Origin of the sequence: Bacillus sp. B.PNR1 (assembly GCF_030386235.1) — a bacterium.
Classification (GTDB): Bacteria; Bacillota; Bacilli; order Bacillales; family Bacillaceae; genus Bacillus; species Bacillus stercoris.
Genome location: NZ_JANYMN010000004.1, coordinates 57,672 through 115,342 on the forward strand (window position 1 = coordinate 57,672; position 57,671 = coordinate 115,342).

Here is a 57,671-nt window from a genome sequence, read left to right on the forward strand (position 1 = left end):
ACAAATGATTCATGCGCAAACGAAAGAGCTTGAACGCGCATGGAAAGGAGCTATCCCATGCTTGCTGAAATCAAAGGCTTAAATGAAGAATGTGGCGTATTTGGGATTTGGGGGCATGAAGAAGCCCCGCAGATCACATATTACGGTCTCCATAGCCTCCAGCACAGAGGGCAGGAGGGTGCGGGCATCGTAGCGACTGATGGTGAAAAACTGACGGCGCACAAAGGCCAAGGGCTGATCACTGAAGTATTTCAAAATGGCGAACTCAGCAAAGTAAAGGGAAAAGGCGCTATCGGGCACGTTCGGTACGCAACGGCTGGAGGCGGCGGATACGAAAATGTACAGCCGCTCCTCTTCCGTTCCCAAAACAACGGCAGCCTGGCGCTTGCTCATAACGGAAACCTTGTCAACGCCACTCAGCTGAAGCAGCAGCTCGAAAATCAAGGGAGCATTTTTCAAACCTCTTCGGATACAGAGGTTTTGGCCCATCTGATCAAAAGAAGCGGCCACTTCACACTGAAGGATCAAATTAAAAACTCGCTTTCCATGCTGAAAGGCGCCTACGCGTTTCTGATCATGACAGAGACCGAAATGATTGTCGCGCTTGACCCGAACGGGCTTAGACCGCTGTCGATCGGCATGATGGGCGACGCTTATGTGGTCGCATCGGAAACATGCGCATTTGATGTTGTCGGCGCAACGTACCTTCGTGAGGTAGAACCGGGTGAGATGCTGATCATCAATGATGAAGGCATGAAATCAGAGCGTTTTTCCATGAATATCAACCGTTCTATTTGCAGCATGGAGTACATTTATTTCTCCAGACCAGACAGCAATATTGACGGTATTAATGTGCACAGTGCCCGTAAAAACCTTGGGAAAATGCTGGCTCAGGAATCCGCAGTTGAAGCTGACGTCGTAACCGGGGTTCCAGATTCCAGTATTTCAGCGGCAATCGGCTATGCAGAGGCAACAGGCATTCCGTATGAGCTCGGCTTAATCAAAAACCGGTATGTTGGCAGAACGTTTATTCAGCCGTCCCAGGCTCTGCGTGAGCAAGGCGTCAGAATGAAGCTGTCTGCGGTGCGCGGGGTTGTAGAAGGCAAACGCGTCGTGATGGTGGATGATTCGATCGTACGCGGAACAACTAGCCGCCGGATTGTCACGATGCTGAGAGAAGCGGGTGCGACAGAGGTGCATGTGAAAATCAGTTCACCGCCGATCGCTCATCCGTGCTTTTATGGCATTGACACTTCCACACATGAAGAACTGATCGCGTCTTCGCATTCTGTTGAAGAAATCCGTCAGGAAATCGGAGCCGATACCCTCTCATTTTTGAGTGTGGAAGGGCTGCTGAAAGGCATCGGCAGAAAATACGATGACTCGAATTGCGGACAGTGTCTCGCTTGCTTTACAGGAAAATATCCGACTGAAATTTACCAGGATACAGTGCTTCCTCATGTGAAAGAAGCAGTATTAACCAAATAAAACTTGAAAATGACATAAAGGCAGCGCAGTTCGGCTGCCTTTCTCTTTCTGCCCTCTTTAGGGGAGATATTTTGAAAAGCGCCTTAAAGGAGTGAATAGGATGTCTGAAGCATATAAAAACGCAGGGGTTGACATCGAAGCCGGATATGAAGCTGTAAAACGAATGAAAAAACACGTGGAGCGCACGAAACGGCTTGGCGTTATGGGCAGCCTTGGCGGTTTTGGCGGCATGTTTGACCTGTCTGAGCTTTCTTATCAAAAGCCAGTTCTCATTTCGGGAACGGACGGTGTCGGCACAAAATTAAAGCTCGCTTTTTCCATGGATAAGCATGACACGATTGGCGTGGACGCTGTTGCGATGTGCGTCAACGACGTGCTGGCACAAGGTGCAGAGCCGCTGTTTTTCCTTGATTATTTAGCGGTTGGCAAAGCGGACCCTGTCAAAATTGAACAGATTGTACAAGGTGTGGCGGACGGCTGTGAGCAGTCAGGTTCAGCCTTAGTCGGCGGCGAGACGGCTGAAATGCCGGGGCTCTATACAGCTGATGAATACGATATTGCCGGTTTCTCAGTCGGAGTGGCAGAAAAGGACGAAATCGTGACTGGAGAAAACATCCAAGAGGGCCATCTCTTGATCGGCCTCAGCTCCAGCGGCCTTCACAGCAACGGATTTTCCCTTGTCAGAAAAGTGCTTCTGGATGATGCGGAGCTGGATCTTGATACAACATATGAACCGTTTGAACGCCCGCTTGGCGAGGAGTTGCTTGAACCGACAAGAATTTACGTGAAGCCTGTGCTTGCCGCAGTCAAAAGCGGAAAAATTGACGGCATGGCGCACGTCACAGGCGGAGGATTTATCGAAAATATCCCGCGCATGCTTCCAGAAGGCTTAAGTGCGGAAATCGATCACGGTTCATGGCCGATCCCGCCGATTTTCTCTTTCCTGCAAGAGTACGGCAAGCTGAAGGAAGAAGACATGTTCAACGTCTTTAATATGGGTATCGGCTTTGTTTTGGCTGTCAAAGAAGAGTATCTGACAGATGTGATCGGAACGCTTGAAAGCCATGGCGAAAAAGCCTATTTGATCGGGCGTGTGAAAAAAGGCCAAGGCGTCACATTTGGCGGTGCGGCACTTTCATGAAAAAGATTGCGGTATTTGCATCAGGAAACGGTTCAAACTTCGAAGCCATCGTCACGCGTTTGAAGGAGGAGAACTGGGATGCGTCAGTAGCGCTCCTCGTTTGCGACAAACCGCAGGCGAAAGTCATCGAACGGGCGGAAGCATTCCACATTCCATCCTTTGCATTTGAGCCGAAGTCTTATGAAAACAAGGCTGCATTTGAACAAGCCATTATTGAACAGCTTCGTCTTCACGAGGTTGAATTGATTGTTCTTGCCGGTTATATGAGGCTGATCGGAGATACGCTCCTTCAAGCATATGGAGGGAAAATCATTAACATTCACCCGTCGCTTCTTCCCGCGTTTCCTGGAATCGACGCAGTCGGACAGGCGTTCCGAGCGGGTGTGAAGGTGGCCGGAATCACCGTGCATTATGTCGATGAAGGAATGGATACAGGTCCGATCATCGCTCAAAAGGCAATCGAAATTGATGAACATGATACATTGGAAACAATCGAACAGCGAATTCACAAGCTTGAGCATAAATGGTATCCGAGTGTGATTAAACAGCTATTAGGATTAAATAACAGAGGTGAAAAGGCATGACCATTAAACGTGCATTAATCAGTGTTTCAGATAAAACAAATCTTGTTCCTTTCGTAAAAGAACTGACAGAGCTTGGCGTTGAAGTCATCTCCACAGGCGGAACGAAAAAGCTTCTTCAAGAAAACGGCGTGGATGTGATCGGAATTTCTGAAGTGACAGGCTTTCCTGAAATTATGGACGGTCGGTTAAAAACCCTTCACCCGAATATTCACGGCGGTCTTCTGGCGGTTCGCGGCAATGAAGAGCATATGGCGCAGATCAATGAACACGGGATACAGCCGATTGACCTCGTTGTCGTCAACCTCTATCCATTTAAAGAAACGATTTCTAAAGAAGACGTCACGTATGAAGAAGCGATTGAAAATATTGACATCGGCGGACCTGGCATGCTGCGTGCGGCATCAAAAAACCATCAGGATGTGACGGTTATCGTCGATCCGGCCGATTACAGCCCAGTGCTGAAGCAAATCAAAGAAGAAGGCAGCGTATCTCTTCAGAAAAAACGCGAACTGGCGGCAAAAGTATTCCGTCATACTGCGGCATATGATGCACTGATCGCTGACTATCTGACAGACGTTGTCGGTGAAAAAGAACCAGAGCAATTCACTGTAACATTTGAGAAAAAACAATCGCTTCGCTACGGAGAAAACCCGCATCAGGAAGCAACATTCTATCAAACAGCACTTCCTGTTAAAGGCTCCATTGCGCAAGCAGAACAGCTCCACGGCAAAGAGCTTTCTTACAACAATATTAAAGACGCGGACGCGGCAGTTCAAATCGTTCGTGAATTCACTGAGCCGGCTGCGGTTGCCGTGAAGCATATGAATCCGTGCGGTGTTGGGACCGGGGAAACAATCTCAGAAGCGTTTGACAGAGCGTTTGAAGCGGATAAAACATCTATCTTCGGCGGCATTATCGCGCTGAACCGTGAAGTGGACAAGGCAACTGCCGAAGCGCTTCACAACATTTTCTTAGAAATCATCATTGCGCCTTCATTCAGCCAAGAAGCGCTTGACGTCCTGACTGCGAAGAAAAATCTTCGTCTACTGACGCTTGACGTATCTGCTGCTGTTCAAAAGGAAAAACAGCTGACATCCGTTCAAGGCGGGCTGCTGATTCAAGATTTAGATATGCACGGCTTCGATGATGCGGAGATCAGCATTCCGACAAAAAGAGAGCCGAACGAGCAAGAGTGGGAGGACTTGAAGCTTGCTTGGAAAGTCGTGAAGCATGTGAAATCAAATGCGATCGTTCTCGCGAAGGACAACATGACAGTCGGCGTGGGAGCAGGCCAAATGAACCGCGTCGGATCAGCGAAAATCGCAATCGAGCAAGCAGGAGAAAAAGCGAAGGGCAGCGCGCTCGGCTCTGATGCATATTTCCCAATGCCGGATACTGTCGAAGAAGCGGCAAAAGCGGGCGTTACAGCCATCATTCAGCCAGGCGGATCGATCCGTGATGAGGATTCCATCAAAAAAGCGGATGAATACGGCATTGCCATGGTATTCACCGGCATCAGACACTTCAAACATTAAGGGGATGAAAACGACGTGAATGTATTAATTATCGGTAAAGGCGGAAGAGAGCATACGCTGGCATGGAAGGCAGCGCAAAGCAGCCTCGTCGAGAATGTATTTGCCGCTCCCGGAAATGACGGCATGGCAGCTTCCGCACAGCTTGTAAACATTGAGGAAAGCGACCACGCAGGGCTTGTCTCATTTGCAAAAGAAAATCAGGTCGCCCTGACCATTGTCGGTCCTGAGGTTCCTTTAATTGAAGGTCTGGTGGATGAATTCGAAAAAGCGGGCTTGCGTGTGTTCGGCCCGTCAAAAGCTGCGGCGATCATCGAAGGAAGCAAACAGTTCGCTAAGGATTTAATGAAGAAATACGACATTCCGACCGCAGAATACGACACGTTTACTTCCTTTGAAGAGGCGAAGGCATATGTGCAGGAAAAAGGCGCTCCAATTGTCATAAAAGCTGATGGACTCGCAGCTGGAAAAGGCGTTACTGTTGCTATGACAGAGGAAGAAGCAATCGCATGCCTGCATGATTTTCTTGAGGATGAAAAGTTCGGTGATGCGAGCGCGTCTGTCGTCATTGAAGAATATCTTTCTGGTGAAGAATTTTCTCTGATGGCCTTTGTCAAAGGGGAAAAGGTGTATCCGATGGTGATTGCCCAGGATCACAAGCGTGCGTTTGACGGAGACAAAGGCCCGAATACGGGCGGAATGGGTGCTTACTCTCCAGTTCCGCAAATTTCGGAGGAAACGGTCCGCCATGCTGTAGAAACTATCGTCAAGCCGGCCGCCAAAGCAATGGTACAAGAAGGCCGTTCCTTTACTGGCGTTTTGTATGCTGGATTGATGCTCACTGAAAACGGCTCGAAGGTTATCGAATTTAATGCCCGCTTCGGCGATCCGGAAACACAGGTCGTGCTTCCGCGCATGGAATCTGATCTGGTACAGGTGCTTCTTGATCTTTTAGATGATAAGGAAGTTGACTTAAGATGGAAGGATACCGCGGCTGTTAGTGTTGTGCTTGCATCAGAAGGGTATCCGGAAAGCTACGCAAAAGGCACGCCGATCGGCAGCCTTGCAGCGGAAACCGAGCAGGTCGTGGTCTTCCATGCCGGAACGAAAGCAGAGGGCGGAGAGTTCGTTACAAACGGGGGCCGCGTCGCCAATGTGACGGCTTTTGATGAAACGTTTGAAGCGGCTAGAGAACGAGTGTACAAAGCGGTTGATGAAATATTCAAACCGGGACTCTTTTTCAGAAAAGATATTGGGGCACGCGCTTTAAAGGCTGCCCAAAAATAAGTGAGGAAAACCCGCAGATTAATCTGCGGGTTTTTTGTTACATAAAAGCGGGATGGTGAGCGGAAGAAGAAAGCACAACAAGCGTGGTTGGTTTTCCATGGGCCATCGAGGCGTCAATAAAATCCTCAAGCGTATGTACCGATTCTGTCACGACCTTTGTCACATAGCTGTACATACCCGTGATACGGTGGTTTTCTGCTACATCAGGATGCGATGTTGCAAAGGCAGCGTAGTGCTTGCAGCTTTTCGGCTCCATGAGAATAAAAGCGGTGACATGCTTGTTTAGTTTTTCGTAACAGATATTCGCGCTGTAGCCGGTAATCACTCCCTTGTCTTCAAGCTTCCTGACACGCTCCGCCGCGCTTGGCGAGCTGAGTCCGACAAGCTTTCCAAGCTCAACCATCGTTAATCTGCCATTTCGCTGCAAATGCGAGATAATCTGAAGGTCTGTATCGTCCATTTGTCTGGCTCCTTTACATATTTAGGCGAATGAATGAAAATTCCTTTGATCATAAGGTAATGCTGTAGATTTAGCTTCATTGTAGCATATGGATGCCGTCTTATTTTTTCTATAATAAAGCCATCAATCAGAGAGGAGGCATCAGGTTGCCAGAATTACAGCGTTCTATTACTTGGATACAAGGGACGGCGTTAACGATTGGGGCGGTTTTAGGCTGCGGGATATTAATCCTGCCGTCTGTAACAGCTGACGCAGCCGGTCCCGCTTCTTTATTTGTTTGGGTGTTCATGTCCTTCTTATCTTTTCTTCTTGTCGGCACGCTGGCCCGGCTTGTGAAAATAGCGCCCAGCGCGGGAGGAATCACGGCTTATGTGCAGCTGGCCTTTCAGAAAAAAGCCGGGGCTATTTTGGGCTGGATCATGTTAGGGTCCGTTCCGATCGGCGTTCCCATCATCGCTTTGACTGGCGCGCATTACGTCAGTTACGTCACAGAGGCGGCGGATTGGCAGGTTACATCGATTGCTGGTTGTATGCTGGCTATATCTATTTTGCTTCATATGAGAGGGATTCAACTATCAGCAAACATCAGTACACTCGTTATATGTGTCATCGTATTTCTGCTTGTCACTTCTATTGCTGTGTCATTGCCACACGTCACGATAGCAGAATTCAAGCCGTTTCTTCCGCATGGCTGGTCTGCCGCGGGATCTGTTTCAGTTATGATTTTTTTCTCTTTTGTAGGCTGGGAAATGATTACCCCGTTGGCTGAGGAATTTCATCGCCCTGAAAAAGATGTCCCGCTCAGCTTGTTTTTGGCAGCGTCTTGTGTGGCAGGGCTGTATATCATGCTGTCATTTGTGACGGTGGGGACTCATTCATATGGACAGAATGGAGAAATTGCATCGCTTGCCATGCTCATCTCAAAAGGAGCAGGAGAAAGCGGTGTATATGTCACGGTATGTTTAGCGCTCTTTATTACATTCGCCACCATACACGCCAATATTGCTGGTTTTTCAAGAATGGTGTACGCATTGGCGAGAGAGGGGCACATACCCGTATTTTTTGGAAAACTAAGTGCGACAAAACGTACGCCTATCCGTGTTTTGACCGCGATGGCCGCGGTGTTTGGCTTAGTGCTTGCAGCGCATGGCCTGTTTCAAATCGATTTGACGACTCTGTTGAAAGGGCCGAGCGCGGCTTTCATCGCATCTTACATATGTACATTGGCGGCTGCACTGAAACTCCTGAGCTGGAGAGATTCGGGCTGGTGGATGGCGCTCGGGGCATTTGTGGCGTGCGCAGTGATTTACTCATTCAGCGGCTGGGCGCTTCTTTATCCGGCAGTGCTGGCAGCTGCAGGATATTTCTATATGAAAACAAAGGGTGGGCATAAAAAAAAGCTCGATCACGTTTCGTGATCAAGCTTTTTCATTTATCCGTTTTGCTGGCCGTTATATCCAGAATCGCTGTTTTGAAACATGTAGGTCACAGGACAGAATCGCAGGATTCCCGAACCCGCTTTCATGGCCCCCATAAAGATGTAAAAGAGATGCATTCTGCACCAAGGTTTTTTCGTAAACTTTGCGCTCGCGGCTGACATAATCGTCAATCCGCAGGCGATTCTGAAGACGGCATTGATGAGACTGATGTTTGGCTTCATGGAAATCCGCTCCTTTTTACTTGAAAAAGTTTTTTAATTGAACCTTCAAAAATTTGTAACGTTTTTATCGTGCGTGATGAGGAAGGATGTGATACCATGAGTCTAATACATATAAAGGAGAGTATGTGAATGTCCGAACGCACCTTTAACTGGAAAAACAAAGACATCAGGGCACAGGTTGATGTTGTAGACTCAAAGCTGCTTCCAACGCTCCTTTTACGGAATGCTCTCGTCTTAAATCCATATGTAAAACAATGGCTGAAAAAAAACATTTGGATTTATCAGGACCGCATTGTTTATGTGGGTCATGAACTTCCGAATAGAGCCGAAAAAATTCATACGATTGATTGTGAAGGAAAATACATTGTGCCAGGTTATATTGAACCGCACGCACATCCTTTTCAAATATATAATCCCCAAACACTGGCGGAATATGTGTCTCAATACGGAACCACGACATTTGTGAATGATAATTTATTTTTGCTTTTGCAAAGCGGAAAAAAGAAAGCGCTTACGATTTTGAATGAACTCAAAAAGCAGCCTGTCCAGTATTTCTGGTGGTCACGCTATGACCTCCAGACAGAGGTTTTGAACGAGGACCACGTTCTTCCGTTTGATGTCAGAAAACAGTGGATTGAACATCCGGATGTGATTCAAGGCGGAGAAATGACCGGATGGCCTCGCCTTGTAGATGGTGATGATTTAATGCTCCACTGCATGCAAGCTACAAAGAAACAAAGAAAACGCATTGAAGGGCATTTTCCCGGCGCTTCTGATAAAACGCTTACAAAAATGAAGCTGTTCGGAGCGGATTGCGATCATGAAGCGATGACAGGTGAAGAAGTGATGAGAAGGCTGGAACTGGGCTATTATGTTTCACTTCGGAACTCTTCCATTCGCCCTGATGTAAGAAAAATCTTGCAGGAGCTGCATGAGAAGGGCTTCCGCTATTATGACCACTTCTTTTACACGACAGACGGCGCGACGCCGAATTTCTATAAAGGCGGCATGACAAACGAGCTGATCCGCATTGCGTTAGAAGAAGGCGTACCTGCAATTGACGCCTACAATATGGCATCATTTAATATTGCGAAGTATTACCAAATGGATGATTATTTAGGAGTTGTCGGACCTGGCAGACTGGCTTCGCTGAACATACTGGAAGACCCGCTAAATCCAAATCCCGTGACTGTTCTGTCAAAAGGGACCATCCTGAGAGAAGACGGCTGTGATTTGAAGGCGTTTACAAATATGGACTGGAACAAAGGCGGTCTTGTCCCGCTTGAGCTTTCATATGATATGACGATGGATGATTTGCAGTTTTCCATGCCGATGGGCGTGAAAATGCGGAATGCGGTCATTATGGAGCCGTATATGATTGAGATCGACAATTCGATGGAACAGCTCTCATTTGACCATGATGAAAGTTATTTGACAATGCTTGATAAACATGGAAAATGGCGCGTCAACACAATGATAAAAGGCTTTGCCTCAAACGTGCAGGGATTTGTTAGCTCCTTTACGACGACTGGCGATATTGTCGCGATTGGTAAAAATAAAGCGGATATGCTGCTCGCATTCGCCCGCATGAAAGAGATCGGGGGAGGAATCGTTCTGGCGGAAAACGGGAACATTCTGTATGAAATTCCGCTTTCGCTGTGCGGCTGCGCCTCTTCAGAAGCATATGAAGTCGTGCTTGAGAAGGAACAGAAGCTGAGAGATCTTTTGACAGAAAGAGGCTACAAATTTAGTGATCCCGTCTATACGCTGCTCTTTTTGCAAAGTACGCACCTTCCGTATATACGCATTACGCCGAGAGGAATCTTCGACGTCATGAAAAAAACTGTACTCTTTCCATCGATAATGCGTTAAAATATAAAAGAGCGGGGAGCCGACATATGAAAAAATGGATGACAGTTTGCGTGCTGTGTTTCGTGTTTTTTCTGCTTGTATCCTGCCAGCAGAAGGACGCTGTCCCGGATTCCGCAAAGAAGCCGAAAGCTCCTTTGACTGGACTGGAGATTGAACAGAAGGTGACTGAACGCCGGCCTGTTGCTGTTGTGGTGAACAATCATCCGAAGGCGAGGCCGCAGTCTGGACTGTCTAAAGCCGACATTGTCATAGAAGCGCTTGCAGAAGGGCAGATCACACGATTTCTGGCTATTTTCCAAAGCCAGATGCCTGAAACTGTCGGACCTGTGCGGAGCGCGCGGGAATATTTCGTCACTCTCAGCAATGGCTTTGACAGCATATTTGTCCATCACGGCTGGAGTCCCGGCGCCAAAGAGCAGCTAGAATCCGGAGCTGCCGATTATATAAACGGATTGGATTTTGACGGAAGCTTATTTTGGAGAGCTGATTTCAGCAAACCGCCCCATAATTCCTACACATCTTATGATTACATAAAAAAGGCGGCGGAACAAAAGGGATATGAGCTGAAGCGGGAAACAAATCCGCTGCTGTTTCAAACATCAGAAGCAAAACCTGCAAATGAATCTTACAATGTTCGGGTAGATTATGGAACAAAAAACGTTACAAATCTTGTCGAATACAACTATGATAAAAAAGCTGAATCTTATACAAGAAGCTCTGATGGTGTCATAACGACAGACCGGGAAACCGGAAAGCCGGTTGCAATGCAAAATATTTTCATTGTTGAAGCCAGCCATCATATTATTGATCAAGATGGAAGGCGGGACATCGACTTGGAATCAGGGGGGAAAGGTCTGTTGTTTCAGCACGGAAACGTCATTGAAACAGACTGGAAACAAGTGAATGGCAGAATTGTGCCGATAATAGACGGCAAGTGGCTTCCGTTTGTGCCAGGAAAGACTTGGATCAATATCGTACCTGATCTTGATGCGGCTTCCATTAGTAAAGGAGAAGGTGTGTAACGATGCAAATCGATAAATTACGCGGCAAAGAGCTGGACCAGTTATTTAACTCGATCTTATCGCTGAAAGACCTGGAGGAATGTTACCGATTCTTCGATGATCTATGCACAATTAACGAAATTCAATCGCTGGCTCAGCGCCTTGAAGTGGCACGCATGCTTCGCGAAGGAAACACGTATCATAAGATTGAAACAGAAACAGGCGCTTCCACGGCTACGATTTCCCGTGTGAAACGCTGCTTAAATTACGGAAATGACGCTTATGAAATGGCGCTTGACCGTGTGAAGGAGACGGAAACTGAGTCTTCTTCTAAATAACAAAGAACCGCCCTGCCGTTTGGCAAGGGCGGTTTCTTTATGAAACAAATTGATGGATCAGGTTGTCGATATCGACAATGCTGCCATCCTCTTTTCGATAGACAACATGCTCCTTGGAAAAGTGAACCGGCGAATTGATTCCTGATGCGGCTGCAAGGTTAAACAGCCCCTCGCGCAGTGAAATAACATAGTTGCAGACACGGTGCTGTTTTTCCTCAATGCTCAATGCTTTTTGCAATTTTGGATCTGTCGTCGCCACGCCTGCTGGACAGGTGTTGTTGTGGCAAACGAGAGCGCGTATGCAGCCAACCGAAAACATCATGCCGCGTGCGATGTTGACAAAGTCAGCGCCGAGAGCTAAGGCGACCGCGATTTTATCAGGAGTCAGGAGCTTTCCGGAAGCAAAGATTTTCAGCTGTCTGCGCAACCCGTACTGTCTAAGAAGCGTGTCAACAATAGGGAGCGCTGTCATAATCGGAAGGCCGACTGTATCCGCGAGCTCGTAAAAGGAAGCTCCGGTACCGCCTTCACTTCCGTCGATCGTGATAAAATCCGGATGCTTTCCGCTTTTCTGCATATAAGAGAAAAGCTCATGCAATTCTTCAGGATGCCCTGCGACCAGTTTGATGCCGACTGGCTTTTGCCCGACATCCCTAAGTTTTTCAATAAAGTCGAGCATTTCAGGAGGGTTTGAGAATTCATAAAAGCGGTTCGGGCTGTCAATCGACTTTCCTGGCTCGACATTCCGAATGTCTGCCACTTCCTCTGATACTTTGGCGCCGTCCACGTGGCCGCCCCGGGTTTTTGCTCCTTGTGCCAGCTTTAGCTCAAACGCTTTAATCTGGTCAATTCTGCTTTTTCTTTTAAATTCCTCCCATGAAAATTCCCCATTTCTTTTGCGCACGCCGAATAGGCCCGGTCCGATTTGGCAAATGATATCGGCGCCGCCCTTTAAGTGATACTCAGACAATCCTCCCTCACCTGTATTCATCCAAGTGCCGCCTGCCTGATGGAGCCCTTTTGAGAGCGCCGTAATTGCCCGTTCTCCGAGGGAGCCGTAGCTCATTGCAGACTGGCCGACTAATCCCTTCACGTGAAATGGCTTCTCGCATGTATGCTCGCCAATCACCTGCACATCATCAGGATGAAGAAAATACGGATCTGTCTTAATGCGTTCGGCGTGTTCCTTGCGTTTGAAGAGATTGTTTGCATCCATTTTATAAATTTGGGTTTCAATTTTTGGCGTTTGATTTACGTGCATTTCTTCCCTTTGTTTTGGAAACATAGCGTTACGGATATAATAGCCGGGTTTATCAAAATCTCTTACAGATCCAAAGCCCATCATTCTGCTTTTGTATTTGCCAGAGATAACCGTTTGCTCATATTCCTTTCGTGAAAAAGGCTGCTCTTCATTGTCATTGCTATATAAATACTGTCTGAGCTCCGGCCCGATTTTTTCAAGGATATACCGAAACCTTCCGATGACGGGATAGTTGCGAAGAATTGAGTGCTCCTGCTGTTTTTCATCCTTTATGTAGATCCAGGCAAATAAGACGATCGGGATAGCGATGATCCCAATGATAAATGCGATGAGTGCAATAATAATGGTTTCCATCTCTCAGCCTCCCTTTTTTATGTAACCATTTCCACAGTTGAACACTTTCCAAACAATAGCAGAGGGAATCTGGTGAAAAATGTGCGCTTTTGCAGAAATAAGACTCACTGCGCAGGTACGTCCGCCTGCTCTCTTTTTTATGAAAAAAGAATCAAAACACCTTTTTCAGTGAATAACGAGATTAACGGCTTTTTCCGTTTTTACGCGCTATGTGAATTTGTTATAATGTTTAAATGGTAACAAACGAATGGAGGAACATATGACGTGTACGATGTAACAGAGTGGAAGCATGTCTTTAAACTCGATCCAAATAAAGATTTGCCTGACGAACAGCTGGAGATCCTTTGCGAATCAGGAACGGATGCGGTCATTATCGGAGGAAGCGATGGTGTGACAGAGGATAATGTCCTGCGGATGATGTCTAAGGTCAGACGGTTTTTGGTGCCGTGTGTTCTTGAGGTGTCGGCAATTGAAGCGATCGTTCCCGGCTTTGACTTATATTTTATTCCGAGTGTATTAAACAGCAAAAACACGGATTGGATTGTCGGAATGCACCAGAAAGCCATGAAGGAATACGGAGAACTGATGTCTATGGAAGAAATCGTGGCGGAAGGCTACTGCATCGCAAATCCAGATTGCAAAGCGGCGGCACTGACTGAAGCGGATGCCGAAATGAGTACTGACGATATTGTCGCTTATGCGCGTGTGTCAGAGCTGCTGCAGCTGCCGATTTTTTATTTAGAATACAGCGGCATGCTTGGAGACATAGACGCTGTCAAGAAAACGAAGGCTGTATTGGAAACGTCCACCTTGTTTTATGGCGGCGGCATCAAGGATGCAGAAACGGCCAAACAGTATGCAGAGCATGCGGACGTGATCGTTGTAGGTAATGCGGTGTATGAAGATTTCGACAGGGCTTTGAAAACAGTAGCGGCTGTGAAAGGCGAGTAGTAAATTGTACGGATTTGGTTTATGATAGAACATATGTTTTGTATAGGCGGGTGAACAAATTTTGAATTATATTAGCAATCAATTACTAAGCGGTTTAAATCCCGTTCAGCAGGAAGCAGTCAAAACAACGGACGGGCCTCTTTTGCTGATGGCGGGAGCGGGAAGCGGAAAGACGCGTGTCCTGACACACAGAATTGCTTATTTAATGGCAGAAAAACATGTGGCGCCGTGGAACATTCTGGCGATCACATTTACCAATAAAGCGGCACGCGAAATGAAAGAACGTGTGGAAAGCATCCTCGGGCCCGGCGCGGACGATATCTGGATTTCCACATTCCACAGCATGTGCGTGCGGATCTTGCGCAGAGATATCGACCGGATTGGGATTAACCGAAATTTCTCCATCCTTGATACGGCGGACCAGCTTTCAGTGATCAAGGGGATTTTGAAGGAGCGCAATCTTGATCCGAAGAAATTTGACCCGAGAAGCATCCTTGGCACGATCAGCAGTGCGAAAAACGAATTAACCGAACCGGAGGAATTCTCTAAGGTTGCCGGCGGCTATTACGATCAGGTGGTCAGCGATGTATATGCTGATTATCAGAAGAAGCTTTTGAAAAACCAGTCGCTCGATTTCGACGATTTAATTATGACGACGATTAAACTGTTTGACAGAGTGCCTGAAGTGCTTGAATTTTATCAGCGCAAATTCCAGTACATCCACGTTGATGAGTATCAGGATACGAACAGGGCGCAATACATGCTCGTTAAGCAGCTTGCCGAGCGTTTCCAGAACCTTTGCGTTGTCGGGGACTCTGATCAGTCGATCTACAGATGGCGCGGCGCGGATATCACCAACATTCTTTCATTTGAAAAAGATTATCCGAATGCAAGCGTGATTTTGCTAGAACAAAACTATCGTTCAACGAAACGGATTTTGCGCGCGGCTAACGAGGTCATCAAAAATAACTCTAACCGCAAACCGAAAAATTTGTGGACGGAAAACGATGAAGGCATCAAGATTTCTTATTATCGCGGTGATAATGAGTTCGGTGAAGGACAGTTTGTGGCCGGCAAAATTCATCAGCTTCACAGTTCAGGCAAGCGGAAGCTGTCGGATATCGCCATTTTATACCGGACAAACGCGCAGTCCCGTGTGATTGAGGAAACGCTTCTCAAAGCGGGCTTGAACTATAACATTGTCGGCGGCACAAAGTTCTATGACAGAAAAGAAATTAAAGACATTCTTGCGTACCTGCGCCTCGTATCCAATCCGGATGACGATATCAGTTTCACGCGTATTGTCAATGTGCCAAAGCGCGGAGTTGGCGCGACATCACTTGAGAAAATCGCTTCGTATGCGGCCATAAACGGTTTGTCATTTTTCCAAGCGATTCAGCAGGTTGATTTTATCGGCGTCAGTGCCAAAGCAGCCAACGCGCTTGACAGCTTCAGACAGATGATTGAGAACCTGACCAATATGCAGGATTACTTATCCATTACGGAGCTGACAGAAGAAATTCTTGATAAGACCGAATACAGAGAAATGCTGAAGGCTGAGAAATCGATCGAAGCCCAAAGCCGTTTAGAAAACATCGACGAGTTCCTGTCTGTTACGAAAAACTTTGAACAGAAAAGTGAGGACAAGACACTCGTTGCGTTCCTGACAGACTTGGCGCTGATTGCAGATATCGATCAGCTCGACCAGAAGGAGGAAGAGTCAGGCGGCAAGGATGCAATCACCTTGATGACACTGCACGCCGCAAAAGGGCTTGAATTCCCGGTTGTTTTCTTGATGGGGCTTGAAGAAGGCGTCTTCCCGCACAGCCGTTCATTAATGGAGGAAGCGGAAATGGAAGAAGAACGCCGCCTTGCTTACGTTGGGATTACAAGGGCGGAGCAGGAGCTCTATCTGACCAACGCCAAAATGCGCACCTTGTTTGGCCGAACGAATATGAACCCGGAATCTCGCTTTATTGCTGAAATACCGGATGATTTATTGGAAAACCTAAATGAGAAAAAAGAAACGAGAGCGCCGTCTGCAAGAAAAATGCAGCCGAGACGCGGCCCTGTTTCACGTCCGGTATCCTACGCCAGCAAAACAGGCGGCGACACCTTGAACTGGGCAGTCGGAGATAAGGCGGGCCATAAAAAATGGGGAACAGGAACTGTCGTCAGTGTGAAAGGCGAAGGAGAAGGGACGGAGCTCGATATTGCCTTCCCGAGTCCTGTCGGCGTGAAACGCCTGTTAGCAGCATTTGCTCCTATTGAAAAGCAGTAATTGAAGAGGAAAGGAAGAAGCAGATGGACAAAGAAACAGCCAAGCAGCGGGCAGACGAACTGCGCCGCACCATCAACAAGTATAGCTATGAATATTACACCCTAGATGAACCGAGCGTCCCTGATGCCGAATACGACAGATTGATGCAGGAGCTGATTGCGATCGAGGAGGAGCATCCAGACCTCAGAACGCCTGACTCTCCTACGCAGCGCGTCGGCGGAGCCGTGCTTGAAGCGTTTCAAAAGGTCACCCACGGCACACCAATGCTCAGTCTGGGCAACGCCTTTAATGCTGATGATCTCCGTGATTTCGACCGCCGTGTGCGCCAAGCCGTCGGTGACGATGTGGCGTATAATGTGGAGCTGAAAATAGACGGTCTTGCTGTTTCTCTCCGTTATGAAGACGGCTATTTTGTCAGAGGAGCCACCCGAGGTGACGGAACGACGGGAGAGGACATTACGGAGAATCTGAAGACGATTCGCAATATCCCGCTCAAAATGAACCGTGAGCTGTCGATCGAAGTGCGCGGCGAGGCGTATATGCCGAAGCGTTCGTTTGAAGCACTCAATGAAGAACGAAATAAAAATGAAGAAGAACCGTTCGCTAATCCGCGAAATGCCGCGGCAGGATCACTTAGACAGCTCGATCCGAAAATTGCAGCGAAACGAAACCTCGATATCTTCGTCTACAGTATAGCGGAGCTTGACGAGATGGGTGTGGAGACGCAAAGCCAAGGGCTTGATTTTCTCGACGAACTCGGATTTAAAACGAATCAGGAACGAAAAAAATGCGGCGACATAGAAGAAGTCATTACGCTGATCGATGAGCTTCAGGCGAAGCGCGCTGACCTGCCGTACGAAATAGACGGCATTGTCATTAAAGTCGATTCTCTCGATCAGCAGGAGGAGCTCGGTTTTACGGCGAAAAGCCCGCGCTGGGCCATCGCGTATAAGTTTCCTGCTGAAGAGGTCGTGACGAAGCTTCTCGATATCGAATTAAATGTCGGCAGAACGGGTGTGATCACGCCGACCGCGATTCTTGAGCCGGTAAAAGTTGCCGGCACAACGGTCTCAAGAGCATCCCTTCATAACGAAGATTTAATTAAAGAGAAGGACATTCGGATTTTGGATAAGGTCGTCATCAAAAAAGCGGGCGATATCATTCCGGAAGTCGTGAACGTCCTTGTTGAACAGCGCACAGGAGAAGAAAAGGAATTCAGCATGCCGACGGAATGTCCTGAATGCGGGAGCGAACTTGTCCGAATCGAAGGAGAAGTAGCGCTTCGCTGCATTAACCCTGAATGTCCGGCGCAAATCCGGGAAGGGCTGATCCATTTTGTTTCCCGCAATGCCATGAACATTGACGGGCTCGGCGAACGAGTGATCACACAGCTGTTTGAGGAAAACCTTGTCCGCAATGTGGCAGATTTATATAAGCTGACGAAGGAACAAGTCATCCAGCTCGAACGCATGGGTGAAAAGTCCACTGAAAACCTGATCAGCTCCATCCAAAAATCAAAAGAAAATTCGTTAGAGCGCCTGCTGTTTGGGCTTGGCATCCGCTTTATCGGATCAAAGGCTGCAAAGACGCTCGCCATGCAGTTTGAAAGCTTGGAGAACCTGAAAAAAGCCTCTAAAGACGAACTTCTCGCGGTTGATGAAATCGGTGAAAAAATGGCTGACGCGGTCATCACCTATTTTCATAAAGAAGAAATGCTTGAACTCTTGAATGAACTTCAGGAGCTGGGCGTAAACACGCTCTACAAAGGCCCGAAAAAAGTAAAGGCAGAGGACAGTGATTCTTACTTTGCCGGTAAAACAATTGTTCTGACAGGAAAGCTGGAAGAGCTGTCAAGAAACGAAGCCAAAGCGCAAATCGAAGCGCTGGGCGGAAAAATGACGGGAAGCGTCAGCAAAAACACAGACTTGGTCATCGCCGGAGAAGCGGCGGGAAGCAAGCTGACAAAAGCACAAGAGCTGAACATTGAAGTGTGGAATGAAGAACAGTTAATGGAAGAGCTAAAGAAATAAGAGGAGTGTTTTCTATTGAAAAAGACGTTGGCATTGGCGGCAACGGCGGCAGTATTAATGCTGTCTGCCTGCTCGTCAGGTTTTGGGGGGGAGAAGGAGGAAGAGATTACGCAAAAGACGGCGAAATCGTCAGAAAAAGCGATTGTCCCGAAATATAATATCTCTGACTCCTATTACAAAATGGTGCTGCCGTTTAAGGCAGGCAAAGCGCGCGGCTTAACAACGGAACAGCTGAACACGAGACTGGACATTGACGAGTTTGAAACAGGGCTGATGCGTCTTGCCCAAGATTCTTTCTCGACTGACGATTATCTGTTCCAGGAAGGACAATATTTAGATGAGGATACAGTATTAAGCTGGCTGGCCCGGAAAAAAACGGGCTCTGATTTGAAAAAAGCCGAAAAAGAAGATAAGAACTTCAAAAATGAAGGCTTGAACCCGGCGCTCCCGAGTTCTGGTTCAACAGAAGAAAAGAACGAAAGCAGCCCGATTTATTTAGCATCCATGCTTGAGCACGATTATTTAGTCAGAAAAGACAAGAATTCTATCCAGCTTGGCGGCGTCATGATCGGACTGGCGTTAAACTCAGTGTATTACTATCGTGAAAAAACGGGCGACCCGCAAAAAGAAGTGGAGATTAAGGACAGCACGCTCCGCCAGCAAGGAGAAAAAATCGCACAGGAGGTTATTAACCGCCTCCGTAAAAAAGATAACTTGAAGAATGTGCCAATTACAGTCGCACTCTACAAGCAGGCGTCGAAAACATCGATTGTGCCGGGGAACTTCATCGCCAAAACAGAGGTCAAAGCAGGCTCTACTGATATCTCAAATTGGGATGACATCAATGAAAAATACGTATTCTATCCAGCGGATACAACCACAGCAGAAAAGTACCCGGATGACACCGAGGTCTTTAAGCGGTTCAAAAATTCAATTGAAGAATATTTCCCGAACTATACAGGCGTTGTCGGTACAGCGCTGTATGATAATGATGAAATGAAGAAAATAAAGATTGACATACCAATGCAATTCTACGGAAAAAGTGAAGTTGTCGCGTTTACCCAGTTCCTAACGGGTGAAGTGATGGACTACTACTCTAAAGGCTCAATTGATGTCGAAGTCAATATCACGTCCTCAGACGGACAAGAAGCGGTCATTATCCGCAATGCCGGAGATAAAGAGCCGACTGTTCACATTTATGACTAATATTGGATGACCCCTTGTGCCGCTGCGGCGCAGGGGTTTTTTGCGTTTTTTTTGAAGGCTAAGTAGCATTGGAGAGGGTGTTTATTTATGTTATGATGTTCTAAAAATAGAAAAGGGTTGAAATTATGAAAAATAAATCCTTTTATTTTATATGGGCGGGCCAGTCAATTGCCAATTTAGGAGATTCTTTATACGTGCTGGTTCTGACTCTATTTACGTATCAAGTTACAGACTCGGCCTTCTTGGCATCGCTGGTAGCCATGATGCAGTTCGTGGGTCAATCATTAAGCGCAGTATTTATACCTGTTTTCATTCATAAATACAGACTAAAGCACATTTTGATTTTTTTACAGTTAACGCAAACCATTCTGTTATCTTTGTTGCTTCTTATATTTATGATAGATTTTAAATCTATTTTTATTTTTTTCTTTATCGTATTTTTAATGTCGCTGTTAGACGGAGGAACGATTCCAGTCAGAAATTCAATGATTCCCCGCTTTGTTCCAAAATCCATGTTGTTGAAAGCAAACAGCTTGGTGCTGACCTCTGACCAAATCGTGCTCCTGCTTGGATGGATGCTCGGCGGTATTTTGATCAAATGGCTCGGGCCGCAATTGCTGCTATTGTTGACTTTTGCCCTTTATGGCACCTCTACAGTCTCTTTATTTTTTGTCAAGGATGCGGGAAAAGGAGATGCAGAAAAGGAAGAAACCGAGTCCTTTATGGATAAAATTTCTTCCGGGTGGAAAGCAATTTATCGCATGCCTGTTATCAGAATGCTGACTGTTCTTGAGCTTTTATCCATGTTCGGCAGAAGTATTTGGACAGGAGCCATTATCCTTGTTTATGTCGATGAAGTGCTGCATAAAAGCGAAACATGGTGGGGGTTTATTAACGCAAGCTATTTCGCCGGCACCATTACAGGCGGTTTAATCGTTTGGAAACTTTCAAAAATAATGAATGGAAAACTGTTCTCGATGATTTTATGGACATCACTTGCCATCGGCGCTTGCACACTATGCCTTGCGCTTAATAAGTATGCGTTGGCATCGCTGCTTTTTGTCTTTATTTTAGGACCGTCATTTCAGCTCCGGGGAATTGCGATCAGAACCTATGTGCAGGAGAGCATAAATGAAACTTTGCTTCCGAAAATACTGTCGGCTCAGCATACAATAAGTACATTTGTATACGGTGCATCGATCTTAATTATGAGCAGTCTTACTGATTGGCTGGGTGTCCAATATGTATTTTTCTTAAATTTTATTATTTTTACCGTTTCAGCGCTTTTATCTTTAAAACTAAAAAATGAACAAATATAGACAATCTTTTATAAATATTTACAAATTATTTGTTATGTGATTAAATTGGTGATGTAAAATACTATTTGTAAAGAGGTGGAAATGTTGAGTGGTAACTTGAATTTATTTCCTCTTTCTCATCATCAAAAAAGAGTTTTAAATATCGAAAATTTATACCCCGAAACAGCTATTAATCATATTGGTGGCCTTATCCAAATCAATGGAAAACTTCATCTTGAGACATTAAAAAAAGCCATTCAGCATTGCATCAGACAGACAGAATCCCTCAGAATACGGCTCGTAAAGCAGGAAGGATCAGTTCTTCAATACATAGACGAAAAAGTGCAGGCCCATGTGCCATCAGTCGATTTTACTTCAACCGACCATCCATATGAAAGAATGCTAGATTGGGCCGAACGGGAATTTAAAATCCCTTTCTCTTTGTTTGATGGCGCGCTTGTTCAATTTTATGTTTTTCAAACAGATGAAGCAACATGCGGGTATTTAATAAAATGCCATCACATTGTTGCTGACGGCTGGTCAATGAAAATCATCATTGATAAGATTAAGGATCTGTACATGCTTCTGGCAAAAGGAGAACTGCCTGAAGAAGCCGCTGATGACTATTCAATTCTCATAGAAAAAGAGAAAAAATACCTTTCTTCGCCACGATATCAAAAAGATGCCGCATTTTGGAAAGAAGAATTTTCTCATTTGCCGGACAGCTTCTTGTCAAAAAGTTCAGCGAACATTGCTGGTAAACGCAAACGATTTAAACTAGACCAAGAACATTCTGCTGCTGTTTATGAATTTATTCAAAAGCAAGGCTCTTCTTTAAACGCATTGTTTACCGCATCGCTGTTTTGGTATGTAAGCAAAGCAACGGGAGAGACTGATTTGATAATCGGCACGCCGGTGCTAAACAGGTCTGGAAAGAAGGAAAAAAGCACGGCGGGGATGACTGTCAGTACGATGCCGTTCAGAAAGAAAACAGACCTTGACCAGCGTTTCTCAGATTTTTTACAAGAAGTCAATTCAGACTATATGAAATACTTTCTCCACCAACGGTACCCCTATGACGAACTGATAAAGGAATTACAGCTGGCAAAACAGGGATATGACCAGCTCTTCCAAATGTATATCAATTCATACAACACCGACCTTGCTTCTGATATAGATGGATGCCATGTCGAATATGATGAATTATATAACGGATCACAGCCTTATTCCCTTCAAATTGCAGTTAAAGAATGGGACGAAGGCGGGGCAATCGAATTGCAGTTCGACTACAAGGTAGCGGATTACAGCGAAACGCAAATTCAGCAATTGAAAGACCGTTTACTCCGCCTGATTTTATTGCTTATCGAGGACCCAGATATTCAATTCAGACATTTGTCTATATTAACTGAACAAGAAAAAAGGGACGAGATATTTAAGTGGAATCAGACGCAGGCCGACTATTCGAAAGAACAGACAATCAATCAATTAATTCAAGCAACAGCCTCACAGCATCCGTTTCGGACAGCGATAGAGGATGGGGGCAGACATGTTACTTATCAGGAACTGGATGAACGCTCCAACCAACTTGCCCGCTGCCTAATACATAGAGGAATAAGCCGCGGTGATTTTGTTGCCGTGAGCATGAAACACTCACCGGAGTTGATTGCTGTTTTACTGGGCATTTTAAAAGCAGGCGGCGCTTATGTGCCGATCGACCCCGAATATCCCGCGGAACGAATCAAGTATATTTTAGAAAATAGTGAAGCGGCGTTTTTGATTACAGACCCTCTTTTTAAAATAGACTGCCGTTTGCCAAGGCACGTAAAAAAAATCAGTATTGACTGCACAATGTTTAACGATTTAGATACGGGACAGTTAGACATCAGGAACGATCCTTCCGACATCGCATACATGATTTACACTTCTGGATCAACAGGGCAGCCGAAAGGCGTGATGATCGAACATCAAAGCCTTGTGAACTACATAACATCAGCCTCTCAGAATTATACTTCTTCCCAAGAGGACAGCTTTGCGCTGTACTCATCCATAGCTTTCGATTTAACCGTTACATCCATTTACACCCCATTAGTGACAGGAAATAGGATTGTCATTTACAGACAAGAAGATATTCCGGAGTTTATCCTTCATCAAATCGTAAAAGAAAAGAAAACAGCTGTCATCAAGCTGACACCAGCGCATTTAGCGTTGCTGAAAGATGCAAACTTAAAAGATTCCTCTATTAAAAGAATGATTGTTGGCGGTGAGCAGCTGTCTGTTTCTTTAGCACGCCAAATAACAGAAGTATCAGATCACCGCATCGAGATCTTTAATGAATACGGGCCGACAGAAGCGACCGTTGGGTGTATGATCCACAAGTATGACCGAGAACAGGATCAGCAAGCCTCGGTTCCAATTGGGGTTCCGCTGCAGAATACAGAAATTTATTTATTAGATGAACAGCTGCAGCCGGTATTGCCGGGAACTCAAGGCGAAATGTATATATCAGGCGATAATGTCGCCAGAGGATATTGGAAGCGTCCGGATTTGCAAACCGAGCGTTTTCTGGATAACCCTTTCATAAAGGGCAGAAAAATGTATAAGACAGGAGATCTGGCGAAAAGAACGAATAGTGGATTGCTTGAATATGCAGGGCGTAAAGACCATCAAATCAAATTAAGAGGCTACCGTATAGAACTGGGAGAAATTGAATTAGCCCTGCTTTCTCTCGCGGAAATAGAAGAAGCGGTTGTCATTGATTTTGATGATTCACAGGGCGGAAAGCAATTGGCGGCATATGTAGTGAGCTCTGCACCTGTGCCAGTGCTGGAGCTTAGGAAAAAGCTTTCTGGCAAACTGCCCGTTTTTATGGTCCCGGCCTACTTTATCAAGATGGATCATATTCCGCTTACACAAAATGGAAAAATAGACAAAGAAGCGCTCCCTGATCCTTTACTTTATCAAGAGCAGACAGATTACGGATTGTTAAATGAAGAGCAGAAAGAAGCTGAGGCGGTTCTTTTGGAAACCGCGAAGGAGATTCTCGGCCAGACAGACATTTGCCCAGAGGACCATTTTTATCAGCTTGGCGGAGATTCTATCAAAGCCATTCAATTCGTTTCGAAAATGAAAGAAAAAGGTCTTTTTATCAAGACTCAGGATATTATGACATATCCCGTATTTAGAGAACTTGTCAGTGCTGTGACCAGCAAACAATCGCCTGCAATTTCTCAACAGCAGGCTGAAGGCAGAGTGATGGGCACGCCGATTACCCAATGGTTCTGGTCTTTGGATTTAAAATGCGCTCATTTCTGGCATCAATCGGTAATGCTAACTGCTGAAAAAGAGATTCACCTTGAAGACGTTAAGACGGTTCTGTCTCTTTTAATCAATCATCATGACAGCTTGCGAATGAATGTAGAAAAAGAGACGAATGCCTTGGTCTATCACAATACAGATATCGAACCTTATATTGAATACTGGGATCTGTCTACTTTTTCCGAGGAAGAGCAAACCAAACAAATAGCGGTAATCGGGCAGGAAATGAGAAAAAGCACGGACTTATACAATGGAGTGCTTTTTAAAACCGGCATGATCAAAGCAAACGAAAAAACGCATTTGTTATTTACAGCCCACCACTTAATCGCGGACGGTGTATCATGGCAAATCCTGATTGATGATTTTCTTGCTCTTTTAGATTCATTAGATAAGAAGGAAGAGAAGAGACTCCCTTTAAAGACACATTCTTATCAGGAATTTTCACATTCGATCCATGAATACGCTTATTCACGTGAAGCGGAGGAAGAATGCAGCTATTGGAATGAAAAAGTGAAAAAAATTGAGCCGCTCTATGGGATTTGTTCGGAAAATTCCAAAGTTGAAAATAGCATAAAACTGAAACGGGTTTTGACAAGCCAGATGACCCAAAAACTGCTCAGTGAAGCAAATGAGGCGTATCAAACCCAAACAAATGATTTGATTATCACTGCGTTAATCCGGGCTTGCCATCATTGCACAGGCAAAGAGGTTATTTCTTTGGAGTTAGAAGGTCATGGAAGAGAGCCATTAAAGGAAGACTTAGATTTTTCAAGGACGTTCGGGTGGTTTACAGCAATGTATCCCGCAGTATTTCAGGCAGAGGCTGATCTGCCAGCGCAAATCCGTTCAGTGAAAGAAAACCTGCGCAATATCCCCAATAAGGGGATTGGCTACGGCGCTCTCACTTATTTGAATAAACGAATGCCGGATCACAAGAAGCCTGAGCTGCGCTTTAATTATCTAGGAGAAGTTGACCGTTTTTTAGCAGATAAATCAGAATACCGCATGACTTATTTAAATTCAGGCGCTGAGTCATCGCCTGAAAATGATCTGACGGTCAGTCTTGATTTGACAGCGGGAATCTATGGCGGACAGCTAACGTTGGATTTAATCTGCAGCAATCTTTATCAGACAGAGGATATGGAACAGCTTTTAGATGAATTTTCTGTACAGCTGGAAGAGCTGACTGAACATTGCTGTAAACAAGAGTCGGTCGAATATACGCCATCAGATTTCGAAACCGCCTCATTATCTATTGAAGAATTGGATTCCTTGTTCAAATGATGAGAAACGTATGGCTGGTTTTCTGTCTTTGTATCTTGTCGGTTCAAATCTGGAGCGGCGGACACGCAAGCGCTCAGACGCCAGTTGATAAGCGCATTGACGCTCTGATCGAAAAGCAAATGAAGGAAAGCGGAATACCGGGGATCTCAGTGACAGTGGTAAAAGGAAATGCTGCGGTTTACGAAAAGGGGTTTGGTTATGCCGGCGACAGGCATAGCCGCCCTGTAACCGCCTCGACATTGTTTGAGTTGGGCTCAACCTCTAAAGCATTTACTGCACTGGGGGTACTTAAGCTTGTCCATTCGGGGGCAATCAGTCTAAATGACCCTGTCAGCCGGTATATCAGCGGATTTTATGCAGTTTACAACGGAAAGAAAACAGATATCACAGTTCATCAGCTGCTGCATCATACAAGCGGAATTCCATTTTTATCAATAGCGGATATCAAGATTGATTCTAAGGAAGATGCTTTGGAAAAAACGGCGAAGGGGCTAAAGGGAGTTGAACTTAGTCATAAGCCGGGAAGCACATTTGAATATGCCACAATCAATTATGATGTACTGGGATATATCATTGAACAGGCATCAGGCCAGCCGTACGAGCAATATATGGCTGAGCACGTTTTTAAGCAGTTAGATATGTCAAACACGTATGCTGGGCGGCACGCTGGTGATGACGGTGATGTATCATCAGGTTTTAAAATTGGATTTTTAAAGGCGAGAGCCTATGACGCGCCTGAGTATCGGGGAAACACGCCTGCCGGATATATTATCACGAACGCAGAGGATGTATCCAAATGGCTTCGATCTCAGCTGAATCACAGTGACGGTGATATAAGCCGTTTGATTGAGCAAAGCCACCTGCCTGATAAAAGCGTAAAAACGGACGAGCCTGGCGTGTATTACGGTGCGGGATGGTCAATTTTTGAAAAAAAGGGCAGAGTCAAAGAATTGTTCCATGCCGGCTCCAACCCGAACTTTTCTTCGTTTATTATCATCAGCCCTGACGATAATGCGGCTGTAGGGGTTTTGGCCAATATGAACAGCGCGTACCCTGAGAAAATCGCCCGTTCTGTTTTACAAGTGATTGCCGATCAAAACCAAAAGCAGGACGGTTCTGTCACTGATCCGTTTCAGGTCATTGATAAAGCTGCGGCTGCCTTGCTGGTTTTATTCAGTTTATTGCTTATTGTTCTGGTGTGGAGGGTTTATATTTTTCTAAAAAACGTTAAATCGAAAAATGTTCCCGTTCAGCAGCGAACAAGAATAAAGGCGCTGCTTTGGGGAGGGTTGCTGGCAGCCGGAATAGTGGTGCCGAAGCTTATTTCAGTCTTTGCCTTTAATGGCTTGCCTTGGAGCATGATATTTATTTGGGGGCCCGGATCTCTTCGTTATTTGGCGGCGGTTTATGGTTTGCTGCTCCTTGCCTCCTGTCTATTCGGTTTAACTGCTTGTTTTTTCAATCACCGTGCCGCAAGAAGGAGTGAGACGCATGAAATGTGAAACATCCATCCTTGGTATTCAGCCGTTTAACGACCTATTTTATCGCAGCTGTTTTTTTAACTGTTATTTTTCCGTAGTTCGCTCGTTTCAGCAAGAAATCTATCCTTATCTTTTAAATGACATGTATTCGTATCAATTGGATGAAGACGGTTATCCAATGGTTGATCGGACAGAAGTTTATGATCCTGAGTATGTCATGAATCAGCAGGGAATCATCGCGGATAAGCAATCGGTCAGCAGCAGTCTCATAGCTGATGTGAAACGCGATGTTCTTAAACATAAACCCGTCATCATTTGGTTGGATACATATGCGCAGCCTTATAGACAGGAATATATGTCTAAGCATAACCGGAACAGCATACTGATTTATGGCTTTCATGATGTAGATCAGTCTGTTCTTGCCATTGAAAACCGTTATCCCGATAACTTGTCATATGAAGCCAGAAATATTTCATATCAGCATTTGGCCAAAGCCTATCAAGGCTTTCACAGTTATTTTCAGCCTCCTGCCGCTTTTCATTCATATGCCTCCTTTTCTTATGATCCGGGCAGGGACCTCTCAGGGCAAAGCATTTTCAAGGATGCGGCTGCCTTCTTTGCTCATAACATCACCGGGCATGTAGATCGGATGTTATCCGGTTTGGCGTCCTTCAGCCGGTTTACTGAGCAATTTCACAGCATAAGAGACAGCGAAAAGCTCCTTCATTCATTTAATGGGATTTTAAATGTGAAAAAAACAGAGCAATACCGCCTCGCATTTCTTCCGGATTTTCAACAGCTTGCCGCTGTGACATCTGACATTATTGATGAGTGGGAAGCAGCGCGGCATCTTGCGGCTAAGCTTTATTTTTCGGGGGGATCTTCTTCTGGTTATGAAGATCGGATCAAAGATTCACTGAAAAAAGTGCTGGAGCTTGAAGCAGCCCATATTGAATGCCTGAAGGATATAGGAAAAGAGGAGAGGGTCAAATGATCAAATTATTCTGTCTGCCGTATGCCGGGGGTTCGAGCACCATCTTCAGCGGATGGAAAAGGTTTCTTGATGCGTCAGTTGAACTGGTGGCCCTAGAGCTTCCGGGACATGGAACGAGAATGTCTGAGCCATTGCTCAATCGTGCAGAATCCGTGACGGAAGATCTGTTTATGCAAGCAAAATCTCATTTGGGTGATTCGGATTATGCCATTTTTGGGCACAGCATGGGATCGTTGCTTGCATACGAATTGCAAAGGAAATTAACCATGGAAAATAAACAGCCGATCCATATGTTTTTTTCCGGGCGTTTCCCGCCTCATATCCCGGAAAAGAAAGTGCTTCATCAGCTTTCAAATTCCGCTTTAAAACAAGCGATTATTGAGATGGGGGGTGTACCGGAAGAATTCAGCAAAAATGAGCAGGTGCTTGACTTTTTCCTTCCTATTTTAAGAGCTGACTTTGAGTTGCTGGAAACATACAGGAATACAGCAGTTGCTCCATTATCCTGCGATATTTCAGTTTTTTACGGCAAACGTGATCTGCCGTCAGTGCTGTTTGATTTATCTGATTGGAGTCAGTACACCGATCAGACATGCAGATTTTACGAATTTGAAGGAGATCATTTTTTCATTAATCAGAAGACAGAAGAAGTGACAGCTAAAATCAATCATATTTTGAATCAGACAGGAGTGGTATGAAATGGATTTCAGAACTGCCGGTGTTATCGGAGGAGGCGTCATGGGGGCCGATATGGCTCTTGATTTATCTGCGAATGGGTATCAAGTGATTTTGCTGGATATCAGTGATGAAAAACTGAAAGCCGCAGAGGAAAACATTAAAAAGACATTTAGGCTTGTTCAACTGATGCGGAAAGAAAAATTCAGCATGTCATTGGAAGATGTGCTTGATAACATTCAATTCACAACTGAGCCGCACAATGTAGAGCCGGCTGATATCATCATTGAAAACGTAACAGAAGATTGGGAGATCAAAAAACAAGTGTATTTACAGTTAAAGGATATCTGCCGAGAGGATGCCGTCTACCTTGTCAATACAAGCTGCATCTCAATTACGAAGGTCGGTTCACTGATGCATCGTCCGGAAAAGGTAATCGGAGCACATTTTATGAATCCTGTTCCTCTGAAAGAACTTGTAGAGGTGATACGGGGCGATGCCACCTCTGACGAGACTGTCAATGCAACCGTTGAGTTTTTGAAATCTTTCGACAAAAACCCTGTCGTCGTTCATGATTTGCCTGGCTTTGTGTCAAATCGTGTGTTAATGCTGACCATTAATGAAAGCATTTGGACGGTACAAGATCAAGTGGCGACACCAGCCAATGTGGATAAAATTTTCCGCGGCGGGTTCGGGCATAAAATGGGTCCGCTCGCGACTGCGGATTTAATAGGTCTCGATACGATCCTTAACTCCTTGCTGGTTCTATATGAAAGCTACAAAGATTCAAAGTTCAGGCCGTGTCCGCTGCTCGTGAAAATGGTAGACGCAGGAAAGTTAGGGAGAAAGTCAGGACAAGGATTCTTTCAATACAGTTAAAGGAGGGGCAGGCCATTGAAAAAGGGAGTTAAGTGTGTTGTCTGGGATTTAGATCATACGCTATGGGATGGTATTCTGCTTGAATCAGATGATGTAAAGCTGAAGGAACATATCAAAGAGATTCTGACTGAGCTTGATGAACGCGGCATATTGCTGTCTGTCGCAAGCAGAAATGACGAAGCTGCTGCTATGGAAAAATTAAAGGAATTTGGAATAGACCATTTCTTTTTATATCCGGAAATCAGCTGGAATGCCAAATCGGTCTCTTTGGAAAAAATCAGCAAAAACCTCAATATTCATAAGGATACGCTTCTCTTTATTGACGACCAAGCGTTTGAAAGGGAAGAAGTGAAAAATGCCCATCCGGAGATTTCGTGCTGGGATGCCGTTCGGTATAAAGATCTAATCGTCGACCCGTTGCTGAAGCCTGCATTCGTAACAGAGGATGCCAAAAGACGCCGGCAGATGTATCTGGAGGATGATCGCAGAAAAGAGGATGAAGAGCAGTTTGAAGGACCGTCCGAACAATTTCTTGCCACTCTGAATATGAAGTTTACGATCAGCCATGCGCAAGAAAGCGACTTGCAGCGGGCAGAAGAGCTTACGGTGCGTACAAACCAGCTGAATGCAAGCGGAAAAACATACGATTATCAGGAATTAAATTATTTCCGAGAATCAGACTCTCATATGCTGCTAGTCTGCGAACTTGAGGACAAGTACGGCTCTTATGGAAAGATCGGACTCTCTTTAATAGAAGAAAAGGGAGATGAATGGCATATTAATCTTCTTTTAATGTCATGCCGGGTTATGTCCCGCGGTGTCGGTACCATATTACTGACAGCTATTTTAAATGAAGCGAAACAAAAAGGGAAAAAACTGTTTGCCGATTTTAAACAAACAGATCGCAACAGAGTCATGTATATCACCTATAAATTTGCCAATTTCAAAGAACATACGAAGGGCCCGGACGGCTACATTCTATTTGAAAATGACCTGAGCCAGATTCAGCCGTATCCTGCGTATGTCGAGGTCAAAACGGAATTCAGCCAATCACCTGTTGCGGGAAGCAGCAATTAATCTAAATAGCGGGGAGAGCAAATAGATGAATCTTCATGAACAAATTAGAGAATATATTGAACAAAATTTGGTGGTCTTTGACGATGAAATCGAATTAACCAATGATGATCACATTTTTGAAATGGGATTTGTAAATTCTTTATTTGCGATGAAGCTTGTAACATTTCTTGAGCAAAACTTTGGGTTTCAGCTTGATAACGAAGATTTAGATATTGCCAACTTCAGCACAGTAAACCGAATCGTCAGCCTAATTGAAAAGAAACAGAACGGAGCGCTTGCTAATGAAAACAGCTGAGATGAAAGCCGACATCATTCAAGATTTCCGGGGTTACTGCGATGAAAAAATCAGACCTTTTGCAGGCGAGTTTGATGAGAAGGAATGCATCCCGGCAGAATTAATAAAAGAGTTAGGGAGCAAATCTTATTTTGCTGCGGGGATTCCGGAAGTTTATCACGGATTGGGATTGAACCCTGTCGAGTACGGTTTGTTTACTGAACAAGCAGGAAAAGCGTGCTGTAATATTCGAACCCTTTTGACTGTAAATTCGTTAGTCGGTGAATCTCTGCTGCGGTACGGTACAGAGCGCCAAAAAGAAGAATGGCTTGTCCCTATCGGAAAAGGAGAGAAAATCGGAGCGTTTGCATTGTCTGAACCAAACATTGGTTCAGACGCAAACCACATTGAAACATCGTATGCAAAAAACGGAAGCAGCTATGTCATCAACGGCAGAAAAAAATGGATTTCCTTTGGCGCCATTGCTGACTTTTTTCTGGTTATAGCCCGGGATGGAGAAGTTGTTACAGCCTTTATTGTAGACAGCCGCCAGAGCGGAGTAACGGTAAAAAAAATGGAAGGCATGATGGCCAATAGAGCTTCTTATCTTGCGGAAATAGAGTTTGACGGCGTCGAGGTTTCTGATGACCAAATATTAGGGCCAATCGGGGGCGGTTTTAATTACATCGTTAACTTGGCTTTGGATCATGGCAGATACAGTGTGGCATGGGCCGGATTGGCGATTGCACAGGAAGCCGTCGATTCTTTAGTCACATACTCACGGAAGAGAAGCCAATTCGGAGAGAAGCTCTACAAACATCAAATGATTAAAGGAATGATCGGTGATGCCGTAACACAGCTGCATGCGGCCCGCGCCTTATGCATGAAAGCCGGCGAAATGCGGATGAAACAAGATCCAGAGGCCGTGACGGAAACGTCTGTCGCGAAATATTTCACTTCAAAGGTTGCTGTTGAGATTACCAATTCAAATGTGCAAATCCACGGAGGAAGCGGCTTCAGCAGAGATCATTCAGCAGCCCGCCTGTACAGAGAAGCCAAAGTATTGGAGATCATTGAAGGAACATCTCAAATTCAGCAGCAAGTTATAGCGAATTATGGATTGAGACGATATTTTGTCAAACATATATAGGCAGAGGATGGAGAGGATTCTGTGAGTGAGCAAATGAAGAAAATAGATAAAAATAACATAGCCAACATTCTCGGACTGACAACCATTCAGGAAGGTCTGCTTTTTCATCATTTAATGGAGCCGGAAGGCAATGCCTATTTTGAACAAATGCTGATAAAACTAGAGAGTGAACCAGCACGTGATCTTTTTGAAAAAGCATGGCAGCAAACGGTTCAGCAAAATGAAATGCTGCGGACGGTGTTTAGGTGGAAGGAAACAGCTAAGCCAATTCAAGTGATATTAAAGCATCATAATATAGATATCCGTTATCAGAGCATCCCGTTCGAGAAAGGGATTTCTCAGGATAAGCTGAAGGAGGAGCTTGCGGCCCGTGATCGGAAAGAGCCGTTTCAGCTTCAGGAAGTCCCTTTTCGTGTCACACTTTATCAAACAGAAGAAAACGGGATCTGGATGATGATCAGCTTTCATCATATCTTGATGGACGGCTGGAGCATGGGGATTGTCCTCAAAGAGTGGATGGAGTCATATCAAGCGTTATCCATGGGTCAAACACCTGTTGTTTCTCAAAAACCGTCATATCAAGGATTTGTGAAATGGCAGCAGGAACAGCAGCGTAAAACAAAAGACAGCCAGGCGTCATTTTGGAAAGGGTTATTGAAAGACTGGGAGCCTGTGCAATTACTGCCGAATACAGAAAGGCCAGGGAAGCGAAATGCTATTTTTTCTAAACATGAGATACAGCTTCCGGTTTCAGCAGGAAAGGCTCTGCGCTCACTCGCTGCTGAACGGCAAGTTACGCTTGCTTCCATTTTATATAGTGTGTGGGGGCTGCTGCTAAAGAAGTATTCTGATCAAGAAGAAGTGGTGTTCGGGACAACCGTTTCAGGAAGAAGCGCGGATGTACCGGGAATAGAACAAATGACGGGGCTGTTTATTAACACCATTCCGCTTCGTCTTCGCTTTGCGCCTCAATCCACGCCTTTAGATGTGATTCAGCTTGCGCATGAGCAGATTGCCAAAAGAAGTGAATATGAACATACACCGCTGTCTGATCTAAAAACATATGCGGGTCTGACGGCTGAGCAGTCATTATTTGACACGATTGTCGTGATTGAAAATTATCCGCTTGATCAAATGCTTAAGTCAAACAGTCTTCCTCTTTCAATCGAACAATATGACATGTTTGAGCAAACTGAGTTTGATTTGACATTGAGTGTACAAGCTTTTGATGAACATATTCATTTTTCTTTTATCTACAATCCTGATGCTATGTCTGCTCTTCAAGTGAAGCAGCTTAGGGATCATTTTCTCAACCTGTTATCGGAAGTGATTGACAATCCGGCAGACAGATCTGTGCACCGCTTGAATATGCTTTCCGAAGATGAAGTGCATTATCAGCTTGAAGAGTTTTGCAACTATAAAGGTATGACCGGCAACGGACATCAGACTGTTATTGATTTGTTTGAGCGGCAGACAGCAAAGACGCCGGACGCTCTTGCTGTGGAGTTTCGCTCGGAGTCCCTGACCTATGATCAATTAAATAAAAAAGTGAATCAGCTCGCCCGTTTTTTAGAAGGTCAGGGAGTCAGACCTGCACAAAGAGTCGGTATTTTAACAGAACATTCAATTGAAATGGTGATCGCTTGTCTCGCTGTATTAAAAGCGGGCGGCGCTTATGTTCCAGTTGATCCCGATTATCCGCCGCAAAGAATTGAATATCTTCTTCAGGACAGCGGGATAAACCTGCTGCTGACAGAGGATATCGATGGGCTGGTTTACTCGTACGACGGTGTGAAAATAGATATTACCGATCAGAACCTTTATCAAGGAAACGACAGCAATCTGGTGAAACAATACGGTCCGCAAGACATTGCGTATTGCATATATACCTCTGGAACAACAGGCAGGCCAAAAGGGGTGCTTGTTAAGCATCTGGGTCTTGAAAATTATGTTTCCTGGGCCGCCGAGCAATATGTAAGAGGCCATAAAAGAGATTTTGCCCTTTATACGTCTTTATCTTTTGATTTAACAGTAACTTCTATCTTTACCCCGCTTATAACCGGAAACGCAATTATTGTGTACCAGGATAAAAACAAGCAGCTTCTTGTGGAACAAATACTGAAAGATAATCGGGCCCACGTTATGAAGTTAACGCCGTCCCATCTTCATTTCATTTCCGAGATGCCGTTTCAGGACAGTGTCATGGAGTGCCTGATACTGGGGGGAGAGCAATTAGAAACCTCCTTTGCGGCGAAAATTGAACAAAACTTCGATGGGAAAATTGAAATTTTTAACGAATACGGACCGACGGAAACGGTAGTCGGCTGCATGATTCACCGCTACTCATCTGAAATGGATAAGGATCTGTATGTGCCGATCGGCCGGCCTGCAGCACATACTGATATATACATTCTTGATTCACATATGAATCTGCTGCCCCGAGGAGCATCGGGAGAACTCTATATTGCCGGAAAAGGAGTAGCAGAAGGCTACTTAGGCCGGAAGGAACTGACGGCAGAGCGATTTGTGGCGCATCCTTTTAAGCCCGGAGAAAAAATGTATAAAACAGGAGATGCAGCCCGCTTTTTACCAGATGGAACCATTCAATTTTTAGGCAGAAATGATGACCAAATCAAACTTAGGGGCTATCGGATTGAGAGCGGGGAGATTGAACATTGGCTCTGCCGGTACGGACGAATCAAAGGGGCGGCGGCTGTCGTGAAGAAGGACGCGTCCCAGACACCGTGCCTGGCTGCTTATCTTTTCACTGATGAGACGATTGATGAAAAGCAGCTGCGTGAATACCTGCGCCGTCATTTGCCGGAATATATGATTCCATCCCGATTTATTGTGATGGATGAGATGCCGCTGACGGCTAATGGAAAACTGGATAAAAAAGCACTGCCCGAGCTTGCCGCAGAGACAAAACGGAAGGTGCTTACGGAGGCCCCAGCTTCTGAAACAGAAAAGATGGTGCTGGAGGTTTGGAAACGTGTACTTGGTCAAGACAGCATCAATGTTCACGATAAATTTTTTGAAATCGGCGGCACTTCCCTGCATTTGATCCAAGTTAATCAGCAGCTTTCTAAGGAAACGGGAAAAAGTATTCCTATGGTTGAGATGTTCCGCCGTCCAACAGTTCAGTTGCTTGCTGAATTCTTATCAGGCCAGGATGAAGGGCAATCAAAAAAGAAAGCATCATTCATATCAAAAAGGAAGGCTCCTTCAAATGACAGCATCGCCATCATCGGGATGGCCGGGCGTTTCCCCGGTGCTAAAAACATAGATGAATTTTGGCATAATCTGAAAAACGGCAAGGAATCTATCTCTTTTTTCACTGATGAAGAGCTGTTTGCGGCGGGCATTGATGAACAAACATTTATGAGAAGTGATTATGTAAGGGCGAAAGGAATCATCGACGGCCCTGATTTATTTGATGCCTCTTTCTTTGGCTATTCACCGGGGCAGGCAGAGGTCATGGACCCGCAAATCCGCCTTCTTCATGAGTATGTATGGAAAACGCTGGAGGACGCAGGGTGTGTTTCAGCTGAATATGAAGGGAAAATCGGTTTGTTTACAGGAACAACCTCAAATTTTCAATGGCTCCAGCATTTCGCTGACTCATTAGACGGCAGGATGTCAGAGCTGTTTGAAATCGGCTCTTTAAATGATACTTATACAATCAGCACGCGGGTTGCTCATAAGCTTAATCTGAAAGGTCCAGCCATTACCCTGCAGACCGCTTGTTCAACCTCCTTGGTCGCGCTGCATTTGGCTTGCAAATCAGTGCTGAATGGAGAATCCGATATCGCTCTCGCAGGAGGTGTGTCCATTCTCCACCCGGTTAAGTCAGGCTACATCTATCAAGAGAATATGGTGAAATCGCCAGACGGCCATTGCCGAGCCTTTGATAAAGACGCGAAAGGCACTGTAGGAGGCGACGGAGTCGGATTTGTCGCAGTGAAATCGTTGAGCCGCGCGTTGGCTGACGGTGATAGGATATACGCGGTTGTAAAAGGATCTGCGGTCAACAATGACGGTGACCAAAAGGTAGGCTTTAATGCGCCGAGTGTGGAAGGCCAGACAGAGGTTATAAGAGAGGCGATTGCTGATGCGGGGATTGAGCCGGAAACCATCAGCTATGTGGAAACCCACGGGACAGGCACGGCTCTCGGAGATCCAATTGAAATTGAGGCCTTAACCAAAGCGTTTCAAACGAATAAAACCGCGTTTTGCCGGATTGGTTCCGTAAAAACGAATATCGGACACCTTGATGCTGCTGCAGGCGCGGCGGGTCTCATTAAAACAGTTCTATCTTTGAAGCATCAACAACTTGTGCCTAGTCTTCATTTTAAAGAAGCAAATCCGAATATTGATTTTGAAAACAGTCCTTTCCTTGTCAATGACACGCTCCGGACGTGGAAGAAAACAAATGCTCCGAGACGTGCAGGCGTGAGCTCATTCGGTATGGGCGGCACAAATGCCCATGTGATTCTGGAGGAAGCGCCTGTCAGTGAACGTGAAAAACATTCGCGTTCGTATCAGCTGTTTCCTCTTTCAGCAAAAACGATGAATGCTTTAGAAAAAACGAAAGACCTTTTGCTCGAACACATGGAAAGGAACTCTGAACTTAATGCAGCAGACGCCGCCTATACACTTCAGGCCGGAAGACAGCACTTTGATTATAGGCAAATGTTTGTGGCAAAGGACAGGCAGGATGTCATCCGCCTGCTTTCCGAGAAAAAGGACAGAGGACTCAGTCGAATGTCGCGGATTCAGGAAAAAAAGGAGAAAAAATTGATCTTCATGTTCACAGGCCAAGGCAGTCAATACGTGAACATGGGCAGGGATTTATACACGGAGGAGCCGTTTTTCAAAGAGACGATGGATCACTGTTTTCAAGAATTCTATGAAGCGACTGGTGAGAGGCTTGAGAATATTCTATACCCTGATCAGCAGGATGAAGAAGCTGCCGCGATAAAGCTTCAAGAGACGAAATATGCCCAGCCGGCTATTTTTATGCTGGAATATGCGCTGTCACTTTTATTGATGAAGTGGGGGCTGCGGCCATGGGCTATGATCGGCTACAGCTTTGGTGAACTAACGGCTGCCGCGGTATCGGGAGTGTTTACGCTCAGTGATGCCATCAAGCTGATCAGCTTGCGTGGACAAGCGATGCACGAAGCGCCGTCAGGCATCATGTTAAGCGTGCCAATGCCAGAGGAAGAACTGAAAGCGATTCTCCCCGATTGCATTTCATTGGCTGTTGTGAATGACGCTTCTTGCATTGTGTCGGGGCTTGAGTCTGACATTTCAGCGTTTGAAGAACAGTTAAAAGCCAAAAAAGTGCTTTGTATGAGAGTAAAAGGTTCAATTGCTGCCCACTCGCACGTCATGGCTTCCGCCGCTGAACGATTTGGAAACACGGCTAAGAACATTTCTTATCAAAAACCGGGTGTTCCCTTCTTCTCGAATTTAACGGGAGACTGGATAGCGGATGAAGAAGCTGCGGACTATGACTATTGGAAGCGGCACATGACTGAGACTGTTCGTTTTGCTGAGGGTATTGGCGTGTTAACGAAGCAGGAGCATGCTATTTTTATCGAAATCGGCCCGGGACAAGATTTAAGTGTGCTTGTGAAGAGATCGATTAACGATGAGATGCGCCAGCATGTTTGCAATGTGCTGAAACACAGCAGGCAAAATATGTCGGATGTCCAATTTTTACTCAGCAGAATTGGCACGCTGTGGATGTATGGCGCAGTCATTGATTGGCGCGGGCTGCATGAGGGCAGAAATCCTGAAAAAATTACAATGCCGCAATATCCTTTTGAAAAGGAATCCTTCTGGCCCAAACGGAAGCATACTGCCAGCGGAAAAGGCAATAAACATTCCGGAGGAAAGCTCCCGCTTCAGGAGTGGTTTTATCTGCCGCAATGGGAAAAAGAAATCCTGCCGATTTCCCGAGAGATTGAAGCGGCGGAACAACGTTTGCTTGTCTTCATGGAGGATGGCGATTTTTCACATAAGCTTATTCAGGGGCTGCAATCTGCCTGTGCTTCTTGTGTCATCGTTAAAAAAGGGCATAACTTTCAGCAGGTTGAAAAAGGAGTGTACACACTTCGCCCAGACTCTGCGGAAGATTACTGCCGTCTCTTTGAAGTGTTGGAGAAGGAAAAGATTCAGTACAGCCGGATTTTGCATCTCTGGGGGCTGGCAGAGAAGAATGAAACCGCTGCTGCCGAGTGGATTGAGCAGATCCAAAACGAATCCTATTACTCGTTGCTTTACTTAGGGCAAGCATTGAAAAAGAAAGGAACAAACCAGGAAATTTCGATCTTTGTATTATCGTCCCTTACGTATCAGCTTGGCGGAGAAGAAACGCTATATCCAGAGAAAGCCGTACATCTGGGGCCGAGTATGGTCATATCTCAGGAAACACCGTTCCTTCGCTATCGAGTGATTGATATAGACAGGCAGAAAGAAGATTCCTGGAAAGAAGACAAGCTGCTGGGACTCATCAGATCTGAGCTGATGACCGAATCAGGCAATCTCCTAACGGTTTACAGAAATAATAAAAGGTACACCAGGAATTTTATTCACAAAGCAGTGCCTGCAGAATCATCGCAAGGGCACCTTCGTCCCGGAGGCGTATATATTCTGATTGGCGGGCTGGGCTTCATCGGTTTACATGCTGCCAAAACCATTGCTGAGAAAACAAAAGGAAAGCTTATTCTGACTAGCCGTTCCGGCCTTCCGCCGCGGAGTGAATGGGAGTCCTTAATCAGCACGCATGCTGAGGATGATCCAACTGTTAAAAAAATAAAATCAATATATGAGATAGAACAAACAGGCGCGGAAGTTATTGCTGTTGCTGCGGATGCAAGCCGTGAAGCGGATATGTCTGAACTGGTTCATGCGGCTGAACATAAGTACGGCTCCATACATGGCGTAATTTATGCAGCTGGAATAACAGGCGAACAATCATTTAGGATGATGGAGCAAACGGATAGAAGTTTTTCGAATGCTCACATTCAAGCAAAAATGACGGGCGTTGCGGTATTAGAAAAAGTGTTGGACGATCGGCCGCTTGATTTCTGCTTTTTGATTTCGTCCTTGTCTCCGATATTGGGAGGACTTGGATTTACCGCCTATACTGCAGTTAACCATTTTGTTGATGCCTTTGTATATCAACATAATGCGCAGCATCCTGTTCAGTGGACAGCCTTAAATTTAGACGGCTGGGAATTTGAAGACGGCAAAAAACCGGATATTCCAGTCGGAGGGGATTTAGAAAATACCCTGATTCGTGCGCATGAGGGCAGAGAGGTTTTCGAGAGAATTTTCACATTTGATCATATGGATCAGATTGTCGTGTCTGCCACGGATCTGCAGGAGAGGATACAAAAATATGTGAATCGTCTGCACCAGCCTAGCGATGAACAGCAAGAAGAGGACGTTTCGCTGTACGGGCGGCCAGAGCTTACCGCTGAATATGTTGAACCAGTAACTGATATGGAGAAAGAACTCCTTGTTCATTGGCAGTCATTTTTCAAAATTGATCAAATCGGCATAGACGATGATTTCTTTGAGATGGGCGGTGATTCTTTAAAGGCGATTACTTTCATTTCCATTATTCATCAAGCGTTCAATGTGGAAATTGCGCTGCCGGATTTCTTTAACATTCCGACGATCAGGCAGATGGCCGAATTTATCAGCCAAGCCGACAAGAAGGTTTACAGAAAGATAGAAAAAGCTGAAAAACAGGATTATTATCCGCTGTCCTCAGCGCAAAAACGGCTTTATCTTGTTCAGCAGTTAGATCAAACAAGCACTGGCTACAATGAGTTCACTGCCGGACGGATTGCAGGAAAGCTTGATATGCAAAGGCTGGAGAATGCGTTCCGGCAATTGATTCATCGTCATGAGAGTTTAAGAACATCCTTTAAAGCAATAGACGGTGTTCCTATGCAGTGCATAGCTGAGCATGCGGAATTTCATGCAGACTTTTTTGACCTATCCCATTTGGCAGGCCAGGAAGGGCAAAACGAAAAAGAACAAGAAGTCATCAGCAGCTTTTTAAAGCCGTTCCAGCTTGATCAGGCACCCTTGATGAGAGCTGGTGTGATGAAGAACTCTGAAAACGAGTATATTCTGATGCTCGATATGCACCATATTATTTCTGACGGTCTATCTCAGGATATCTTGGTCAGCGAGTTTATGGATCTATATGACGGCAAAGAGCTTGCACCGCTTGAACTGCAATATAAAGATTTCTCAGAATGGCAGAATCAGATGCTTCAGTCTGATGACCTGAATGAGGTGAAAACATATTGGCTGAAACGGCTTGACGGCTTCCGTGAGCTTCAGCTGCCGGCTGATTACCGGAGACCTGATGTCAAAAGCTTTGCCGGCGCCCATTATCGTTTTGATGTAAGCAAAAAAGAGCTTGAGGCGTTTAAAGCCATTATGGCCGATGAAGACGCCACGCTGTTTATGGGACTTTTATCAATCTATCAAGTCCTGCTGCACAAGCTCACTGGACAGTCCGACATTGTAGTCGGCGTTCCGGTTGCGGGGAGAAGGCAGGAGGAGCTGCAGAGGATCATCGGTATCTTCGTTAACATGCTTCCGCTTCGGTTTTATCCGAAAAAAGAGATGACGTTCACTCAATTCCTGCACCATGTTAAGCAGCTGGTGATTGATGACTTTGATCATCAAGATTATCAGTATGAACATATGGTTCAAGACTTGAAGTTAGATAGGACGTTAAATAGGAATCATATTTTTGATACCGTTTTTGCTCTGCAAAATCTAAGCCAGCCTTCTTTAGAGGTAGACGGGATCACACTAACCGACTATGAATATGAAACAGCGGTTTCCCGGTTTGATTTGCTTTGGATCGCTTCAGAAGACGAAAACGGTTTATCTTCTGTCATTGAATACAGCACTGAGCTGTTTACAAGAGAAACGATTGAAGGCATTGCGAAAGGGATTAAAAAGGTGCTGTCAGCCGTAATTGATTGTAAGCAAACTGCTCTCAAGGATATTGACCTGACTTCAGGCATCAATGATTTAGAAAAGGTATCGTTGCTGGAACTAGACGATCTGAAAATCTAGCAGAAATAGGTGAATAACAATGAACCAAACCGATGTCTTTCAATTGAAAACCGTAGCTCTTGAAAAAGTGAAGGAGCGGCAATATTGGACTTCTGTATTAACTCAAATCCCGTCGGACTGCCGTTTTCCTTATGATTCACAGCTTCTTGATCAAAACGATGAAGAAGCTTCAATACCTTTTTCATTCCCGGCTCAGCTGGAAAAGGCCATCTTAAAGGCATCCGGAGCTTCAGATTTGCGTATATTTATGATTTTGATGACTGCGGCAGTCACATTGCTGCACAGGTACGATGGAAGAACGGATATCATGGCGTCGGCCCCTGTGTTGAGACAGCGGGAAACACAGCCGGTGATCAATGATCTTCTTCCGCTGCTGGTGAAAATCAATCCTTCTATGAGTTTCAGAGACTGTCTAGAGCATGTGAAACAAGCTTTTCAAGAAGTGTATGCCCATCAAAATTTTCCTGTGAAAATCCTATTGGATGAGCTTCATCCTTTGCATAAAAAAGGGGAGCCCCGCTTCGGCATTTCCCTTGCTGTGAATGATCTTCAGCAGCCGGTGTCATTGAAAGCGCTGGACACGAATCTATTTTTCTCCATTCAGTGTGATGAAGGGAGATTGACTGGAAAGCTGAGCTGGAATTTGAAGCATTACACATTCGATACTGCTGAACGGATAGCCGGCCATTTTTGCATGCTGGCAGATCAGGCTTTGTCGGCGCCTGAGACTCTGGTCTCTGAGCTGCAGTTACTTTCTCATGAGGAGAGAGAGAGAGTCATCACGACATTTAATCACACAAATCAACCATACCCGAAGGAAAAATCGATTGTCGATCTCTTCAAAGAACAGGCAGCTCTCAAACTTGATCAGCCTGCAATCGTGTATGAAGATGTCAGCTTCACATACGGTGAGGCTGATGAATTGTCAGATCGGATTGCAGCTTTTTTGACAAAAGAAGGCGTTTGTCATGAGGAGCCTGTGGGGCTGATGGTTCATCGCTCGGCAGAAATGGTTATCGGCATATTAGGCATATTGAAAGCAGGTTGTCCTTATTTGCCGATAGATGTAAATATGCCGTCCGAACGGATGGATTATATGCTGACAAACAGCGGGGCGCGGTTTGTGATCACGAACAAGGGTCATGGCACTTCTGCTGAGAATCAAAAAAGCTTATGTATAGAGGAAATGATGAAATTTGAAGGGGCGGCGGAGCATGGGCGCCTGCCGTCTCCTGAAAATCTCGCTTATGTGCTGTATACATCAGGGACAACAGGAAAACCGAAAGGCGTGATGGTGGAGCATCGTCAAGTCATCAATTTAGTATATGGCATAGACAGCCTTCATTTTCAGCCATTTTCACACGAGCACCTCCGTATCGGCATGCTTGCTTCACATATTTTTGACGCATCCGTGCAAACGATATTTCCGGCAGTGCTTCTTGGACACACCTTATATATTGCGCCAGATCATGCAAGGATGGATGGAAAGCAGCTGTGGTCTTTTTATGAGGAGAACCGCATTCATATTTCAGATGCGACACCCTCTCATTTGCGCCTCATGATCAAAGCCGCTGAGAAAGAGCCGCATCACGTTGACGAATTGAAGTTAATAATGGCTGGCGGCGAAATGCTGCCGCCCCAATTGGTTCAGCAATATTTACAAACGTTTCGTGCGGGTAAGCCGGTGATGACAAATAATTACGGTCCGACGGAATGCGCTGTACAATCAGCGGCTTTTACCATACCTGATTCTTGGAATGAACCCGTCGTACCGATTGGCAGGCCGATGCCGAATGAACAGATTTATATTTTGGATCATTGCGGACAGCCTGTGCCCATCGGCGTATACGGAGAACTGTGCATTGCCGGAGACGGGGTGGCAAGAGGATATATCCGTCAGCCAGAGCTGACGGCAGAAAAATTTACAGAACCGCAGCATATTCCTGCCGGCAAGCTTTATCATACCGGTGACTTGGCGAGATGGCGTAGTGACGGCTTCATCGAATTTTTTGGCAGGTATGATGATCAAGTAAAAATAAGAGGATTCAGAATAGAGCTTGATGAGATTAGAAAAGCCTTGCTTGATTACCGGGAGCCGGGACAAATCGTTCATGATGCGGTGATTATTCCAGTTCAAAAGGAATCAGATGATCCGTTTCTTGTGGCGTATCTCATTTCCGATCAAAAACTGAAAGCTCGAAAAATGAGAGGGTTTTTAGGAGAAAAGCTGCCGGGTTATATGATTCCGAGACGATTCATCCGCGTGGACTCATTTCCAATGAACCTGTCAGGGAAGCTTGATCTCAAGGCACTCCCAGACCCCTTTGAAGAGCCTGAATCTGACGAGCAGGTCATAAAACCGCACAATGAAACTGAAAAAAAGCTGGTTTCCATTTTTGCCGGCATTCTGAATATACCTGAATCTGATATCAGCATGGAAGATAACTTCTTTGATATCGGCGGAAACTCATTTCATATCGTAGAACTATCGAACAAATTGAAAGAGCAGTTTGGACAAGAGCTGTCTGTTGTTCAGCTGTTTCAGTATACATCTGTTTCGGCAATAGCTGCCCAGCTCAGCCGGCAAGCGGAGTCTGAGGGTTGTCAGGCAAATGCAGAAAGTGAGGAAGAGGCAGCGGAAGATTTAGAAAATGTCGCACAACTGTTAGGCGGGATTTCTGATGAGTAAAACAACAGGCTTAGAAATAGCGGTTATCGGAATGGCTTGCCGTTTCCCCGGAGCCAAAAATATTGAAGAGTTTTGGGAGAATATGAAAACGGGCACGGAATCCATCACATTTTTCTCAAAAGAAGAGCTTATGGAAGCCGGTGTGCCTAAAGAACAGCTCGATCATGAGAATTATGTCAGAGCCAAAGGAAAAGTAGACCGGCATGACCACTTTGACGCGGCGTTTTTCGGCTACTCACAGCGAGAAGCTGAGGTAATGGACCCGCAAGTGCGCATGTTTCATGAAGTTGCGTGGGAATCTCTTGAAAACGCCGGCTACAATCCCGAAACCTATTCACAGCCTATCGGCTTATTCGGCGCTGCGTCTGCGAATTTGTACTGGCAGGCAAGTTCAATGCTGCTGAGAAATAGCAGTTCTTCTGAACAGTTTGCTGCTGTTCAGTTGACGGACAAGGATTTTATGAATACACAAGTTTCTTATAAATTAAATTTGAAAGGGCCGAGTATCGCGGTGGATACAGCCTGTTCATCTTCTCTGACGGCGGTGCATCTCGCGTCCAGAGCTTTGCTTACCGGCGACTGCAAAATGGCGCTGGCCGGAGGTGTAACGGTGACTTGCCCCCACAAAAAGGGCTATATGTATCAAGAAGGAATGATTATGTCGCCGGACGGCCGCTGCCGCGCATTTGACGCGGAAGCCAATGGGACAGTCGGGGGAGAGGGCTGCGGTGTTGTAGTGCTGAAGACCTTAAAGCAGGCGCTGAAGGATCAAGATCATATTTACGCTGTCATTAAAGGTTCCGCATATAACAATGACGGCAGCCGTAAAGTCGGTTACACCGCGCCAAGTATCGAAGGGCAGGCCGATGTCATTAGAAAAGCGCTGAACATCAGCCGTGTAGAGCCCGAAAGTATTTCTTATGTCGAAGCGCACGGCACGGGCACCTCGTTAGGAGACCCGGTTGAAATAGAGGCGCTAACACAAGCGTTTCAAACTGAAAAGAAGCAATACTGCGCAATCGGCTCTGTTAAAACAAATATCGGTCATTTGGATTCCGCCGCGGGTATTGCGGGGTTTATTAAAACGGCGCTGAGTCTCAAAGCGAGAACTCTGCCGCCAAGCCTTCATTACAAAAAGCCTAATCCTAAAATTGATTTTGAAAACAGTCCTTTTTATGTCAGCACATCAGCAAAGCAATGGACAGTAGCTGACCGGGTGTTTCGAGCGGGCGTCAGTTCCTTTGGGATCGGCGGCACGAATGTTCATGTTGTGATGGAAGAGCCGCCGATGAAGGAAAGACGTCATCAAGAGGATTATGAAGACTGCCTTATGCTTATTTCTGCCCGTTCTGAAAAAGCGGCAAAGAAGGCCGCGGATCAGGTCAAGCGATTTATAAAAGAGAATGAAGAGGTGCCGCTCCAAGACGTTTCATACACACTGCAAGAGGGCCGCAGGCATTTTCAGTATCGTCAGGCGTTTACGGCTGGCCCTTTAGGGATAACAAGCGATATGGCAAGTACTTCAAAAGCGCTGGAGAAGCCGGCCGTTGTCTTTATGTTTTCCGGCCAAGGCTCTCAATACGTCAATATGGGGAAACAATTGTATGAACAAGAACCCATATTCCAGGAGGAGCTGCACCGCTGTTTTGACATTCTGCAAGCTGAGGAAGGACTCAATATTAGAAGCATTATGTTTCCGAATAATGAGGCAGAAAGCGAGGAAGCTGAACAGCTTATCCATGAAACCTCGTATACGCAGCCTATTTTATTTTCTTTTGAATATGCGCTGGCGTCCTTCTTAATCAAAAAGGGGTTAAAACCGCAATACATGATTGGCCACAGCATAGGGGAATTAACGGCAGCCTGTCTGTCAGGCATTTGTTCATTGGAAGACGCTCTTCATATGGTTGTGATGAGAGGCCGATTGATGCAGGAAATGCCGGAGGGAGAAATGTTGAGCGTCAGACTGCCCGGCGTAGAGACAGAAATGGAATTGACAGAAGGGGTTGAGCTATCGGCTTCAAACAGCTCTGATTTATCGGTTGTATCAGGCCTTATGGAGCCAATCAATACTTTTGCCGCGCGCCTTCAGTCGAAAGGAGTGGCCATTCAGCACTTAAAAACGTCCCATGCGTTTCATTCAAGCATGATGAAGCCGGCAGCATCTCTTTTTGCTGATATTCTGCAAGAGATAGAATTCCAAGCACCAGACCTTCCGTTTATTTCAAATGTGACAGGCGATTGGATACAAGCAGAGCAGGCCGTAGATCCGAAATACTGGGCTTCGCAAATCACGGAAAAGGTTGATTTTCATTCAGGGCTGAGCACGCTTTTACAAATGAGTAATGTTGTATTTGTTGAGATCGGGCCAGGGAACACGTTGACGCAGTTTGTGAGAAAACATGAGGGTTTTATGGCGGAGCAACATGCTGCGGTTAATATCATCAGGCATCCAAAGGAAGTATCGTCTGATCGTGTCTATCTGTTAAACCGCATCGGCAGGCTTTGGACGCATGGTGTAAACATGAACTGGGAGGACTTTCGCCAGGGGGGCTCATATGAAAGGGTCCCGCTTCCGACTTATCCTTTTGAGCATCAAGTATTTCCCGATCCGCAACCAGCTCAGGGCGGCATGGAAGAAAAGATCAAAAACGAATTGAAATTAAACATTGCCTCCAGTGAAGAACAGCTTCCTTTTGATAAGTGGTTTTCCGTCCCGCATTGGGAACGAATGGAACCAGCCAATGAGACATTCACTCATCAAGGAAAAAGGATACTTGTCTTTGAAGAAAACAATAATGTCAGCCAATATCTCCTAAAGCAGCAAGCGGAAGCCGTGTCTGTCCTGCCAGGTGATTGCTTTGCGGAAATGGACAAAAACACGTTTACGGTAAACCATCGGGATACGGCCCACTTTCGGAAGCTGCTGGATGAACTGAATGCAAGGGGGTTTATCCCTGATGAAATCATCTGGATGCGGCTGCAAGACTGTGATTGTTGTGATGGAGATCTTGCAGAGCGCGCAATAGCCGGTTATCTTCCCCTCCTTGATCTTGTCCGTTTACTTGGAACAGAGAGCAACAAAAGATTCAGCATGACCGTAGTGACCAATCAAGCTCACGATGTGACGGGAATGGAGGAGCTTCAGCCTCATCAGGCTGCGCTGACCGGAGTCTGTTTAACCATTCCGCAAGAGTATCAGCAGATCAGCTGTAAAGCTGTTGATCTTTGTCCGGACCCGCGGCACGGTCAATCAAACTGGCCTGAAATGATTTCTTATGAACTTAAAAAAGAGGATGATCAGCCTATTGTGGCTTATCGCGGAAACAGCAGATGGATTCGGCAGGCGAAGCAGCCGGGCAAGCAAGATGAGATTGATATGACCGGCAATCTCAGGCATCAAGGAGTTTATATCATTACAGGCGGCCTTGGCGGGATCGGATTATCTCTTGCATCTCATTTAGCTGAAACAGTTCAAGCAAAGCTTGTGCTGCTAAGCCGGACAGGACTGCCCGATAAACTAAGAGCAAATGACGATGCAATCAAAAAACTCAAAGCTGTTGAAGAGCTCGAGAAGGCTGGAGCCGAGGTGTTGGTATTACAGGCGGATATTTCAGATGAGGCAGAGCTTCAAAAAGCCTTGCAAACGGCAGAATCTCGTTTTGGACAAGCCATTCACGGCGTTATTCATGCAGCGGGCATTCCTGATGGCAAAGTGATTCACGCAAGGACACCAGACGATGAGAGGCAGATGGCGAAAGCCAAAATAACAGGAACCGCTCTGTTAAGAAAAGCGCTTAAAAACAAACAGCCGGACTTCTTCTTCATTTGTTCCTCTCTTGTTTCATTTTTAGGAGCGGGAGGCCAAGTCGGCTACGCTGCATCAAACGCATTCTTGGACAGCTATGCTCACGCATGCCGAAAAGAAGGCGAAAACATGGTGTCGGTTAACTGGGACCGTTGGGAACAAGTAGGGATGGCATATGAATCAGAAACGGCAGCCATTCTTTCGAAGATAGCGGACAAGGGAGAGCAACAAGGAATCCTGCCGGCTCAAGGTGCGAAAGCATTTATGAGAGCTTTGCAGCTGCGCTACCCGCAAGTCCTGATTTCGCTGCAGGACGTGAACAAACGAATAAAAGACAGCTATGTGAAAGAAGACAGACAAACCGCTGCGCATGTGCTGACAAAAGACCGCTTGGATACACTTGAAGAAAGGTTAATGAATATTTTTAAGGATTATTTTCATGCTGAGACAGATGTAAATATGAATTTCTTTGAATTAGGAGCCTCTTCACTTGATCTGCTTCAGGTGAGCGGGAGAATCAAAAACGAGCTCGATGTGGATATCCCGGTTGTGATGATGTATGCCCACCCAACGGTTGCAGCATTAACCGAAGCCGTCAAAGCACAGCAAAGCGGTGATGACTTACACATAAAAGGAATAGAGCCAGATCGCCAAAAAGCCATAAATGAAGGGAAAAACCGGCGAAAACAGCGAATGAGACGAAAATAGATGGGAGGCTGATTTCCATGGCTGACGAGAAACAATGGACAGAAACAGGACTGGAAATAGCGGTCGTCGGTATGGCGGGCAAGTTTCCAGGCGCGGCAAATATTGATGAGTATTGGAGCAACATTTCAAAAGGAATAGAATCGGTCACTCAATTTACCGATGAAGAATTAAAAGAAGCCGGGGTTGATGAGACGCTGCTTGGTCAAGAGGCATATGTAAAAGCAAAGCCGATTATTGATGACGTTTCTGACTTCGACGCGGCGTTTTTCGGCTATTCACCGAGAGAAGCTGCCTTGATGGATCCGCAAATCAGGCTTATGCATGAATGCACCTGGGAAGCGCTGGAGCATGCGGGCTGTGACGCTGAACGGTTTAACGGGCTGATCGGGCTGTATGCTGGTGCTTCCAGCAATTTGTCTTGGATGGGCCGTCATATGTCTTCTCTTCATAAGAATGAAGACGCATTTCAAATCATGCATTTAAATGATTCATCGTTTGCATCACGAATCGCTTATAAACTTAATTTGAAAGGGCCGAGTGTATCAGTTCAAACTGCTTGCTCGACTTCTCTTGTCGCGATACATATGGCGTGCCAGGGCTTAATTGGGGGAGAATGTGACCTTGCATTAGCCGGAGGTGTTACCCTGAGCCTGCCGCATATATCTGGGTACCTTTATCAGGAAGGAATGATCTATTCAGCAGATGGTCATTGCCGTCCGTTTGACGAAAAGGCGAACGGAACCATTTTTGGTGAAGGAGCCGGAGTGGTGGCGTTAAAGCGATTGAAAGACGCACAAGCTGACGGTGATGTGATTTATGCGGTCATCAAGGGATCTGCAATAAATAATGATGGAAACAATAAGGCAGGGTATACGGCTCCCAGTGCTGAAGGCCAGGCGAATGTCATTGCCACAGCTATGGAGATGGCGGAAACGGAACCGGAAACCATTGGTTATGTTGAGGCTCACGGGACGGGAACGCCTGTTGGAGATCCGATTGAAATTGAGGCGCTGACCCGTGCTTTCAATACAGATAAAAAAGCATATTGCCGCATTGGTTCTGTCAAAGCGAATATCGGGCATTTGGACGCCGCTTCGGGGGTAGCGGGATTTATAAAAACCGTTATGATGCTCCATCATAAAATGCTGCCTCCCGCTTTTCACTATCAAAAATCGAATCCGCGCATCAAGTTTGAGAACACGCCGTTTTTTGTCAATACAGAGCTGGCTGAATGGGAATCTCAGCAAGGGCCGAGAAGAGCCGGCGTGAGCGCCTTTGGAATCGGAGGCGCGAATGCTCACGTTGTCCTTGAAGAGCCCCCATCTCATACTGATGAAATGCCAGTCGGCGGTCCTGAGCTTGTTGTTCTTTCTGCGAGAACAAGGCAGGAGCTTATCCGTTCAATGGATCAATTGGCTGATTTTCTTCGCCGCAACCCTGAAGCACCGCTGCCAGCCATAGCCCGTACGCTACAGCTTGGCAGAAAACAATTCCAGTACAGAATCTCCTTTGTAGCTTCACATCAAAAGGATCTGCTTGATCAGCTTTCTGATCATCGGAGTAAAAAACAAATCAGAGAATCGGCGGTTGTTCCAAGCAGCACCATGTTTGTATTTGCGGGAGACGTTCAAGAGGGCTTTGGCCGATATACGCAGCTGTACCGCACGGAAAGCCTGTTCAAAAAAGAAGTCGATGCTTGTCTTGAAAAGGTGCAAAATGCGTTTCAGCAGGATGTACTTAGCTTCTTTAAAGCATGTATTTCTGCTCCAGAAACGTACCAGGAAGAGGAAAACCTGGGATTGGTCCATTTGTTGTCGTTCATCATGGAATACGCCGCAGTCCGTTTCTTACAGCACACCGGCATAACACCAGACCGCTTTATCGGGCGGGGGTTCGGGGAGTTTACGGCGGCCTGTGCGGCAGGAATGTTTTCCTTTGAAGAAGGGGCCGCAGCCGCATATAAACGCGGAGAGTTAATCAGCATGTCGCCGGCAGGAAAAATGCTCGGTGTCAGCCTGTCAGAGCCGGATATCGTTCAATACTTAGAGAAATCATTATCCCTTGCGCTGATTGATGAGCGGTATTGTGCCGTCTCCGGTTTGCCGGAGGATGTGTATCAGCTGAAGGAGCGGCTTGAACAAGAAGGGATAGCTGCTGAGTTACTTGATGGGGATATTGCGTATCAATCGGATCTGCTGGCTGACGCAGCGCAAGAATTCATGCACTTCCTTGGCACGCTGGACATGAAGTCACCAGACATTCCAGTCGTTTCATCTGTCACTGGAAAAGTGATAACAGATGACGGAGCAGCGGATGCCAGTTATTGGGCCGGCCAAATCTGCAAGCCGATACGGTTTTTTGAACACATCTCGTCTTGTTTGCGGGAGGAACCTGCTATTTGCATAGACCTGCGTTTGAATCAGGGGGCATCAGTATTTACAGAGCGCCAATCAATTGGCATGACAGGTGAACTCGGCACACAAGGACACAGAGACGTTTTAAAGTTACATATATACGGAGCGTTGTGGAGTCTCGGGTCTGAGGTTGATTTCAGTATCCTGCATGAACCTCAGCTTAATAAAAGGTTAGCTCTGCCGACTTACCCTTTTACAAAGCAGCATTTCCCGTTGCCTGACAGCTTGGCACCGGCTGAACTTGAAAAAGATGAGCCTCACCAGCCGGCAGAACCGCTTCGTGCAATGCCGTTATCTGCTATTGAAAAGACAGTCAGAGAAATTGTCATTAAGCATTTTGGATTCAATGAGCTTAACGATGATGCACCGTTTTTTGAGCTGGGGGCTACGTCGCTTGATATCTCTCAATTAGCGGCAAAAGTAACAGATCAGTTGAATTGGAAGGTGGAACCAGTTCTGCTTTATCAATTTGCCGCAGTTCGCAGCCTGGCGAAGCATCTTCATCAACAGGTTCAAACGAAGGCCGGACAGCCGGAAATGATGCAGCATCAAAAGGTGTCGCAAAGCCGTCCGAACGGCCAGGGAACTGATATCGCGATTATCGGTATGGCAGGGCGTTTTCCTGGAGCCGGCAATTTGGATGAGTTTTGGAATAATCTCGTAAACGGCAAAGAATCTATCAGCTTCTTTACGGATGAAGAACTAAAAGCGTCAGGCATTGATGATCAGCTCTTGAAGCATCCTGATTATGTAAAAGCGAAGGGGATTATTAAGGACTCTGATATGTTTGATGCAGATTTTTTCCAATATTCCTCAAGAGAAGCGGAATTGATGGATCCGCAATTCAGGCTTTTACATGAATGTGCCTGGGAGGCCTTAGAAGATGCGGGCTGCGACCCGGAGCGGACAACAGGGAAAATCGGCGTCTACACTGGGACAAGTCCAAACCTCGAGTGGATTACACGTTTCGCAGGGAAATTGGATGGGACTGAACAGTTCAGCTCCATGCTGTTAAATGACAGAGAATTTTTCAGTACCCAGCTTGCTTATAAATTAAACCTGCACGGGCCAAGCATCACAATGCAAACAGCCTGCTCTACTTCTTTAGTCAACATTGGAGCGGCATGTCAAGCGCTGCAAAACGGAGCATGTGACGCGGCGCTTGCTGGAGGCGTAACTGTCAGCACCCCTTTAAGGTCAGGCTATGTTTATCAGGATGGCATGATTCAATCACCTGATGGGCATTGTCGTCCATTTGATGAGGACGCAGGCGGTACCGTTTTTGGCGATGGCGCGGGGATTGTCGTTTTAAAAAGATATGAGGACGCCGTTAAAGAAGGGCACTCCATTTATGCGGTCATAAAAGGGGTCGGAATGAATAATGACGGAAGCCGAAAAGTCGGTTTTACCGCTCCGAGTGTAGAAGGCCAGGCCGAAGTGTTAAAACATGCATACGAAAATGCAGGGATTGATCCGAACACCGTAGGGTATATCGAAGCTCACGGAACCGGTACAAAAATGGGCGATCCAATCGAAATGGAAGCGCTGAACCAGGTTTTTAAAAGTGACAGGCCAATGTCAATTCCAATTGGGTCAGTGAAAAGCAATGTCGGACATTTAAACAGCGCTGCCGGGATTGCCGGACTCTTTAAGGCCGTTTTATCGCTAAAACATAAAACCATTTTGCCAAGCTTGAATTACACAACACCTAATCCGCATATTCATTTTGACCAGACGCCATTTTATGTCAATACCGAAGCGACATACTGGAAGGAATCCGCTGATCCAAGGCGGGCGGGTGTCAGCTCCTTCGGAATAGGCGGCACCAATGCGCACATTGTGCTGGAAGAAGAGCGGGAATCAGGCAGAGAAGCTGACGAGAGTCAGCGGCATTTGCTAGTTCTGTCAGCAAAAACAGACACAGCCTTAGAGCGGATGACAATTCGATTGAAGGAGTTTCTTCGAACGCATCCGAACGTTCCGTTAGAGGATGTGGCATACACCTTACAAGTCGGCAGAAAACAATTTTCATACCGAAAATCGGTCGTGCTGTCAAAATCAACGGAATGGGAAAGCGGTGCAGAGCTCACAGCCTATCAAAAACACAGCGGGCGCCCGACTGCTTTTATGTTCTCAGGGCAAGGCTCTCAGTATATCGATATGATGAAAGATTTATATGAAGCTGAACCGGTATTTCAGAGTGAAGCGGACCGCTGTTTTGCCTTCGTGCAGAGGTCACATCAAATTGATTTGAAGGCGATCGTCTTCCCCGAATCAAATGATGGGGCGAAGCTGACAGAGACCGCTGTTGTACAGCCGCTGCTGTTCATCTTTGAATACGCGCTCGCAAAGCTGCTGCAAAGTGCAGGCATCTCACCAGATTACATGATTGGGCACAGCATTGGTGAATACACTGCTGCATGCCTGTCAGGCGTGTTTTCATTAGAGGCGGCTTTAACGCTCGTAATGGAGCGGGGAAGGCTGATGCAGCAGCTGGAATCTGGGGCAATGATCAGTGTTCAGCTATCAGAGAAAGAGCTGGAGCCGCTGCTTACGGACAGTTTGTCACTTGCGGCTGTTAATGCTCATGACTTATGCGTAGTATCCGGAAAAAGCGAAGACATTGAGACGTTTGCGGTTCTCCTTGAAGAAAAGGGCATTGCAGGCAGCCGGCTGCATACTTCTCACGCCTTTCATTCTTATATGATGGAGCCCATTCTTGAGGAATTTGCCGCGATTGTAAAGCAACAGGATATGAACACCCCTCGGATTCCATTTGTTTCGAATGTAACGGGAACATGGATAACACCGGAACAAGCAGCAGACCCGGCTTATTGGTCTCAGCACTTAAGAGGCACAGTCCGCTTCCATGAAGGATTGGAACAGATTTTGAGTGATGACAACGTTCTGTTAATAGAAGTCGGGCCGGGCAGCACATTAAGCACATTTGCCAGAAGGCACAAGAAGAGATCTAGCCAGCATGACATTGTCAACCTCGTCAGACATGTTCAGGAACCAGCGCATGATCATTCCTATTTCTTAAAGAAATTAGGCCAGCTTTGGGTCTGCGGATGTGAAATTGACTGGAGGCAGTATGGCGGTGGTAAGCCTAAGCGTCTGATATCGCTTCCGCCTTATCCTTTTGAGAAAAAACGCTATTGGATAGAAGCGGCTGACAATGCGGCTGCTTTCACCGCAGTTGATGCCTGGAATAAAAAGAAACCGATGGATCAATGGTTCTATCTGCCGTCATGGGAAAGGAAAATCCAGTCCGCTGACAGCCGAAAGAAAGAGCAGCCAGCTGAAAGCGGAAAAACACTTGTTTTCCATGAAGGAACAGCCTTTGGAGATCGGCTTGTGCAAGCGATGCGCCGTCAAGGACATGAGACCGTAATTGTCACGAGAGACCGGCAATTCAAAAAAATAAACAGCGGATTGTATGTCATTAATCCATCTGATGGAACACATTATGAGCGTTTATTTTCTTCGCTTGCTTCAGACGGGCTTCTTCCAAACTGTGTGATGCATCTGTGGAGCGTTTCGGAGCAAGAGGAATCCTATAAAACGTTCAGCACGTACAGTGAAAACGGCTATTATAGTTTGATTTTTACTGCACAGGCGGCATCTAATCAAAAACAAATGAACGAATGTAACATGTTTGTGCTGACAAGCGGGATTCATGAGGTGACTGGAGAAGAACGAATCAATCCTGAAAAATCGACCATTTTGGGGCCGTTGAAAGTCATCCCGCAGGAATATAACCATTTGAAATGCTGGAACATCGACATTCCTCCTTTACCGGATACATTGACATGGAAAGAAGAGGAGTTGATTGACCAAATCATGATGGAAACTGATGCTGCGGGTGAGGATCAAATAATCGCATACCGAAACCGCCGCCGATGGGTGCAGATGTATCAGCCTGTTCAGTTAAATAAAGCGTCCGGCTTGCCGAATATGATCCGCCCGAAAGGGGTTTATCTTATTACGGGTGGGCTTGGCGGAATCGGATTTGTGTTATCAAAGCTGCTTGCACAAGAAGGAAACGTCCGTCTGATTCTGACAGGAAGAAGTGAACTTCCACAGCGCAGCCAGTGGGAAAGCTGGTGCGAGAAGCATGAGGACGATGATCCGACTTCGGTGAAAATCCTGAAAATAAAAGAATTGGAACGGTTAGGCGCAAAGGTGACAGCTCTTCAGGCAGATGCGGGAAGCCTGTCGGATATGCAGGTTGTTATGAGAAAAATTCATACTGAGTTTGGAGAGCTAAACGGTGTCTTTCACGCTGCCGGACTTCCGGGGAGCTCGTCTTTCAGGGCGATTACAGATATACCTGTAACGATTGAAGGCGGAGAAGACCAGTTCCAGTCTAAAGTCAGAGGATTGAAAGTGCTTGAATCTCTATTAGAAAACGAAAATATAGATTTTTGTTTCTTATTTTCATCGATTAGTGCTTTGCTCGGAGGTCTCGGTTTCTCAGCGTACTCCGCAGCGAATATTTATATGGATGCTTTTGCGGCGAGGGTGAATCAGCGCAGCAAGACGCCTTGGGTTTGCGTGAATTGGGATGCATGGAACTTCTGGGGCCAGCTTGAATCAACTATCGGAGAATCTATTGCTGAACTTGCCATTTTGCCTGAAGAAGGAGCAGCTCTATTTCAATATGTGCTGTCAGATATCAACAATCGCCATTTATTAGTTTCAACGGGTGATTTGGGACACAGAATGAAGCAATGGATATCCATGAATGCCGATAGCATAGCGAAAGAGGAGAAAAAGGCAGGCGCCTTACACACTAGGCCGGAATTGAATAATCCGTATGTCGCTCCCCGCAACAAAACAGAGCAGATCATATGCGGCATTTGGCAAGATTTCATGGGCCTGGAGCAAGTCGGCATACATGATAACTTTTTTGATTTGGGAGCCAGCTCGTTAGATATTGTACAAGTGACAAACCGTTTAAATAAAGAATTGGGAACCAATGAGGCTGTGGTGACTTTATTCACATACCCATCTGTAGCTGCTTTAGCGCAATTTATCAGTCCAGATCAAGAGGAAAGTGAAGAGGAGAAGGAAGAAATGGCGGCTGTATCCAAGGGCCGGAGAAAAACGCGGATACGTAATCAGCGAGATAAAAGATTGAGAGGCGGCGAATAGGATGAGTAATTCTCATTATGCGAATCATGGAGCTGAAATTGCGGTAATCGGCATGGCAGGCCGATTTCCGGGAGCAAAAAACGTGCAGGAGTTTTGGAGCAATTTAAAAAATGCGAAAGAAACGATTTCTTTTTTCACTGATGAGGAGCTGAGAGAAGAGGGCGTTAATGAAGAGCTGCTGAATGATCCGCGATTTGTCAAAGCAAAAGGAATTGTGGAGGATGTAGATCTGTTTGATGCCGGCTTCTTTGATTATACGCCGAAGGAAGCTGCCATGATGGATCCGCAGTTCCGTATCTTTCATGAATGCGTGTGGACTGCCTTGGAAGATGCCGGCTACGATCCTTTCACTTACAAAGGGCAGATCGGCCTTTATACCGGAGCGGGCCTCAATGCAGAATGGGTGCTGAGGGCTCTTCAGGGAGCAAAGACCGGAGAAGACTCAAAGACGCTGGAAACAGCGGTTTTGAATATGAGAGATTACATGGCAACACTTATTTCTTATAAGCTTAACCTGAAAGGGCCGAGCATGATGGTGCAGACCGCTTGCTCAACCTCGATGGTCTCTATTCACCTTGCTGCTCAGGCTTTGTTAAATGGGGACTGCCATATGGCGGTTGCAGGCGGAGTCTCTATCCGCCTCCCGCAAAAGTCCGGGTATCTCTACCAAGAAGGTATGATCCATTCTCCGGACGGACATTGCCGCGTCTTTGATGATGAGGCGGCAGGCACAGTATTTGGAGACGGAGCGGGAGCGGTCATTTTGAAAACGCTAGAAGATGCTGAAGCAGACGGAGACCATATTTATGCTGTTATAAAAGGTACTGCAATCAATAATGACGGCAGCAGAAAGGTTGGATATACAGCGCCGAGCACCAAAGGCCAGGTAACCGCGATCAAAACAGCCCTGCACATGGCCGAGGTGGAGCCTGAAACCATTACCTATGTCGAGGCTCACGGAACAGGGACGACACTCGGTGATCCGATAGAAATTGAAGCATTAAAACAAGCTTACCAAACAGACCGTCGCGGCTACTGCAGAATTGGTTCTGTCAAATCCAACATCGGTCATTTAAATGATGCGTCTGGTGTAGCTGGATTTATGAAAGCAGTTCTAAGCTTAAAGCATAAAGTGATTCCGCCGACTCTGAATTTCGAAAAGCCAAACGCCAAAATCGATTTTGAGCAATCACCATTTGTCGTCAATACGGAACTCACCCCTTGGGAAGAAAGTGAATTTCCGCGCAGAGCGGGCGTTAGCTCATTTGGCATTGGGGGAACAAATGCCCATGTCATATTAGAGGAAGCGCCGGCGCAGCACAAGGCAGCGGAAAGACATGACGCTGAACTCTTATTGCTGTCAGCCAAAACACCGGCCGCTTTAAACAGCATGACAGAACGGCTGTCAAACTATTTTGTGCAAAATCCGCAGACCGATTTTGCAGCCGCGGCATATACCCTCAAAGCAGGGCGCCATTCATTTCCATATAAAAAAGCGATTGTGGCAGCGGATGTGCCTGAGTTTCTTCAGGCTATTCATGAAAATGACTATGAGTCTGTTAAAACCGGCAGTTCTCAATCTGCAAGCCGGCCCGTTGTCTTTCTTTTTCCGGGACAGGGGGCGCAGTATGTTGATATGGCTAAAGGGCTTTACGATACTGTACCGATTTTCAAGAAGGAGCTCGACGCCTGTTTTGACATATTAAAAAATCATATGGACATAGATCCGCGCACGGTGGTTTTCTCTGACAATCAAAAGCATGACGCGAATCTGATTAACCAAACTGAATATACACAGCCCCTTTTGTTCTGTATCGAATATGCACTTGCAAAAATGCTGATCCACTGGGGAATTAAGCCGAAAGCAATGGCGGGACACAGCATCGGTGAGTATACGGCTGC

General features: G+C 45.9%; 31 protein-coding genes (2 of these 31 cut by a window edge). 28 read left to right on the forward strand and 3 right to left on the reverse strand.

Features of this window, described 5'->3' with window-relative positions:
• The 6 genes from purL to purD form a co-directional block, all read left to right on the forward strand.
• Positions 1-82, forward strand: the final stretch of a protein-coding gene (gene purL, locus NZD81_RS19230) for a phosphoribosylformylglycinamidine synthase subunit PurL (RefSeq protein ID WP_289861057.1). The gene continues 2,147 nt to the left of window position 1, outside the view; the window shows 82 of its 2,229 coding nt (coding positions 2,148-2,229); its start codon lies off the left edge, out of view; its stop codon occupies positions 80-82.
• Positions 58-1,488, forward strand: coding sequence for an amidophosphoribosyltransferase (gene purF, locus NZD81_RS19235; protein ID WP_003233947.1), 1,431 nt, complete (start codon positions 58-60; stop codon positions 1,486-1,488). Before purL ends, purF begins: the two co-directional genes overlap by 25 nt.
• 100 nt (positions 1,489-1,588) lie before the next feature.
• The gene (purM, locus tag NZD81_RS19240; RefSeq protein WP_014663064.1) at positions 1,589-2,629 is read left to right on the forward strand and encodes a phosphoribosylformylglycinamidine cyclo-ligase; all 1,041 of its coding nucleotides are present in this window, start codon (positions 1,589-1,591) and stop codon (positions 2,627-2,629) included.
• Positions 2,626-3,213, forward strand: coding sequence for a phosphoribosylglycinamide formyltransferase (purN, locus tag NZD81_RS19245; protein ID WP_014663065.1), 588 nt, complete (start codon positions 2,626-2,628; stop codon positions 3,211-3,213). The genes purM and purN overlap by 4 nt, the downstream gene beginning before the upstream one ends.
• On the forward strand, positions 3,210-4,748 hold the full coding sequence (gene purH / locus NZD81_RS19250) for a bifunctional phosphoribosylaminoimidazolecarboxamide formyltransferase/IMP cyclohydrolase (protein WP_014663066.1): 1,539 nt from the start codon (positions 3,210-3,212) through the stop codon (positions 4,746-4,748). Before purN ends, purH begins: the two co-directional genes overlap by 4 nt.
• Positions 4,749-4,763: 15 nt before the next feature.
• Entirely contained in the window at positions 4,764-6,032 is a 1,269-nt protein-coding gene (purD, locus tag NZD81_RS19255; protein WP_069840064.1) for a phosphoribosylamine--glycine ligase, read from the forward strand.
• A gap of 37 nt (positions 6,033-6,069) precedes the next feature.
• On the opposite strand, the gene NZD81_RS19260 is transcribed toward purD, so the two are convergent.
• On the reverse strand, positions 6,070-6,492 hold the full coding sequence (locus NZD81_RS19260; protein WP_040083956.1) for an Lrp/AsnC family transcriptional regulator: 423 nt from the start codon (positions 6,490-6,492) through the stop codon (positions 6,070-6,072).
• Positions 6,493-6,584: 92 nt separating this feature from the next.
• Between NZD81_RS19260 and NZD81_RS19265 the strand changes: the two genes are divergently transcribed.
• The gene (locus NZD81_RS19265) at positions 6,585-7,910 is read left to right on the forward strand and encodes an APC family permease (protein ID WP_289861058.1); all 1,326 of its coding nucleotides are present in this window, start codon (positions 6,585-6,587) and stop codon (positions 7,908-7,910) included.
• A 14-nt stretch (positions 7,911-7,924) separates the two neighbouring features.
• On the opposite strand, the gene NZD81_RS19270 is transcribed toward NZD81_RS19265, so the two are convergent.
• Positions 7,925-8,152, reverse strand: a complete 228-nt coding sequence (locus NZD81_RS19270; RefSeq protein ID WP_289861060.1) for a YgaP family membrane protein — start codon at positions 8,150-8,152, stop codon at positions 7,925-7,927.
• Between the two features lie 129 nt (positions 8,153-8,281).
• On the opposite strand from NZD81_RS19270, the gene NZD81_RS19275 reads away from it, so the two are divergent.
• Genes NZD81_RS19275 through NZD81_RS19285 form a run of 3 tightly spaced genes read left to right on the forward strand, consistent with a single transcriptional unit; the run spans position 8,282 to position 11,363 of the window.
• Complete coding sequence (locus tag NZD81_RS19275; protein ID WP_289861061.1) at positions 8,282-10,024, forward strand: adenine deaminase; 1,743 nt, start codon at positions 8,282-8,284, stop codon at positions 10,022-10,024.
• 26 nt (positions 10,025-10,050) lie between these two features.
• Complete coding sequence (locus NZD81_RS19280; RefSeq protein WP_286315328.1) at positions 10,051-11,046, forward strand: DUF3048 domain-containing protein; 996 nt, start codon at positions 10,051-10,053, stop codon at positions 11,044-11,046.
• Positions 11,047-11,048: 2 nt separating this feature from the next.
• Positions 11,049-11,363 (forward strand): YerC/YecD family TrpR-related protein, encoded by a 315-nt coding sequence (locus NZD81_RS19285; protein WP_003219429.1) that lies wholly within the window; start codon positions 11,049-11,051, stop codon positions 11,361-11,363.
• A gap of 37 nt (positions 11,364-11,400) precedes the next feature.
• On the opposite strand, the gene NZD81_RS19290 is transcribed toward NZD81_RS19285, so the two are convergent.
• On the reverse strand, positions 11,401-12,978 hold the full coding sequence (locus tag NZD81_RS19290) for an FMN-binding glutamate synthase family protein (protein WP_289861062.1): 1,578 nt from the start codon (positions 12,976-12,978) through the stop codon (positions 11,401-11,403).
• Positions 12,979-13,242: 264 nt separating this feature from the next.
• Between NZD81_RS19290 and pcrB the strand changes: the two genes are divergently transcribed.
• The 18 genes from pcrB to NZD81_RS19380 all read left to right on the forward strand — a co-directional run.
• Positions 13,243-13,929: a heptaprenylglyceryl phosphate synthase gene (gene pcrB / locus NZD81_RS19295; RefSeq protein WP_014663074.1), complete on the forward strand. Its 687-nt coding sequence runs from the start codon at positions 13,243-13,245 to the stop codon at positions 13,927-13,929.
• Between the two features lie 61 nt (positions 13,930-13,990).
• The gene (gene pcrA, locus NZD81_RS19300; RefSeq protein ID WP_040083947.1) at positions 13,991-16,210 is read left to right on the forward strand and encodes a DNA helicase PcrA; all 2,220 of its coding nucleotides are present in this window, start codon (positions 13,991-13,993) and stop codon (positions 16,208-16,210) included.
• A 23-nt stretch (positions 16,211-16,233) separates the two neighbouring features.
• Positions 16,234-18,240, forward strand: a complete 2,007-nt coding sequence (gene ligA, locus NZD81_RS19305; RefSeq protein ID WP_289861063.1) for an NAD-dependent DNA ligase LigA — start codon at positions 16,234-16,236, stop codon at positions 18,238-18,240.
• A gap of 15 nt (positions 18,241-18,255) precedes the next feature.
• Positions 18,256-19,446: a CamS family sex pheromone protein gene (locus NZD81_RS19310; RefSeq protein ID WP_014663077.1), complete on the forward strand. Its 1,191-nt coding sequence runs from the start codon at positions 18,256-18,258 to the stop codon at positions 19,444-19,446.
• A gap of 125 nt (positions 19,447-19,571) precedes the next feature.
• Positions 19,572-20,765 (forward strand): MFS transporter, encoded by a 1,194-nt coding sequence (locus tag NZD81_RS19315; protein ID WP_014663078.1) that lies wholly within the window; start codon positions 19,572-19,574, stop codon positions 20,763-20,765.
• Positions 20,766-20,846: 81 nt separating this feature from the next.
• On the forward strand, positions 20,847-25,343 hold the full coding sequence (locus tag NZD81_RS19320; RefSeq protein ID WP_289861065.1) for an amino acid adenylation domain-containing protein: 4,497 nt from the start codon (positions 20,847-20,849) through the stop codon (positions 25,341-25,343).
• A complete protein-coding gene (locus NZD81_RS19325) occupies positions 25,340-26,845 on the forward strand; it encodes a serine hydrolase domain-containing protein (protein WP_071581606.1) in 1,506 nt (501 codons plus the stop codon). The genes NZD81_RS19320 and NZD81_RS19325 overlap by 4 nt, the downstream gene beginning before the upstream one ends.
• Positions 26,835-27,818: a cysteine peptidase family C39 domain-containing protein gene (locus NZD81_RS19330; protein WP_014663081.1), complete on the forward strand. Its 984-nt coding sequence runs from the start codon at positions 26,835-26,837 to the stop codon at positions 27,816-27,818. The genes NZD81_RS19325 and NZD81_RS19330 overlap by 11 nt, the downstream gene beginning before the upstream one ends.
• Positions 27,815-28,516 (forward strand): thioesterase II family protein, encoded by a 702-nt coding sequence (locus tag NZD81_RS19335; RefSeq protein ID WP_014663082.1) that lies wholly within the window; start codon positions 27,815-27,817, stop codon positions 28,514-28,516. The genes NZD81_RS19330 and NZD81_RS19335 overlap by 4 nt, the downstream gene beginning before the upstream one ends.
• 1 nt (position 28,517) lies before the next feature.
• On the forward strand, positions 28,518-29,372 hold the full coding sequence (locus NZD81_RS19340; RefSeq protein ID WP_014663083.1) for a 3-hydroxyacyl-CoA dehydrogenase family protein: 855 nt from the start codon (positions 28,518-28,520) through the stop codon (positions 29,370-29,372).
• A 15-nt stretch (positions 29,373-29,387) separates the two neighbouring features.
• Positions 29,388-30,449: an HAD-IIIC family phosphatase gene (locus NZD81_RS19345; protein WP_014663084.1), complete on the forward strand. Its 1,062-nt coding sequence runs from the start codon at positions 29,388-29,390 to the stop codon at positions 30,447-30,449.
• A 25-nt stretch (positions 30,450-30,474) separates the two neighbouring features.
• Positions 30,475-30,744 (forward strand): acyl carrier protein, encoded by a 270-nt coding sequence (locus NZD81_RS19350; RefSeq protein WP_003240117.1) that lies wholly within the window; start codon positions 30,475-30,477, stop codon positions 30,742-30,744.
• Positions 30,731-31,873 carry an acyl-CoA dehydrogenase family protein gene (locus NZD81_RS19355; RefSeq protein WP_014663085.1) on the forward strand — a complete coding sequence of 381 codons (1,143 nt, stop codon included), beginning with the start codon at positions 30,731-30,733 and terminating at the stop codon, positions 31,871-31,873. Before NZD81_RS19350 ends, NZD81_RS19355 begins: the two co-directional genes overlap by 14 nt.
• A gap of 21 nt (positions 31,874-31,894) precedes the next feature.
• The gene (locus tag NZD81_RS19360) at positions 31,895-40,993 is read left to right on the forward strand and encodes a non-ribosomal peptide synthetase/type I polyketide synthase (protein WP_282374045.1); all 9,099 of its coding nucleotides are present in this window, start codon (positions 31,895-31,897) and stop codon (positions 40,991-40,993) included.
• Between the two features lie 19 nt (positions 40,994-41,012).
• Positions 41,013-43,682, forward strand: a complete 2,670-nt coding sequence (locus NZD81_RS19365; RefSeq protein WP_289861068.1) for a non-ribosomal peptide synthetase — start codon at positions 41,013-41,015, stop codon at positions 43,680-43,682.
• A complete protein-coding gene (locus NZD81_RS19370; RefSeq protein ID WP_289861069.1) occupies positions 43,675-48,198 on the forward strand; it encodes a type I polyketide synthase in 4,524 nt (1,507 codons plus the stop codon). Before NZD81_RS19365 ends, NZD81_RS19370 begins: the two co-directional genes overlap by 8 nt.
• A 17-nt stretch (positions 48,199-48,215) precedes the next feature.
• Entirely contained in the window at positions 48,216-55,769 is a 7,554-nt protein-coding gene (locus NZD81_RS19375; protein ID WP_289861071.1) for a type I polyketide synthase, read from the forward strand.
• Between the two features lies 1 nt (position 55,770).
• Positions 55,771-57,671: the start of a type I polyketide synthase gene (locus NZD81_RS19380; protein WP_289861072.1), read on the forward strand. It continues 4,528 nt past the right edge of the window; only the first 1,901 of its 6,429 coding nucleotides appear in the window; the start codon lies at positions 55,771-55,773; its stop codon lies off the right edge, out of view.

Excerpts from the sequence above, each read along its gene's own strand:
- purF (WP_003233947.1), top strand. The coding sequence starts at position 58 with ATGCTTGCTGAAATCAAAGGCTTAAATGAAGAATGTGGCGTATTTGGG.
- purM (WP_014663064.1), top strand. The coding sequence starts at position 1,589 with ATGTCTGAAGCATATAAAAACGCAGGGGTTGACATCGAAGCCGGATAT.
- purN (WP_014663065.1), top strand. The coding sequence starts at position 2,626 with ATGAAAAAGATTGCGGTATTTGCATCAGGAAACGGTTCAAACTTCGAA.
- purH (WP_014663066.1), top strand. The coding sequence starts at position 3,210 with ATGACCATTAAACGTGCATTAATCAGTGTTTCAGATAAAACAAATCTT.
- NZD81_RS19260 (WP_040083956.1), bottom strand. The coding sequence starts at position 6,492 with ATGGACGATACAGACCTTCAGATTATCTCGCATTTGCAGCGAAATGGC.
- NZD81_RS19265 (WP_289861058.1), top strand. The coding sequence starts at position 6,585 with ATGCCGTCTTATTTTTTCTATAATAAAGCCATCAATCAGAGAGGAGGC.
- NZD81_RS19270 (WP_289861060.1), bottom strand. The coding sequence starts at position 8,152 with ATGAAGCCAAACATCAGTCTCATCAATGCCGTCTTCAGAATCGCCTGC.
- NZD81_RS19275 (WP_289861061.1), top strand. The coding sequence starts at position 8,282 with ATGTCCGAACGCACCTTTAACTGGAAAAACAAAGACATCAGGGCACAG.
- NZD81_RS19280 (WP_286315328.1), top strand. The coding sequence starts at position 10,051 with ATGAAAAAATGGATGACAGTTTGCGTGCTGTGTTTCGTGTTTTTTCTG.
- NZD81_RS19285 (WP_003219429.1), top strand. The coding sequence starts at position 11,049 with ATGCAAATCGATAAATTACGCGGCAAAGAGCTGGACCAGTTATTTAAC.
- NZD81_RS19290 (WP_289861062.1), bottom strand. The coding sequence starts at position 12,978 with ATGGAAACCATTATTATTGCACTCATCGCATTTATCATTGGGATCATC.
- ligA (WP_289861063.1), top strand. The coding sequence starts at position 16,234 with ATGGACAAAGAAACAGCCAAGCAGCGGGCAGACGAACTGCGCCGCACC.
- NZD81_RS19315 (WP_014663078.1), top strand. The coding sequence starts at position 19,572 with ATGAAAAATAAATCCTTTTATTTTATATGGGCGGGCCAGTCAATTGCC.
- NZD81_RS19320 (WP_289861065.1), top strand. The coding sequence starts at position 20,847 with ATGTTGAGTGGTAACTTGAATTTATTTCCTCTTTCTCATCATCAAAAA.
- NZD81_RS19325 (WP_071581606.1), top strand. The coding sequence starts at position 25,340 with ATGATGAGAAACGTATGGCTGGTTTTCTGTCTTTGTATCTTGTCGGTT.
- NZD81_RS19330 (WP_014663081.1), top strand. The coding sequence starts at position 26,835 with ATGAAATGTGAAACATCCATCCTTGGTATTCAGCCGTTTAACGACCTA.
- NZD81_RS19335 (WP_014663082.1), top strand. The coding sequence starts at position 27,815 with ATGATCAAATTATTCTGTCTGCCGTATGCCGGGGGTTCGAGCACCATC.
- NZD81_RS19340 (WP_014663083.1), top strand. The coding sequence starts at position 28,518 with ATGGATTTCAGAACTGCCGGTGTTATCGGAGGAGGCGTCATGGGGGCC.
- NZD81_RS19350 (WP_003240117.1), top strand. The coding sequence starts at position 30,475 with ATGAATCTTCATGAACAAATTAGAGAATATATTGAACAAAATTTGGTG.
- NZD81_RS19355 (WP_014663085.1), top strand. The coding sequence starts at position 30,731 with ATGAAAACAGCTGAGATGAAAGCCGACATCATTCAAGATTTCCGGGGT.
- NZD81_RS19365 (WP_289861068.1), top strand. The coding sequence starts at position 41,013 with ATGAACCAAACCGATGTCTTTCAATTGAAAACCGTAGCTCTTGAAAAA.
- NZD81_RS19370 (WP_289861069.1), top strand. The coding sequence starts at position 43,675 with ATGAGTAAAACAACAGGCTTAGAAATAGCGGTTATCGGAATGGCTTGC.
- NZD81_RS19375 (WP_289861071.1), top strand. The coding sequence starts at position 48,216 with ATGGCTGACGAGAAACAATGGACAGAAACAGGACTGGAAATAGCGGTC.